Source organism: Streptomyces sp. CRN 30, assembly GCF_034105845.1.
In genome coordinates this window covers 1-42,086 of the sequence record NZ_JAVRHI010000339.1, presented here as the reverse complement: position 1 = coordinate 42,086, position 42,086 = coordinate 1, and the positions used below count along the sequence as shown (strand labels likewise).

Genomic DNA, 42,086 nt, shown 5'->3' with positions numbered 1-42,086 from the left:
CACCCGCTCGTAGAGCCCGAGCCGGTCGATCCGCGCCCGCAGCTTCGCGCGCTCGGGACCGCGCCCGTACAGGCGCAGGGTCCAGTCCGGATGGACGTCCGCGATCTTCGCGAAGGCGTCGATCAGCCGGTCGTACCGCTTTACGGGCACCAGTCGGCCGGCGGCGACGATGACGCGCGACGCGGGGTCGGACGGCTCGACACCCGGCGCGGGCACGCTGTTCGGTATGGACGAGATCCGGGCCGACGCGTCCGGCAGCGCCCGCCGGTACTGCTCGGCGTCGGCCTCCGACACGGTCACGAAGGCGTCCAGCTGCGGGACCGCGCGGTTCTGGTGCTCCCGCAGGGTGGGGTTGTGGGCGTCCAGGCTGAGGTGTTCCTGCCCGATGCGCAGGTAACGGCTCTGCCCGTCCCGGGCCAGATAGCCGTTGAGATCGGGCCGGGTGGAGATCACCACGTCGGCGTCCGTCCCGCGCAGCCACCGGCCGATGCGCTCGTCCTGCAACGCCGAGTAGGGCAGGCGGGAGGAGTGCGCGGCGGCACCGGTGTCGGGGAACATCGTGCACGGCTCACGCGTCAGAGGGTCGTCGCCCTCGTACGCCGGCCCTTCCCGCATGTCGATCAGCGACGTCAGCGTCACCCGCTCGTCATAGGCGAGCGCGGGCTCGTCCTTCACCCGGTGCACGCTGACCACCTCGACGTCGTGCCGGGCGGCGAACGCGGTGGAGAGGTTCACGGTCGAGCGGATGGTCCCGCCGATGCCGTAGGCGTTGTTGATCAGAAAAGCAATCTTCACTGCTCACTCCTCGGCACATGCGCCCTGGTCGACGGGGAGCGCCGGTCACCGTGCCGGCCGGCGACCACGGTTCATCGGCCGACGCGGGGAGAGCGGCTCAACCAGGTGGCCAGGCTACACATCCACCGCACCAGCCATCCTCGCCCACCGGCCCGCGTCGCCCCCACCGCTTCCGCCACTTCCGGTAACGACACACGTCCGGGGTGGTAGTCACACAGGAGGGCACGCAGACGAAACAGGTGGGCCACCTACTCTCGCGAGTAGGTGGCCCACCTGATGTTCCTCTGTCGGGGTGGCGGGATTTGAACCCACGACCTCTTCGTCCCGAACGAAGCGCGCTGCCAAGCTGCGCTACACCCCGATCGTCGCTGCTCGTCGCGGCGACGTCGTTTACTCTAGCCCACTCGTGGCTGGAGACGAAATCCGGTTCTCCGGCGGCTGGTCCCAGTGAGCGCGGTGGTCGAGCCGGTCGTCCGGGCCCCGTCGGCCGCGCGGGCGGTCGTGTCGGGTCCGCAGCAGGTTGGGGCGGACCCGGTCGACGGCCACCAGGAAGATGGCCAGGGCGTAGATCGCGAGGCCGAGGATGAGGGCGTTGGCGAGGACGCTCCGGTAGCCGTACGCGGCCACGTCGAGGAACGGGTAGAGGTACGGTGCCGACGAGCCGTCCGCGAGCAGGGCGCCCCGGGCCAGCGTGAACCCCAGGTACGCCAGTGGGCCCAGCAGCCACGCCGCCGCGTGGACCGGCCGCAGCGCCTTGGGGCGGGTCAGCAGCAGCCAGTCCGCCGCCACCGCGAGCGGGACCGCGGTGTGCAGGAGCGGACCGGTCACCTCGGGCAGGCCCGTGAACATGGCCACGTCACCGGAGCCCGCGCCCGCGTCCAGGCCCGTCAGGGCGGACGTCCCCACCTCGTGGGTCAGGAGCAGGTGGTGGACCAGGCCCGCGACGGAGGCGTAGAGCAGTGTGCCGCCCGTCACGAGCGGCGACAGGGGCTGGTCGGCCGTCCAGGCCCGGACCGCCGACCAGGCGAACACCACCGCCACCAGCAGGCCGCACTGGACGGACCAGTGGCTCAGCGCTCGCAGCGGGCTGCCCGTGAGCAGCTCGATGCCGACGCCGGTCGCCGCCGCGAGCGCCACCAGGGCGCGGAGGACGGCCGCCGTCGGGCGCCGGGCCGTGGGCGGCAGCACCGTCCTCGCGGGCGTCATGGGGGACAGCCGTACGGCGACACCCGGGATGGGGGGCAGTTCGGGGAGGTCCCTGGGTATCGGTGCGGTCATGCGTTCACGCTAAGCCGCACCGGCGGAACGGGCTGGTGGGAATGGGCCGGGCGGGTGACGGGGCGACGGGGTGAGAGGGCCTCGCCGCGGCCCGGCAGTCCCCGGCCCCGCGGTTCGCCTTCGGTTCGGTTCGCCCTGTCCCTCAGGTCACCCCCGGTGCCGCTCCCGCCCTACCAGGGTCAGCAGGGACGCCTCCGGCGGGCAGGCGAACCGTACCGGGGTGTAGCGGTTCGTGCCGCAGCCCGCCGATACGTGCATGTAGGCCGTACGCCCCTCCACCGTGTGTCTCGACAGGCCCTTCACCCGGTCCGTGTCCAGGTCGCAGTTGGTGACGAGCGCGCCGTAGAAGGGGATGCAGAGCTGGCCGCCGTGGGTGTGGCCCGCCAGGATCAGGGGGTAGCCGTCCGCGGTGAACGCGTCCAGCGTGCGCAGGTACGGGGCGTGCACCACGCCCAGGGAGAGGTCGGCCGACTCCGCGGGCCCGCCCGCCACGCGCGCGTAGCGGTCGCGCTTGATGTGCGGGTCGTCGAGACCGGTCAGCTCGATCTCCATGCCATCGATCTTGAGGGTGCCGCGGGTGTTCGTGAGGTTCAGCCAGCCCGCCGCGTCGAAGGCGTCCCGCAACTCCTCCCACGGGTTGTGGACGACGTCCACCGCGGGCGCGTTGCCGTTCAGGCCGTGCCGGCCCTGCATCTTCTCCACCAGGTAGCGGGCGGGGTTGCGCAGCTTCGGGCCGTAGTAGTCGTTCGAGCCGAAGACGTACGCCCCGGGGAACTCCATCAGCGGGCCCAGCGAGTCCAGCACCTCGGGGACGCCCTCGGGGTCGGAGAGGTTGTCCCCGGTGTTGATGACGAAGTCGGGGCGCAGGCCGGCCAGTGAGCGCAGCCAGCGCTGCTTCTTGCGCTGCCCGCTCACCATGTGGATGTCGGAGACCTGGAGTATGCGCAGGGGCCGCATGCCGGGCGGCAGCACCGGCACCGTCACCCGCCGCAGCCGGAAGGAGCGGGACTCGAATCCCGCCGCATACACCAGACCGGCGGCGCCGACCGCCGCGATCCCCACAGGTACTCCGTATCGCGCTCGCATGGCCCCATCGTGTCAGACCCGGGACGACGCGCGGCGCCGCCTGTGGACAACTCCTCCGCGAGGCCAAGTTCCCTTGTGGACAGGCGAGTAACACCCCGCGTGCTCCCCGCCCACGCCCGGCCGTCGGCCCGCTTCCGGCCCTCGCGTAATGAACGGGCGGCCAGCCCCGCGCACCTGCGACAATCAGGTCCATGACCACGCTCAAGTCGAAGCTGCAGGAAGACCTCAACGCCGCGATCAAGGAGCGCGACGAGCTCCGCTCCTCGACGCTCCGGCTGACGCTCGCCGCGATCACCAAGGAGGAGGTCGCGGGCAAGGAGAAGCGCGAGCTCTCCGACGACGAGGTCTCGAAGGTGATCACCAAGGAGGCGAAGAAGCGGCGCGAGGCCGCGGACGCCTTCGCACAGGGCGGTCGCCCCGAGCAGGCCGAGCGGGAGAAGGCGGAGGGCGAGATCCTCGCCGTCTACCTGCCCAAGCAGCTGTCGGACGACGCTCTCCGCGAGATCGTCGCCCAGGCGGTCGAGGAGGCCCGCGCGGCCGGCGCCGAGGGCCCGCGGGCCATGGGCCAGGTCATGAAGATCGTCAATCCCAAGGTGGCCGGGCAGGCCGAGGGCGGCCGTGTCGCCGCGGTGGTCAAGCAGCTCCTCGCCGGAGCCTGAGCGAGCGGCTTCGTCATCACTCGTCATACGGCGGTGGGGCGCCCCCTGAAGTGATCAGGGGGCGCCCCACCGCCGTACGCGTACCGCCGGGATTCAACCGGTCACCGGGTCAGCCGAACCTGCCCCCGTCGCCCCAGCCTCCTCCGTTGTCCTGTCCCTGGAAGAAGTTCTCCGGGATGGAGAAGGAGGGGTCGGGGAAGGTGCCGCCGTCGTTGCCGCCGTTGCCCCCGTTCCCGCCGTCGTCCCCGTTGCCGCCGCCCCAGCCACCGCCGTCGCCACCGCCGTCGCCACCGCCACCGTCGTTGTCCCCGTTGGCGCCGTCGTCCCCGTCGTCACCGTCCCCGTTGTCACCGTCGCCGCCCCGGCCGCCGCCGCTGTTGGCGTCGGGGATGTTGACCATGTTGAAGTCGGGCGAGGGCTTTCCCTCCAGGGCGCCGGACATCATGTCGCGCCAGATCGGACCGGGAACCGCACCGCCGTACACCTTGTCGTGCCACTGGCCGCCGATGGTAATGTCCACCATCTGCCGCTCGTGCGCGGGGTCGCCGACCCAGACCGCACCCGCCAGGTTCGGCGTGTAGCCCACGAACCAGGCCGCGTAGCGGTAGTCCGTCGTTCCGGTCTTGCCCGCGCTGGGGCGGCTGCCGAGACCCGCCTGCGTACCCGTGCCGTCCTCGACCACGCCCCGCAGGAGCGTGTTGACGGTGTCGGCGGTGTTCTCCGACATCGCGCGCGAGCAGGTCGACTTCGGCACCTCGAGGGAGTTCGTCCTCCCGCCGACCCGCTGGCTGATCGACTCGATGGCGACCGGCGTGCAGTACATGCCCCGGGAGGCGAAGGTCGCATACGCGTTCGCCATCGTCAGCGGCGACACCTCCTGGGTGCCGAGCGCGATGGACGGCACCTCGGGCATCTCGTTCCCGTCGGCCCGCTCGACGCCCATCTTCTGGGACAGCTCGGTCACCGGGCAGATGCCGATCTCGCTGATCAGCTGCACGAAGTAGGTGTTGACCGAGAGGGCGGTCGCCTCCTTCATGGCGTACGGGCCGACCTCGGACTCGTTCTCGTTGGTGAGCTCGGAGCCCTCCGTGTTCACCCACCGCTTGTCGCCGCACGTGGCGACCGGGCTCGGGTAGTCCATCTCGTACGGCGAGGAGTACGACTTGGTCGCCGACGTACCGCGTTCGATGGCGGCCGCCGCCACGATCGGCTTGAACGTGGAACCGGGCTGGTAGCCGGCGCCGCCGCCCATGTCCGCGTCGACCGAGAGGTTGATCGTGGTCTCGTCCTTCTTGCTGTCGATGCCGTACGGGCGGGACTGGCCCATCGCGAGGATCTTGCCGGTGCCGGGCTCGACGATGGTGGCCGCGGTCGCCACGTCGTCGCTCTGGTTGACGTGGTCCTTGACCGAGGCCTGGACCGCTTCCTGGGCCTTCGCGTCCAGCGTGGTGCGGATCGTCAGACCGCCCTGGTTCCAGACCTTGGCCCGGTCCTCCCTGGTCTTGCCGAAGACCGGGTCGGTCAGGAAGACCTCGCGCACGTAGTCGCAGAAGAAGCCCGCTCCCTTGACCGCCGTGATGCAGCCGTTCTTCGGCCTGCTGACGTTCAGTGCGATCGGGGTCTTCTTGGCCTCGTCGGCCTCCGCCTGGGTGATGTCGCCGACCTCGGCCATGCGCTGGAGGACCACGTTGCGGCGCTTCTTGGCCGTCGCCTCGTCGTTCACCGGGTCGTAGCTGGTCGGGGCCTGGACGATGCCGGCGAGGAGGGCCGCCTCCTGGAGGGCGAGGTCCTTGGCGGGTTTGGAGAAGTAGCGCTGCGACGCCGCCTCGACACCGTACGCCTGCTGGCCGAAGTAGGTGATGTTGAGGTAGTTCTCCAGGATCTTCTTCTTGCCGAGCTCCTCCTCGACCTGGATCGCGTACTTCAGCTCGCGGATCTTGCGGCCGAGGGTCTGCTGGGTGGCCTGGGCGACCTTCGTCGGGTCGTCGCCGGCCTCCTCCACGAAGACGTTCTTCACGTACTGCTGGGTCAGCGTCGAGGCGCCCTCCTCGACGCCGCCGCTCTGCGCGTTCTTGTTCAGGGCGCGCAGGATGCCCTTGAGGTCGACCGCCCCGTGCTCGTAGAAGCGCGAGTCCTCGATCGCGACGATCGCCTTCTGCATGTACGGCGACATGTCCTTGAGGTCGACCACCGTGCGGTCACGGGAGTAGACCGTGGCGATCTGCGCGCCCTCGCTGTCCAGGATCTGCGTGCGCTGACTCAGCGGCGGCCGCTTCAGATTGGACGGGATCTCGTCGAACCCCTCGACCGAGCCCTTGGCGGCCAGGCCCAGGGCGCCGACCGCGGGCAGGGCGATGCCCGCCATGACGGCTCCCGCGAGCACGCTGACACCGAGGAACCTGGCGGCCTGCTGCGTGGGTGACAGACCACCGCCCGAGCGCTTGTTTGCCATGAACGCAGCCTAATCCGTAGTCATGGGCGTTCCGAGGGAGCCGTCGGCCCTCGGGATGTTCGAGTACCGGATCGTGACGTACGAGGGCAGTCGGCCGCCGGCGATGCCGACGTTCTGATTCGCCGGACACGCGTCTATGCCTTGGCCTAAGCTGCTGTCGGTCGTCACAGCAGTAGACCCATGTATCAAGTACGTCCGGTGACCCCGGATCGTTCCGACGTCACACCGACTTTTTTCCGGGGGCGTGTCCGTATCCGCCTCGTGTGTCACCCGGTGTCCGATGTGACGCAGTGCAACTGTCCCGGTCTGACGGGATGGTCACGTATGTCCTCAGGTCACTCCCGCGGGTGATCTGCCGCTTACGCATAGTCCGTTCGGGCCATTCAAGATTGGGCCCGAAGGGGGTGTTGCACGGTGCCCACCTTCCGTAACGTCCTCAACTGGCGGCGGTGAATATGCCGCTGCCGCCGTGGGGGAGCCTCGATTCGGGAGAGGACGGCGCCGGTATGGGCTGGGTAACCGACTGGAGTGCGCAGGCTGCCTGCCGCACTACCGATCCGGATGAACTGTTCGTGCAGGGAGCAGCGCAGAACAGGGCCAAGGCGGTGTGCACCGGATGCCCGGTACGCACGGAGTGCCTGGCCGACGCGCTGGACAACCGCGTCGAGTTCGGCGTGTGGGGAGGCATGACGGAGCGCGAGCGCCGCGCACTGCTGCGCAGGCGGCCGACCGTCACGTCCTGGCGCAGGCTGCTGGAGACCGCGCGTACGGAGTACGAGCGCGGCGTCGGCCTGCTCCCCCTCGACGAGGACGAGACGTACGAGAGCTACGCGGCGGTGGGCTGAGAGCGTTCCCGTCGCCCCACCGGGACCACGGCACCCGCCCAGGGCACCCTCCGGGCGCCGGCGTCCGCGTCGCCGCTCCGGCAGGTGAGCCGGCCTCCGGTCTCCCGGGTTCCCCCACGCGCCACCCGCCCGTGCACCGGCCGTGCCCGGCGGTCCACGGGCGGTGGGTCACGGGCCCGCGGCAGGTGTGCCCCGGCGCGCGTGCTCAGGCGCCGGTCGCGGTCTCGGGCAGCTCCGGTCGTATGGTCGCGAGCCGGTCCCCGATGTCCCGCAGCCCCGCGAGGTCGTGGACGTCACCGGGCAGCGCGGCCACTTCCGCCACGGCCACCTCGGGGTGGAGTGCGGTGAAACGGTCGCGCGTGCGCTGCTCACGGGAGAGCAGCTGCATGCGCTCGGCGTGCAGCCTCAACAGGCCTGCGGTGAGTTGTTCGACGGCCCGGTCGCCCGTGGCGGTCCGGTCGTCCTCGGTGGTCTGTTCGTCCTCGGCGGTCCGGTCGGTGTCGGCCCGATCTTCGGCGGGGGAGCCGGTTTCGGGAGCCGGTGCCTCGGAGACGGAACCCTCGGATGCGGGAGATTCTGAACTGCCGTGCGTGGTGGGGGAGTTACGAAGTACTGCTTTCCCGCTCCGCTGATCCACAATGCGGGCCTCGTCAAGATTTTCCGCGGCGGCGAGCGCGCGCTCGGCGGACAGCTGGGCCGCGCCGCTGCCGTGGACCCGGTTGAGCACCAGGCCCGCGAGCGGCATGTCCTCGGCCGCCAGCCGCTCCACGAAGTACGCGGCCTCCCGCAGCGCGTCCCGCTCCGGGGCCGCCACCACCAGGAACGCCGTGCCGGGCGCCTGCAACAGTTTGTACGTGGCGTCCGCGCGCGTGCGGAACCCGCCGAACATCGAGTCCATGGCGGCCACGAACGTCTGCACGTCCCGCAGCAGCTGCCCGCCGAGCACCTTGCCCAGGGCGCCCGTCATCATCGACATCCCCACGTTGAGGAACTTCATCCCCGCGCGCCCGCCCATCTTCGCCGGCGCCAGCAGCACCCGGATCAGCTTCCCGTCCAGGAAGGAGCCGAGCCGCTTCGGGGCGTCCAGGAAGTCCAGCGCCGAGCGCGACGGAGGGGTGTCGACGACGATCAGGTCCCACTCGTCCCGCGCGCGGAGCTGCCCCAGCTTCTCCATCGCCATGTACTCCTGCGTGCCCGCGAAGCCCGCCGAGAGCGACTGGTAGAAGGGGTTGCCCAGGATGGCGGACGCCCGCTCGGGGTCCGCGTGCGCCTCGACGATCTCGTCGAAGGTGCGCTTCATGTCGAGCATCATCGCGTGCAGTTCGCCGCCCGCGGTGTCGTCGATGCCCTTCACCCGGCGCGGGATGTTGTCCAAGGAGTCGATGCCCATCGACTGCGCCAGCCTGCGGGCCGGGTCGATGGTGAGCACGACCACCTTGCGGCCGCGCTCGGCTGCCCGCAGCCCCAGGGCCGCCGCCGTGGTCGTCTTGCCGACACCGCCGGAGCCGCAGCACACCACGATGCGGGTGTCCGGGTCGTCCAGCAGCGGGTCGACCGCCAACGCGCGGGCCGACCGGATGGAGCGGTGGGGGGCGTGGGCATGGGCCGAGCCGTGCGCCTCCTGCGGAGGGGCCGGTTCGTGGAGGGCGGACGAGTCGTGCGTGGTGGCCGGGTCCGGACTCATGAGATCCCTTGCTGACGCAGTTCCGTGGCCAGTTCGTACAGACCCGCGAGGTCCATGCCCTCGGCGAGCAGCGGCAGTTCGTGCAGCGGCAGGTCCAGCTCCTGCAGGACGGCCCGCTGCTCGTGCTCCAGTGCGTGGCGCTCGGCGTACTCCCCGGCCTGGCCCAGCAGCGGCTGCACGAGCCGCTCGGCGCCGCCGCCGCGCCGCGCGCCGCCGAGCCCGGCGGCCGAGAGCGCCCGCGCGACGGCCGGACGGGAGGCGGCCGCCATGAACTCCAGCTCGGCGGAGTCCAGCACGGCCGGCCGCACCATGTTCACGATGATCCGGCCCACCGGCAGCCGGGCGGCGCGCAGCTCCGCGATGCCGTCCGCGGTCTCCTGGACGGGCATCTCCTCCAGCAGGGTGACCAGGTGCACCGCCGTAGCCGGTGACTTCAGCACGCGCATCACGGACTGGGCCTGGTTGTGTATCGGGCCGATCTTCGCCAGGCCCGCCACCTCGTCGTTGACGTTGAGGAAGCGGGTGATGCGGCCCGTGGGCGGCGCGTCCATCACCACGTAGTCGTACGCGAAGCGCCCGTTGCGGTCCTTGCGGCGCACGGCCTCGCACGCCTTGCCGGTGAGGAGCACGTCCCGCACGCCCGGCGCGATGGTGGTGGCGAAGTCTATGGCGCCGAGCTTCTTCAGGGCCCGGCCGGCGCCGCCCAGCTTGTAGAACATCTGGAGGTAGTCCAGCAGGGCCAGCTCCGGGTCGATGGCGAGCGCGTACACCTCCCCGCCGCCCGGAGCCACGGCGATCTTGCGCTCCTCGTACGGCAACGCCTCCGTCTCGAAGAGCTGCGCGATGCCCTGTCTGCCCTCGACCTCGACCAGAAGGGCGCGCTTCCCCTCGGTCGCGAGGGCGAGCGCGAGTGCTGCGGCGACCGTGGTCTTACCGGTACCGCCCTTGCCACTGACGACCTGGAGCCTGCTCACATATTCGAGCGTAACCAGTCCGCCCGCGGCCTACGCCTGGGGCTGTGGACAACGGGTCCGCACTCGGCCACGTGCCCGGTGTACGGCAGCGGCTAGAGTCGGCCACATGACCAAGTGGGAATACGCAACCGTGCCGCTGCTCGTCCACGCCACGAAGCAGATCCTGGACACCTGGGGCGAGGACGGCTGGGAGCTCGTCCAGGTCGTGCCCGGGCCGAACAACCCCGAGCAGCTGGTGGCCTACCTGAAGCGGGAGAAGGTGTGAGCGCCGTCGAGGCGAAGCTGGCGGAGCTCGGGCTGACGCTGCCGGAGGTCGTGCCTCCGCTGGCCGCGTACCAGCCCGCCGTACGGTCCGGGGCGTACGTGTACACGTCCGGCCAGCTCCCCATGGTGGACGGCAAGCTGCCGCTCACCGGCAAGGTCGGCGCCGAGGTCACGCCGGAGGAGGCCAAGGAACTGGCCCGTGTCTGCGCGTTGAACGCGCTCGCCGCGGTCAAGTCGGTCGCCGGTGACCTCGACCGCGTCGCGCGCGTGGTGAAGGTCGTGGGCTTCGTCGCCTCCGCGGCCGACTTCACGGGCCAGCCCGCCGTCGTCAACGGCGCCAGCGAACTGCTCGGCGAGGTCCTCGGCGACAAGGGCGTCCACGCCCGCAGCGCGGTCGGCGTGGCGGTGCTCCCGCTGGACGCGCCGGTCGAGGTCGAGATCCAGGTGGAGCTGACGCAGGCGTGACGGGCCGGCGGACGGGGCCCTGAGCGGCGCCCGTCCCGCCCGTCGTCCAGGGGCGCCGACCGCCACCGGCCGTACCGGTGCGACGGCGCGCCCCTGGTGGCACCGCTGCCGCCCTCGAACATCAGCGCGTCACGGGATAGCCTCCGGCCATGGCGAACGGGCAGTGGTATCCACCGGAGTGGCCGGAACGCATCCGCGCGCTGGCCGAGGGAGCGCTCACCCCGGTCGCCCCGAAGCGGGCGGCCACGGTCATGCTCCTGAAGGACACCGACGGCACCCCCGCGGTGCACATGCTGCGCCGGCGCGCCTCCATGGCCTTCGCGGCGGGCGCGTACGCGTACCCGGGCGGCGGCGTGGATCCGCGCGACGACGACCACCTCGTCCGGTGGGCGGGCCCCACGCGCGCGTGGTGGGCCGACCGGCTCGGCGTCGGCGACGAGCGGGCCGCCCAGGCCGTCGTGTGCGCGGCCGTGCGGGAGACGTACGAGGAGGCGGGCGTCCTGCTCGCGGGTCCGGCCGCCGACACGGTGGTCGGCGACACGACGGGCGAGGACTGGGAGGCCGACCGCGCCGCGGTGGCCGCCCGTGAGCTGCCCTTCGCGGAGTTCCTCGAGCGCAGGGGACTGGTGCTGCGGTCCGACCTGCTGGGCGCCTGGGCCCGCTGGATCACCCCGGAGTTCGAGTCCCGCCGCTACGACACCTGGTTCTTCGTGGCGGCCCTCCCCCAGGGGCAGCGCACCCGTAACGCTTCCACCGAGGCCGACCGCACGGTGTGGATCCGGCCCCGGGACGCGGCCGACGCCTATGACCGGGGCGACCTGCTGATGATGCCGCCCACCATCGCGACGCTGCGTCAGCTCACCGCGTACCCGACGGCCGCCGGGGCGCTGGCCGCCGCACCCGCCCGCGACCTGACGCCCGTTCTGGCCACGGCCCGGCTGCGGGACGGCGAGATCGAACTCTCCTGGCCCGGCCACGACGAGTTCACCAAGCACGTCCCGGCCGGGGGAAGCCCCGCATGACCCGGGGACGGCCGGCGAACGGCCCCGGCCGGACCACGACCGACGTACTGGAGCGTGTTCCCGTATGACCGACGCCGCCGCCCTGCCCGGCCAGCCGCGGGGCGAGGTCCGCTCGGGCCCCGCCACCGCGCGTGCCGTCAACGTGCTCGCGCCCAACGCGTCCGCGATGACCCTGGACGGCACGAACACCTGGATCCTGTCCGAACCCGGCTCCGCGGTGGCGGTCGTCGTCGATCCGGGCCCGTCGGACGAGGGACACCTCCGCCACGTCGTCGACACGGCGGAGCGGGCAGGCAAGCGCATAGCGCTGACCCTGCTCACGCACGGGCACCCGGACCACGCCGAGGGTGCCGCGCGGTTCGCGGAGCTGACGGGGACCGGGGTACGGGCGCTGGACCCGGCGCTGCGGCTCGGGGACGAGGGACTGGGCGCGGGCGACGTGGTGACGGCCGGCGGGCTGGAGCTGCGGGTCGTGCCGACCCCCGGGCACACCGCCGACTCGCTGAGCTTCCACCTCCCGGCCGATCGGGCGGTCCTGACGGGTGACACCGTCCTGGGACGCGGTACGACCGTCGTGGCCCACCCCGACGGCCGTCTCGGGGACTATCTGGACTCCCTGCGGCGTCTCAGGTCGCTGACGGTCGACGACGGCGTGCACACCGTGCTGCCGGGGCACGGTCCCGTCCTCGACGACGCCCAGGGCGCCGTGGAGTACTACCTCGCCCATCGCGCCCACCGGCTCGCCCAGGTCGAGACGGCCGTCGAGGACGGCCACCGGTCGCCGGACGAGATCGTGGCGCACGTGTACGCGGACGTGGACCGCTCCCTGTGGCCGGCGGCCGAGCTGTCGGTGCGGGCGCAGCTGGACTACCTGCGGGAGCACGGACTCATCTGAGGCACCCGGGGGAGAAGGCCGCGGGGGCCCGCCGTCCGGAGGAGGCGGGACCCCGTCGTGCGTACCGCGGCGGTGGTCAGCGCGAGCGCTTGGCCAGCCGCTCGACGTCGAGGAGGATCACGGCGCGGGCCTCCAGGCGCAGCCAGCCGCGGCCGGCGAAGTCGGCGAGGGCCTTGTTGACCGTCTCGCGGGACGCGCCGACGAGCTGGGCGAGCTCCTCCTGCGTGAGGTCGTGGACGACGTGGATGCCCTCCTCCGACTGCACGCCGAAGCGGCGGGAGAGGTCCAGGAGCGCGCGGGCCACCCGGCCGGGCACGTCCGAGAAGACCAGGTCGGACATCTGGTCGTTGGTCTTGCGCAGCCGGCGGGCGACGGCGCGCAGCAGGGCGGCGGCCACCTCGGGGCGTGCGTTCAGCCAGGGCTGGAGGTCGCCGTGGCCGAGGCCCAGCAGTTTGACCTCGGTCAGCGCGGTGGCCGTGGCCGTGCGCGGGCCGGGGTCGAACAGGGACAGCTCGCCGATCAGCTCGCCGGGGCCGAGCACCGCCAGCATGTTCTCGCGGCCGTCGGGGGACGTGCGGTGGAGCTTGACCTTGCCTTCCATGACCACGTAGAGGCGGTCACCCGGGTCCCCCTCGTGGAACAGCGAGTCACCGCGCGCGAGGGTCACCTCACTCATGGAGGCGCGGAGCTCCGCGGCCTGCTCGTCATCGAGCGCCGCGAAGAGCGGGGCGCGCCGCAGAACGTCGTCCACGAGTTCTCTCCTTGTCGACCTGCTCAGGGGATCTTGCTCCCCGGTGTACCAGGGGACCGTGCTCCCCATTTTGCCGGACGGTCCAAACAGTGTGATCTGTCACAAGGATGCCGCACCGGTGTGCCGGGACATGCGGCAGGGGTCCAATCGGACGCCGATCTCCTGGCTCCGGGGCGGATGTCCTTGCTGGGCTTTACGCTGGCCGGGTGTCCAAAACACCGGCGAGCACACAGGCCTGAGGGATCGGGCGGGTGGTTGCGGACCAGAATTCCGCTGTGGGCGAACAAGACCCCGTGGGGGCGAAGAAAACGGCAAAGGGTACGAAGGTGACTGCAGCCAAGAAGACCTCGGCGAAGAGGAACACGACCGGGAGGACCGCGCCCGCGGAGGCCGCCGACGCGGAGACGGCGTCCGCGGAGGCCGCCGGCGGGAAGACCGCGTCCGGGCGGGCGGACGGGGTGAAGGGCGGGACCGGCCGCGCCCCGAAGCCCGAGTCCCGCACCGCCCTCGTCCGCCGCGCCCGCCGCATCAACCGCGAGCTCGCCGAGGTGTACCCGTACGCCCACCCGGAGCTGGACTTCGAGAACCCCTTCCAGCTGCTCGTGGCCACGGTCCTGTCCGCCCAGACCACCGACCTGCGGGTGAACCAGACGACACCGGGTCTCTTCGCCAGGTACCCCACCCCCGAGGACCTGGCCGTGGCCAATCCCGAGGAGGTCGAGGAGATCCTGCGGCCCTGCGGGTTCTTCCGGGCCAAGACCAGGTCGGTGATCGGGCTGTCGAAGGCGCTGGTGGAGAAGTTCGGCGGCGAGGTCCCCGGGCGCCTGGAGGATCTGGTCGAGCTGCCCGGCGTCGGCCGCAAGACCGCGTTCGTCGTGCTCGGCAACGCCTACGGCCGGCCCGGCATCACGGTGGACACGCACTTCCAGCGGCTGGTGCGCCGGTGGCGGTGGACCGAGGAGACGGACCCCGAGAAGATCGAGGCGGCCGTCGGCGCGCTCTTCCCGAAGAGCGACTGGACGATGCTCTCGCACCACGTGATCTGGCACGGCCGCCGTATCTGCCACGCCCGCAAGCCCGCCTGCGGCGCCTGCCCCATCGCACCGCTCTGCCCGGCCTACGGCGAGGGCGAGACGGACCCGGAGAAGGCGAAGAAGTTGCTGAAGTACGAGAAGGGCGGCTTCCCGGGCCAGCGCCTCAAGCCCCCGCAGGCATACCTGGACGCGGGCGGCATCCCGGCACCGCCCCTGGGAGCCGCGTGACGGTGCCCGGCCGGCGGGGGCGCCGCACGGAGCGTGGGGCGGGGACCGCGGTACGCCGCCCTGCCGCACCGGACGGCGCGTACCCGGCCGGATGTGCGCGCCCGCGAAGGGCGGCGTCACACCCACACGGGGGACACGTGGAACGATCCGTGCGCTCGGGGGCGTTGGGACCAGCAGAGCGACGGGGGTGGCGATGAAGCACGCGAGCGACACGCACGACGGGCGGCTGGGCCTGAGCAGGGACGGCCTGCCCGACTGGCTGGACCCGGTGGCCCACGTGGTGGAGACGGTGGAGCCGCGGCAGTTGAGCCACTTCCTGCCGCCGGCCGACGGGGCGGGACGGCAGTCGGCCGTGCTGGTCCTGTTCGGCGAGGGGGAGCGGGGGCCCGAGCTGCTGCTCATGGAGCGGGCCGGTTCCCTGCGGTCGCACGCCGGCCAGCCCGCCTTCCCCGGCGGCGCCCTCGACCCCGAGGACGGCGACCCACGGGCCGACGGCCCGCTGCGGGCGGCGCTGCGCGAGGCCGAGGAGGAGACGGGGCTCGACCCGGGCGGCGTCCAGCTCTTCGGCGTCCTGCCCCGGCTCTACATCCCGGTGAGCGGGTTCGTCGTGACGCCCGTGCTGGGCTGGTGGCGCGAGCCGAGCCCGGTCGGCGTCGTGGACCCGAACGAGACCGCCCGGGTGTTCACGGTCCCCGTGGCGGACCTGACCGACCCCGCGAACCGGGCCACGGCCGTCCATCCCCGGGGCCACATGGGCCCGGCGTTCCTCGTGCAGTCGGCCCTCGTCTGGGGCTTCACGGCCGGGATCATCGACCGCCTGCTGCACTTCGCGGGCTGGGAGCAGCCCTGGGACCAGGAGAAGCAGGTCCCGCTCGACTGGCGTGCGTGACAGGGTGGCGGCCGTGCTGTGTTCTTCCGGGAGCCGTCTCCCGGGCCCCGGGGCGGGATTGGGCGACCGCAAGGTGACGAGGCGAGGCGTGAAGCGGTGAACGTGCTGGACATCCTGTTGCTGGTGGCCGCCGTGTGGTTCGCCGTGGTGGGCTATCGCCAGGGGTTCGTGGTCGGTGTCCTGTCGGTGACCGGCTTCCTCGGCGGCGGTCTCGCCGCGGTCTACCTGCTCCCGGTCGTCTGGGACGTGCTGACGGACGACGCCGAGGTCGGTACGGCCGCCGTCGTCGTCGCGGTGATCGTCGTCATCGTGTGCGCCTCCGTCGGGCAGGCCCTGACCACCCATCTGGGCAACAAGCTGCGCCGGTACCTCACCTGGTCCCCGGTCCGCGCCCTGGACGCCACCGGCGGTGCCCTGGTCAACGTGGTGGCGATGCTCCTGGTCGCCTGGCTGATCGGCACCCTCCTCGCCAGTACGACGATACCGACGGTCCGCAAGGAGGTGCGCAACTCCGCCCTGCTGCTGGGCGTCGAGAGGGTGCTCCCGGACGAGGCCGACACCTGGTTCGACGACTTCACCTCGGTCCTCGCCCGCAACGGCTTCCCCCAGGTGTTCAGCCCGTTCTCCAAGGAACCCATCACCGAGGTGCGGCCCCCGGACCCCGCGCTGGCCGGCTCTCCGGTCGCCGCCCGCGCCAAGAGGTCCATCGTCAAGGTCATGGGCACCGCGGAGAGTTGCGGCAAAGTCCTGGAGGGTACCGGCTTCGTCTTCGACGAGCGGCGGGTGATGACCAACGCCCATGTGGTCGGCGGAGTCGACGAGCCCACCGTGCAGATAGGCGGTGTGGGCCGCAGGTACGAGGCCACGGTCGTGCTCTACGACTGGCGGCGCGACATCGCCGTGCTCGACGTGCCGGATCTGGACGCGCCGGTGCTGCGGTTCGCGGCGGGCGACGCCGACGGCGGCGACGGCGCGATCGTGGCGGGCTTCCCGGAGAACGGCGCGTACGACGTGCGCCCCGCGCGCGTGCGCGGGCGCATCACGGCCGACGGCCCGGACATCTACCACCGCGGCACCGTCCGCCGCGACGTGTACTCGCTGTACGCGACCGTCCGCCAGGGCAACTCCGGCGGCCCGCTGCTGACACCCGACGGCGAGGTGTACGGCGTGATCTTCGCCAAGTCCCTGGACGACCCGGACACCGGGTACGCCCTCACCGCGGACGAGGTGCGCGAGGACATCGCCCAGGGACGTTCGGCCAACCAGCAGGTGGGTAGCGACAGCTGCGCGCTCTAGAGGCCGGAGGCACTCAGGGGCGCGGGTGGCGCAGCCGGGCCGAGACCCAGCGGGCCCGGCGGCGCAGGATGCGCGGAATCCCCAACCGGGGGTCTGTACCCGTGAGCTGCGGGTTCCCCCTCTGGTGGGAGCTCAGCCCGGCGGCCGAGCGGCGGGTGCGTGCTGCGTCACTGTAATCGTGCGTCCAGCCCATACCCGGACGTGTGCCCCTGCCCCAAGGTCGATAACCGCTCTCAGGCCCCCCAATTGGCGTATGCGTCGGGCATGTGTTCCAGCCTCCGGCCGGTGGTCCCGGCGCGGGCACCGGGCGCACCGGAATGGTCACCTGACGTATCGGATCGGTCACCTGTTGCGCAGGAGTGGTCAGCGGTCGGGTTCGGGATCCTTCAGCCAGTTGATGAGCTCGGCGGAGAACGCCACCGGGTCCTCCTCGTGCGGGAAGTGGCCGAGACCGTCGAACAGCCGCCAGCGGTACGGCGCCTCGACGTACTCGCCGGAGCCGGCCGCGCTGCGCGTGCGCATCACCGGGTCGAGCGAGCCGTGCAGATGGAGGGTGGGCACCCGGACCGGGCGCCGCATCCGGCGGTTGAACTGGAAGCCGTCAGGGCGGGCCAGTGAGCGGACCATCCAGCGGTACGGCTCGATCGAGCAGTGCGCGGTCGACGGGATGCACATGGCGCGCCGGTACGTCTCCACCGCCTCGTCGTCCGGGAGCCGTGGCCCCGACCAGTCCCGCACCAGCCGGCCCACCAGGGCGGCGTCGTCCGCGGTGAGCTGTCGCTCGGGGATCCACGGCCGCTGGAAACCCCAGATGTAGGAACTCGCGGCCGTCTGCTTGACGTCGGACACCATCGCGGAGCGCCAGCGCCGCGGGTGCGGCATCGAGGAGACCGCGAGCCGCCGGACGAGTTTGGGTCGCATCACGGCGGCCGTCCACGCCAGGTAACCGCCCAGGTCATGGCCGACCAGGGCGGCGTCGGGCTCCCCGAGGGACCGGACCACCCCGGTGATGTCGAGCGCGAGGTTGGCCGGGTCGTAGCCCCGGGGTGTGCGGTCGCTGCCGCCGACCCCGCGCAGATCCATGGCCACGGCCCGGAAGCCCGCCTCGGCCAGCGCGACCAACTGGTGCCGCCAGCTCCACCAGAACTGCGGGAAGCCGTGCAGCAGGAGCACCAGCGGCCCGTCGCCCAGCTCGGCGATGTGGAAGCGCGCGCCGTTGGCCGCGACGTCCCGGTGCGTCCAGGGCCCGTCGAGCCGTACGACCGACGTGGGCTGGGCCGGCGTCGGCAGCGGTGCGGGCACCGGAACCGGCGCCTGAGCCACGTCTGGCGCCGGAGGCGCCGGGAAGTCCGGAGAGGCCGGTGCGGGGGCGGGATCCGTCATGAGGACGAGCGTGCCACAGCCTCGACGGCACCGTCGGCGTACTGGGGCTGACGGGGATGCGGCTTGGCGTTCTGCAGGACGCCCGCACTCTCCTTCATCGAGGCGGCGACCTTCTGCGGCCCCTTGCCCTTCTTCGCCTTCTTCGCGAAGACGACACCGATGAGCGCGAGCACCCCGGCGACCAGCACGTTCGCCGCGAACGACAGGAGGAAGCAGACGGCCAGGTTCCAGTCGGTCCACGTCCGGATGCCGTACGCCAGGGCGAAGCTCAGCATCGGCAGGGAAAAGATCAGCACGGCACCCGCCGCCGCGAACGCGCCGCCACCGGCCGCACCGCGCTTGACGTCCCGCTTGAGCTGGGCCTTGGCCAGCGCGATCTCGTCGTGCACCAGTGCGGACATCTCGGTGGTCGCCGAGGCGAACAGCTGGCCGATGCTGCGTTCGGCGCCGACCGGGCTGCCGTCGGGTGCGCTCATCGAAGTCTCCCTCTTCCGCGTCTGCGTCTGGGGCACTCCGGGGCCGTGAGGCCTGCGTGCGGCCTCGTCCGTGCGAGGGCTCGCGTACGGTCCGGCCGCCCGACCGGCTCGCGCGGCGCCTTGTCGCCAAGGCCCTGCGCGGGCTGAAGTCATGCGTCCTTCGTACGGCTCCGGGGTGCCTGCGAATTCTGTACGGTCCTGTCAGATCATGCCGGACCGTCGTTCCCCTCGCCTGCCCTGCCCGTCACTTCGGCAAGCCTCCGGTGCTCGGCGGCCTTGCGCTCATGGATCTCGGCCATGCGCAGGTGGTACGCCGGCTGGTGCTCCTCGTAGATGTCGGGAACGCCGCTGAGGTCGTCGTCGCGCTCCTCCTCCTCGTACATCCGGCGGTACTTGGCGTTGCGTACCTTCAGCAGCACCGTGGCCAGTACGGCCGCGATCAGGGAGCCGATGAGGACGGATGCCTTGATCCTGTCGGTGAGCTCCGCGTCGCCCGTGAAAGCGAGTTCACCGATGAGCAGCGAGACGGTGAAACCGATACCGGCGAGCGTGGCGACCGCGAACACGTCCGGCCAGGCGAGGTCGCTGCTGAGCGTCGCCCTGGTGAAGCGGGCAGCCAGCCAGGTCCCGCAGAAGATGCCGACCGCCTTGCCGACGACGAGGCCGAGCACCACTCCGAGCGTCTCGGGCCGCGCGAACACGTCGGCGAGCGCGCTGCCGGAGACCATGACACCCGCGCTGAACAGGGCGAACAACGGTACGGCGAGGCCCGCGGACAGCGGCCGTACGAGGTGTTCGATGTGCTCGCCGGGAGAGCGTTCCTCACCCTCGTGCCGCGTGCAGCGCAGCATCAGGCCCATCGCGACACCGGCGATCGTGGCGTGGACGCCACTGTTGTACATCAGCCCCCAGATGACCAAGGCCAGTGGGACGTACACGTACCAACCGCGCACGCCCCTCCGGAGCAGCCACCAGAAGGCGGCGAGGCCGACGAGCGCACCGCCGAGCGCGGCGAAGCTCAGGTCACTGGTGAAGAACACCGCGATGATCAGAATGGCGAAGAGGTCGTCGACGACGGCAAGGGTGAGCAGGAAGGCACGCAGGGCGGCGGGCAGCGAGGTGCCGATGACCGCGAGGACGGCCAGGGCGAAGGCGATGTCGGTGGCGGTGGGCACGGCCCAGCCGCCGAGCGAGCCGCCGCCGGCGAGGTTGGTCAACGTGTAGACGAGCGCGGGGGCGGCCATACCGCAGAGCGCGGCGACGACGGGCAGGAGAGCCGCTCTGGGGTCCCGTAGCTCACCGGCCACCAGCTCGCGCTTCAGTTCGATCCCGGCGACGAAGAAGAAGACGGCAAGCAGTCCGTCCGCGGCCCAGTGTCCGATGGAAAGGTTGAGGCCGAGTGCGGCGGGGCCCAGGTGGAAGTCCCGTACGGCTTCGTAGCTGGAGTGCAGGGCGGGGACGTTCGCCCAGATCAGCGCTGTGACAGCGGCCGCCAGGAGGAGGACGCCGCCGACGGTCTCGGTGCGCAGCGCGTCCGCGACGAAGTTCCGCTCGGGCAGGGACAGCCGGCCGAAGAACTTACGGGTGTGCGCGGAGCGGGCGGGAGCACGGCGAGGGGACATGGTGCGAACCTCCGGTCGGTGGGCATGGCGGAACACATGCCGACCAGACTTCCCGGCGCACCTTGAGGGTCCTGTTGCGTTGTCGTACTGCGCGTTGACGTACGCCCCTCAGCTTACCCAAGGGGGCGCTTCGAGGGTCGCGCCGGTCCGTACGACGGGCGTGGGGCGCCCGACGGTGCCGGGGGGCGCCCGACGGTGTGACGGGTGCCCCCTCGGACACGTACCTAGTCCTCGCTCGGCGCCGCGGGCAGCTTGCTCTGGATCAGGTCCATCACCGACGAGTCGCTCAGCGTCGTCACGTCCCCGACCTGGCGGTTCTCCGCGACATCGCGCAGCAGACGCCGCATGATCTTTCCGGAGCGGGTCTTGGGCAGCTCGGCCACCGGCAGGATCCGCTTCGGCTTGGCGATGGGGCCCAGGGCCGCGCCCACATGGGTGCGCAGCTCGGTTACCAGGTCCTCGGTCTCGGCGGCCGTACCGCGCAGGATCACGAACGCCACGATCGCCTGCCCGGTCGTCTCGTCGGCCGCGCCGACCACGGCCGCCTCGGCGACCGACGGGTGCGACACGAGCGCCGACTCCACCTCGGTGGTGGAGATGTTGTGGCCGGAGACCAGCATCACGTCGTCGACCCGGCCGAGGAGCCAGATGTCCCCGTCGTCGTCCTTCTTGGCACCGTCGCCCGCGAAGTACCGGCCCTCGAAGCGCGACCAGTAGGTGTCGATGAACCGCTGGTCATCGCCCCAGATGGTGCGCAGCATCGACGGCCACGGCTCGGTGAGGACGAGATAGCCACCGCCGCCGTTCGGGACCTCGTTCGCCTCGTCGTCGACGACGGTCGCCGAGATGCCCGGCAGCGGCCGCTGGGCGGAGCCCGGCTTGGCCTCCGTCACGCCCGGCAGCGGGGAGATCATCATCGCGCCGGTCTCGGTCTGCCACCAGGTGTCCACGACCGGTGTGGTGTCCGCGCCGATGTTCTTGCGGTACCAGACCCACGCCTCGGGGTTGATCGGCTCACCGACCGACCCGAGGACGCGCAGGCTGGACAGGTCGAACTTCGCGGGGATGTCGTCGCCCCACTTCATGAACGTACGGATCGCCGTGGGTGCCGTGTAGAGGATCGTGACGCCGTACTTCTGCACGATCTCCCAGAAGCGGCCCTGGTGCGGCGTGTCGGGCGTGCCCTCGTACATGACCTGCGTCGCGCCGTTCGCCAGCGGTCCGTACACGATGTACGAGTGGCCGGTCACCCAGCCGACGTCGGCGGTGCACCAGTACACGTCGGTCTCGGGCTTGAGGTCGAAGACGGCGTGGTGGGTGTACGCGGTCTGGGTGAGGTAGCCGCCGGAGGTGTGCAGGATGCCCTTCGGCTTCCCCGTCGTCCCCGACGTGTAGAGGATGAACAGCGGGTGCTCGGCCTCGAACGCCTCGGGGGTGTGCTCGGCGGACTGCCGCGCGACGACGTCGTGCCACCACACGTCCCGGCCCTCGGTCCAGGTGACGTCCTGGCCGGTGCGACGGACGACGAGGACGTGCTCCACGTGTGTGGTGCGCTCGACCGCGTCGTCCACCGCCGGTTTGAGGGCGGACGGCTTACCGCGGCGGTAGCCGCCGTCGGCGGTGATGACGACCTTGGCGTCGGCGTCCTCGATGCGCTTGGCGAGCGCGTCCGCCGAGAAACCGCCGAAGACCACGGAGTGGGCGGCGCCGACACGGGCGCAGGCGAGCATCGCGACGGCCGTCTCGGGGATCATCGGCATGTAGACCGCGACCCGGTCGCCCTTCCGGACACCCAGCTCCAGCAGGGCGTTCGCCGCCCTGGAGACCTCGTCCTTGAGGTCGGCGTAGGTGAGGGAGCGGCTGTCGCCCGGCTCGCCCTCGAAGTGGATGGCGACCCGGTCGCCGTGTCCGGCCTCGACATGCCGGTCCACGCAGTTGTACGCGACGTTGAGCCGGCCGTCCTCGAACCATTTGGCGAAGGGCGGGTTCGACCAGTCGAGGGTCTCGGTCGGCTCGGTCTCCCAGGTCAGCCGGCGGGCCTGCGCGGCCCAGAAGCCGAGCCTGTCGGCCTTGGCCTGTTCGTACGCCTCCGCGGTGACGTTGGCGTGTTCGGCCAGGTCGGCGGGGGGCGCGAACCTGCGCTCTTCCTTGAGCAGGTTGGAGAGGGAAGGACTATCGCTCACTTGCCCTCCTCCTTCCCGAGCAGGTTGGCCAAGGATTCGTTGCTCACGACATCTCCCTTTCTCAGGGTGTCCGTTGTGTCCCGGGCCACAGCTCATCAGACGCGGACCCCCGCTGACAAGGGTCGACGGGCGAGTGGTGTAGACCTGTGGACGGGCGGCTCCGCAGCTGGGGCCCACTGATGGTCACGGACGCGGGGCGTGCGGGGTTCAGACGAAGCGCGCACGGGGCGGGGAGGCGCGCCGGGTGCGAGCCGCGGTCGCGCGGTGGTGCGGCCCGGCGGTGACACGGGCCGCACCACTGTGCCGTGGCCGTCACGCGGAGCTGCGCTGCTCCTCCGCGTCACGTGGTTCCACATGGTGGAACAGCTGGGACTCACCGGTGAGCAGATAGGCCTGCGCCTCGCCCACGTGGAAGTACATCCCGTGCAGTTCCAGTGCGCCTTCGCGCAGGGCGCGCGCCACGGACTCGTGCGCTCTGAGATGCTCCAGTTGCTGAAGCACATTGGTCAGGCACAGCTGCTCGGCGGCGTCGACCGGTGACCGGCCCGCGAGCCTGGCCCAGGGCCGCTGCGTGTCCGCCATGCGCTCCAGGCTCGGCAGCCCGTGCCGCAGCCACCGCTTGAGCGGTGTCCGGGCGCCCCCGGGGTCCGTGTTCAGCAGTGCCTGCATCGCCCCGCAGCCGGAGTGCCCGCACACGGTGATCGACCGCACCTCGAGGACGTCCACCGCGTACTCGATCGCCGCGGCCACCGAATCGTCTCCGCTCTCCTCGCCCGGCAGGGGCACGAGGTTGCCCACATTGCGTACGACGAAGAGATCGCCCGGACCGCTCGAGGTGATCATCGACGTGACGAGCCGTGAGTCGGCGCAGGTCAGGAAGAGCTGTGAGGGCTGCTGTCCCTCACGCGCCAGCCGGGCCAGCTCACTGCGCACCAAGGGAGCGGTGTTCCGCTGGAACGTGCTGATCCCCTGCGCCAGCCGGTGCGCGCTCGGCCCGTCGTCCGGGGCCTGCTCCGGCTGTTCGCCGGCCGGTGCGGGGCGCGGGCTCTCGCAGTGGTGGTTGCGCCAGGCCGTCCAGGGGCGGCACCGGCAGCCGGACGCGTCGGCGGGCTCCGCGATCCGCACGCCGGTGCGCCCGGTGAGCTCCACCGATCCGCCCTGCGCGGTGTGTGTCTTCTGCCAGTCCTGGAGCGTCTCGAACGCGGCGTGGTCCATGAACGACCCGTCCAGCTCCACGACCGCCTCGGCCCCCTGGGGCACCTGGTGCAGAGCGCGGCTCAGCCGGGGAACCGCGAGGAACGTCAGCTGGCCCCTCACGTGCACGTGGTGCACCTCTTCCCGCTCGTCGTGGGTGATGCGGGTGCGGGTGAGCCGGTGCAGGGCGACGGCGACGGCCACGGCGACACCCAGCGCGACTCCCTCCAGGACGCCGAGGAGCACGACGCCGAGGGTGGTGACGGCGTACACCAGTACTTCGCGGTGGCGGGTGACCGTACGGATGTGGTGGAGGGACACCATCTGGACGCCGACGGCCATCACGAGGGCCGCGAGTGCGGCGAGGGGGATCAGCTCGAGCATCGGGACCATCAGCAGCGCGGCCACCACCACCCACGCGCCGTGCAGCATCGTGGAGTTCCGGCTCACGGCACCGGCCTGCACGTTGGCCGAACTGCGCACCGCGACGCCTGCGACGGGCAGCCCGCCGAGCGCTCCCGAGAGGATGTTGGCGGAACCCTGGCCGAGCAGTTCCTTGTCCAGGTCCGAGCGCGTCATGCCCGGTCGCCCGGCCACGAGCTTGTCCACGGCGACGGAGCCGAGCAGCGACTGCACGCTGCACACCAGCGTGATGGTGACGACCGCGGTGGCGAGTCCCAGCGCCGGTCCCTCGGGGAGCCCGGCGAGGGCGTGGCTGTGCCAGGAGGGCAGGTCGACCTTGGGCAGGGTCAGTCCGGCGAGGGCGGCGGTCGTGGTCGCCGCGGCGACGGCGACCAGCGCTCCGGGAGCTGTGCGCAGCAGGCGGCCGGCCCGGCCGGGCAGCCGTGGCCAGGCGAACAGCACGGCGAGGGTCAGCGCGCTCATCGCCAGGGCGGCGGGATGCAGCCGTGCCAGCTGGTCCGGCAGCGCGCGGAGGTTGTCCAGGACGGCGCTCTGCGGAGTGCCGCCGAGCACGATGTGGAGCTGGGCGACGGCGATGGTGACGCCGATGCCGGCCAGCATGCCGTGCACGATCGCCGGGCTGACGGCGAGCGCCGTACGGGCCACGCGCAGGCATCCGAGGCCGAGCTGGGCGACTCCGGCCAGGACGGTGATGGCGCAGGTGGTCCGCCAGCCGTACCGCTGGATGAGGTCGGCGGTGACGACGGTGAGGCCGGCGGCGGGACCGCTGACCTGGAGCGGGGAGCCCCCGAGGCGCCCGGCGACCAGGCCTCCGACTGCCGCGGCGACCAGGCCGGCCTGGAGGGGCGCGCCGGTGGCGAGGGCGATGCCGAGGGACAGGGGGAGTGCGATCAGGAAGACCGCGAGTGAGGCGGACAGGTCGGCGGCTTCGACACGGAAGCGCCGCCGGTGCGGGACGGGTGGGGGGCTGTGGGGGCGGTGGGCGCTCTTCGTCCGAGTCGGATCGGTGGCTCGGGCGGGGACGCAGGCTGGCATGGTTCCCGTTTCTTCCGGGGCGGCGCGGCGCGTAGCAGGTGGTCCCCGCGCGGCGGCGGGGACGGGGCGACCGTGGGTCGCGATCACAGCGGCGGAAAGTCTCAACGCTCAGTAAACGAATCGTAATCAAGAGTAAAGGGTGTGTCTGGATAATCCCCGCAAATGGGGTAATGGATCACCTCAAAGAGTGAATCGGTCTTTTTATCGGCTTGTCATATCAATTCCTTCTCGGGGTGCGTGCGACGTTGGCCGCTCCGCCGCCACCGCGCGCACCGCCGCTCGGGGTGCGGAACGTGCCTGCTCGGCGTTGTCCCGACTGAAGGAAGAAGGTGGCACCACCATGGCCGCCCCGAAGAGGATCGCCACGGGAGTCGCGCTCACCGCCGTCTGCGCCCCGGCGCTCGCCGGCTGCGGGCTCGGTGGCGCCGGTTCCGAGGAAGACGTGCGCCGCGGCAAGGAGGCCGCCGCGGCGCCGGCGCCCAGGAGCGTCGTACGCCTGATCGGCGACGGCTCCACCGCCCGTACCGGAAGACAGCCCCATCTCCCCCGGCCCGAGCGGCTGAGGCCGGGTCAGCGGCCGCCGCAGTTCGTGGTCTTCTCCTGGGACGGCGCGGGTGAGGACGGGCAGCGGCTGTTCTCGCACTTCCGCGAGGTGGCCAAGGCCAACGACGCGACGATGACGTACTTCCTGAGCGGTGTGTACCTGCTGCCGGAGGCGAAGCGCGAGCTGTACCGGCCGCCGCAGCACGCGCCGGGCCGCTCGGACATCGGCTTCAACGACGTGCGGGGGATCCGGGACACCGTGACGCAGCTGCGCGGGGCGTGGCTGGAGGGCAACGAGATCGGCACCCACTTCAACGGCCACTTCTGTGGTGAGGGAGGCGGCGTCGGCGAGTGGTCGGTCGCCGAGTGGAAGAGCGAGATCGCCCAGGCCAAGACCTTCGTGAAGTCCTGGCGCAGCACCACGGGGGCCAGGCGGGCGGCCCCGCTGCCCTTCGACTACGACGAGGAGCTGATCGGCGGCCGCACCCCGTGCCTGGAGGGGCGGAAGAACTTCCGCAAGGCCGCCCGGGACCTGGGCCTCCGCTATGACAGCAGTGGTGTCAACGACCAGGTGTGGCCCGAGCGGAAGAAGGGCCTGTGGGACCTGTCGATGCAGCTCGTCCCCGTCCCGGGCCGCGGCTTCGAGACGCTGACCATGGACTACAACTTCTACATGAACCAGTCCGACGCGCGCACCGGGGACCCGGACCTGCACGAGTACTGGGGTGATCAGTTCCGCGACGGCCTGATCAGGGGTTTCCGGCGCGCCTACCACGGCAACCGGGCGCCCCTGATCATCGGCAACCACTTCGAGTCCTGGAACGGCGGCGCCTACATGCGAGCCGTGGAGGAGACCATCGAGAGGGTCTGTACCGAGCGGGACGTGCGCTGCGTCTCCTTCCGGCAGCTCGCCGACTGGCTCGACGCCCAGGACCCCAGGACGCTCGCCAGGCTGCGCACCCTCGAGGTCGGCGAAGCCCCGGAGCGGGGCTGGAAGGCTTTCCTGGGCGGCGAGCCCGCCCCCGCCCCCAGGGGTGTTCCGGGGGCGCCGGCGACCAGGCCGTGACCTGGACCAGGACTTGGTCCAGGCGCGGGACCGGGACCAGGTATTTGGGCCGCGGGGCGGGGTGAGGGTCAGGCAGTGGCCACGAACTCCTCACCGAGGACGAACGCGGGGTCGACCTGCGCCGCCAGGTCGGCCCCGGTGCGCGCGTTGCCCCACGCGCTCGCGTTCTTGAGGTGGAAGTGGACCATCTGGCGTGTGTAGCGCTCCCAGTCCCGCCGGCCGTACGTGGCGTCCGCGGCCGCCTGCAGGGCTCGCAGGGAGGTGCGGTTGGCTTCTTCCAGGCGCTCGAAGCCGGACGGGCGCCCCTTTTCCATGGCGCGCACCCAGTCCGAGTGCCCGACGGTGACGAGGAGGTCCTCGCCGGTCTCCGCGCGCAGGAAGTCGACGTCGTCCGGTCCCTGCACCTTGTTCCCGACCACCTTGAGGGTGATGCCGTAGTCCTGGGCGTACTCCTTGTACTGGCGGTAGACGGAGATGCCCTTCCGGGTCGGTTCGGCGACGAGGAACGTGATGTCGAAACGGGTGAACATGCCGGACGCGAAGGAGTCGGAGCCGGCCGTCATGTCGACCACCACGTACTCGTCGGGACCGTCGACCAGGTGGTTGAGGAACAGCTCCACGGCTCCCGTCTTGGAGTGGTAGCAGGCGACCCCCAGGTCGGCGTCGCTGAAGGGTCCGGTCACCATCAGCCGGACGGCCCCGCCGTCGAGCTCCACCGGCCGCGCGCAGGCGTCGTAGACCGGATTGTCCTCCCGCACCCGCAGCAGCCGGGAGCCCTCGCCGGGCGGCGTCGTCTTGATCATCGTCTCAGCGGAGGCGATGCGGGGGTTGGAGCCGCGCAGATACTCCTTGATCGACGGCAGCCGGTCGCCCATCGCGGGCAGCTCGGCGGCCTCCGTCTCGTCGAGTCCCAGCGCGGCGCCCAGGTGCTGGTTGATGTCGGCGTCCACGGCGACCACCGGCGCTCCGACGGCGGCGAGGTGTCGGACGAACAGCGACGACAGGGTGGTCTTGCCGCTGCCGCCCTTCCCTACGAAAGCAATTTTCATGTTCACCTAGCGTAGCGGTCCGATCGCCATGGGTGTCCAATTGGGGGGTGGGACCACTCGTTCGTGGCGGGTGGGCGCGAGAGAGGCCCCCGCGGTACGGGGTGGCGGTCCGGCGGAGAGGGGCGCGTACTGTCGTACTCATGAGTACGACAGGCGCGACCGCCGATCCGCCCCCGAGTTCTCGAGCGAGTGCGGGCAGGGAGGACCCCCTTGCCGCCCTGGGGACGCTGCCCGGTGTGGCCGAGTCCGTGGAGTCCGTGCGCAAGGCCGTGGACCGGGTCTACGGGCACCGCGTCATGCGGCGCCGCAGCAACGAGGTCACCGCCGAGGCGGCGTTGCGCGGGGCGCGTGGCTCCGCGGCGCTGGCGGGCGCCGACTGGGCCCTCGAAGAGGTCCGCCGCCGCACCGACTTCAGCGCCGACGGCGAGTCCCGCGTCATGGGCGCGGCGCTCCGGCTGTCCGCCGAGGCGGGCCAACTGCTGTCGATCTGGAGGCAGTCGCCCCTGCGCGTACTGGCCCGGCTGCACCTGGTCGCGGCGGCGGACGACGACGCGCGCGTGGGGCGCCCCCGGCGGGACGGCGAACCGGTCGACGAACCACTCGTCCAACTGCCGCTGCCGGACGCCGCCGAGGTCTCGGGGCGTCTCGAAGGCCTGTCCCGGCTGATCATCGCGGGCAGTGCCGCCCCCGCCCTGGTGACCGCGGCCGTCGTGCACGGCGAACTGCTGGCCCTGCGCCCCTTCGGCTCCCACAACGGCCTCATCGCACGCGCGGCCGAGCGCATCGTCCTGATCGGCAGCGGCCTCGATCCGAAATCCATCTGTCCCGCGGAGGTGGGGCACGCGGAGACCGGCCGCGCCGGCTATGCCGCCGCCCTCGAGAGCTATGCCTCCGGTACTCCCGAGGGCATGTCCGCCTGGATCACCCACTGCGGCAGGGCGGTCGGGCTCGGGGCCCGCGAGTCGACGGCCGTGTGCGAGGCCCTGCAGCGCGGAGCTGCCTGAAGCGTTTTCCGCGCGCGGGGCAGCGGGATGGCGGGAAAAGGTTGCGGCGGTACGAATACTCGTACCGCCGCTGGCATGTCCACCGGGTTACCATGCGTCCTCGATATGTTGCCCATCAGGTCGGGAACTTCGCCCGTCGCCTGGTGCGGCTGGCCCGTAATCGACGGGTCGACGTCGCGTGGGTGCTCGGTGTCCATGCTCGGTCCGTGGGGCCAACTGCGTTTAAAGGTGATCCCTTCGGATGTCCTTTGGTCTCGCGGGCCGCTGAATCCTTTGTACTCCCGCACCGGGACAAGTGGAAGTGCTGGCTGCACTTCTTTACTTTTGAGTTCAAAGAACTGTGGAAAAGGCGTCGCCGAGCCTTCGGGAAGTGGTCAGCCGTACGTCATGCCGTGGCCACCCGGCGCCGGGTCGCGTACCAGACCAGGCCCGCCGTGGCTGCCGCGGCACCTATGGCGGCCGCGGCGACGAGCGCCGGACGGGGCGGTACGGACAGCCGCTGCTTCAGCCGCACCGGATGGCTGAAGTCCAGGATCCGCCACCCGCGCGCGAGGGCCTCGCGACGCAGCGCACGGTCCGGGTTCACGGCGTACGGGTACCCGACGGCCTCCAGCATCGGCAGGTCGGTGACGGAGTCGCTGTAGGCGTGGCAGCGCGCGAGGTCGTAGCCCTCCGAATCGGCGAGCTCCCTGATGGCCTCCGCCTTCGTCGGCCCGTAGGCGTAGTACTCCACCTCGCCCGTGAAGCAGCCGTCGTCGCCGACGACCATGCGGGTCGCGACCACGCGGTCCGCGCCGAGCAGTTCCCCGATCGGCTCGACCACCTCGGCTCCGGACGTGGAGACGATGACGACGTCCCGCCCGGCGAGGTGGTGCTCCTCGATGAGGGAGGCGGCCTCGTCGTAGATGATCGGATCGATCAGGTCGTGGAGTGTCTCGGCGACGATCTCCTTCACCTGTTCGACGTTCCACCCACGGCACAGCGCGGACAGATAGGCGCGCATCCGTTCCATCTGGTCGTGGTCGGCGCCGCCGGCGAGGAAGACGAACTGGGCATATGCGGTATGCAAGACCGCTCTACGGTTGATCAGGCCGCCTTGGTAGAACGACTTGCTGAACGTGAGAGTGCTCGACTTCGCAATGACCGTCTTGTCCAGGTCGAAGAAGGCCGCTGCGCGGGGCAAGGAGTGGTTTTCCACGAGCCCGAGCATATGCGCCCGCCATTCGGGCTAGTGTGGGGCGCGTGGGTTTGCCAGAGAGGGCTCTCGGGTACACCATGGAAGTCACGGATCGTTCGCGACCGTGCTAACCCGGTCCGACTCCTCCCCCCCCGAGTCGGCCGTGGGGACGACCCCCGCTCTCCCCCCCGGCGGGGGTCGTCGCATGTCCGGGTGGGTTTTTGCTCCTCCTCCATGATTGCCGCGCGGCGGCGCGCCCTCGGGGCGCCCGTCCGCCGCTCACTCATGATCCGTGACGGTGTGTAGCTGTCGGATTGCGCTGCGGCAGTCGCGTCGAAGTCCTTTCGGGATCCCGCCGAGCTCTGTGCGCCATCGCCTGTTCGGGTGATGGCGATATTCACAGCCCTCGAGATGTCCACAGTTATCGACCAAGATCCACACGATTTCCGGGATCGCTGCACCGTGATTCCAGCGCGCACCGCTCACGGCGAGTTCCTGGCCGGTTCGGTTTGCCGGTGCGTTTGGCCGATTCCTGTCGGCCGCGCATGCGTGGGGAGGCCGGTCTACCCCGGTTCTCCACACAGGTCTTCGACACGGGCGGGATGCACGGGGCGCAGTGGTCCCGGACCTCGCGCAGGAAGCAGCAAAGGGGGCTGGACGTCATGGTGCGAGCCATCACCGACGACGGGCCACCCGCCGCCGAGCGGCGGCAGGGCAGGCCATTGATCATCACCGAGGACGCGGAACTGCTGGACGACCTGCTGCGCCTGTGCGCGGCCGCGGGTGCGGCACCCGAGGTCCACCACGGCGGTCCGCAGGGCCGGGACAGCTGGGAGTCGGCGCCGCTGGTCCTGGTCGGCGACGACGCGGTCCGCCGCGTGCGCGGGGCGGTGCGCAGGAGGGACGTCGTACTGGTCGGCCGGGACCAGGACGACTCCGGGGTCTGGCGGCGGGCCGTGGAGATCGGCGCCGAGCACGTATTGGTGCTGCCGGACGGAGAGCAGTGGCTGGTCGACCGCATCGCCGATGTGGCCGAGGGTGTGGGCAGGCCCGCCCTGACGGTCGGTGTGGTCGGCGGCCGGGGCGGTGCCGGCGCGTCCACGCTGGCCTGCGCGCTCGCCGTGGCCTCCGCGCGACAGGGACGGCGCACGCTCCTCGTGGACGCGGATCCGCTCGGCGGCGGGCTCGACGTCCTCCTGGGTGGCGAGGCGGCCGAGGGGCTGCGCTGGCCCGACTTCGCCGCGTCACGCGGCCGGGTCGGCGGGGGAGCCCTGGAGGAGTCGTTGCCCGAACTGCACGCACTGCGGGTCCTGAGCTGGGACCGCGGTGCCACGGTCGCCGTCCCGCCCCAGGCCGTGCGAGCGGTCCTCGCCGCCGGTCGACGGCGGGGCGGCGCGGTGGTCGTCGACCTGCCGCGCCGGATCGACGACGGCGTCGCCGAGGTACTGGCCCAGATCGATGTGGGGCTGCTGGTCGTCCCGGGCGAACTGCGCGCGATCGCGGCGGCCGGACGCGTGGCGTCGGCCTTCGGAATGGTCCTGCGCGATCTGCGGGTGGTGGTGCGCGGCCCCTCTGCGCCGGGGCTGGACGACCGTGAGGTGGCCCGGTTGCTCGGGCTGCCACTGGCCGGTGAGGTGCCCGTCGAGACCGGGCTGCTGGAGGCCGGGGCCCCTCCCGGGGGCGCGGTGCGCGGACCGCTCGCCCGGTTCGGCCAGGAGTTCTGGGACCGGGCGCTGGCGGGAGCCGAGGCCACGTGAAGGGGAACGGTGCGGGGGAGCGGGTGCCCCTCGGGGCGCCACCGGTGCGGGGGGCCGAGGCGTGAACGGTGCCTGGGACGGGCCGGACCGGGACGGCCACGCTCTCCTGGACGACGTACGGCAGTGGCTCGCCGAGAACGGGTCCGAACCGACGCCCGCGCGCGTGGCGCAGGCACTCCGGGAACGGACCCGGGTGCTCGGGGACGCCGAGGTCCTCGGCACGGCCGAGCGACTGCGGTCCGAGCTGGTGGGCAGCGGGCCGCTGGAGCCGCTCCTCGCCGATCCGTCCGTCACCGACGTCCTGGTGTCGGCCCCGGACCGGGTGTGGGTGGACGAGGGCGGCGGCCTGCGACTGACCGGGGTGACGTTCCCGGACGCGGCGGCGGTACGGCGCCTGGCACAGCGTCTGGCCGCGGTGGCCGGCCGGCGGCTGGACGACGCCCGTCCGTGGGTCGACGCACGGCTGCCGGACGGCACGCGTCTGCACGCGGTGCTGCCACCGGTCGCCGTGGGATCGACCTGTCTGTCCCTCCGCGTGGTGCGACCGAGGGCGTTCACCGTGGACGAACTGGTGGCGGCGGGGACGGTGCCGCCGGGCGGGGACCGTGTGCTGCGGGCGCTGATCACCTCCCGCTCGTCCTACGTGATCAGCGGGGGCACCGGGACGGGCAAGACGACGCTGCTGAGCGCGTTGCTCGGGCTCGTCGACCCCGGGGAGCGGATCGTGCTGGCCGAGGACTCGGCGGAGCTGCGCCCCGACCATCCCCATGTCGTGCGGCTGGAGGGCAGGCCCGCCAACCAGGAGGGCGCCGGGCTCGTCGAGCTGCAGGACCTGGTGCGGCAGGCACTGCGGATGCGGCCCGACCGGCTGGTCGTCGGCGAGGTGCGGGGACCCGAGGTGGTGTCCCTGCTGGCCGCTCTGAACACGGGTCATGAAGGCGGGTGCGGAACTCTGCACGCCAACGCCGCGGCACAGGTGCCCGCCCGGCTGGAGGCGCTCGGCACGGCGGCCGGGCTCGACCGTGCCGCGCTGCACAGCCAGCTGGCGGCGGCCCTGTCGGTGGTCCTCCACCTCGCACGGGACCGGGACGGCCGGCGCCGCATCGCCGAGGTGCACGTGCTGGAGCGGGGCCCGTCGGGGCTGGTCGTGACGGTTCCCGCGTTGCGGTGGGGCGCCGAGGGGTTCGTGCACGAGCGGGGAGCGGAGAGGCTGCGGGAGCTGCTGCGGATGCCGGACGGGAGCGACCGCCGCCGCTCGGGGAGAGCGGTGCCGGAAGGGAGCGGGACCGATGACGGGCGTCGGTGAGGTGTCGGCCGGAGCGGCCTTGGTGTGCGCCGGTACGGCGGTCTGGCTGCTGGGCGGTTCGGGCGCGGGAGTGCGGCGGGCGCGGCTGTTGCTCGGCGGTGGCGGGCCGGTGGGGCCACCGCCCTGGAAGAGGACGTTGCTTAGCGTTCGGGGGCTGGGAGCCGAGTGGTGGGCCGTGGCCGCCGGGGCGGTGGTCGCCGTGCTGGGCGAGTCCCCGCTGCCGGTCCTCGCCGGTGCGCTCGCCGTGCCGGTACTGCGACGCGTACGGCAGGCACAACGGGCGGGGCGGGAGCGGGAACGGCGGAGTGACGCCGTCATCGCGCTCTGCGGGGCGCTCGCGAGCGAGGTGCGCACGGGGCGGCAACCGGGGGAGGCACTGCTGCGGGCGGAACGGGACTGCGGCGGGCTCGGAGCGGCACAGCCGGTCGTTCTGGCGGCGGCGCGGTTCGGCGGGGACGTCCCGGGCGCGCTCGCCGACGCGGCACGGCAGCCGGGCGCCGACGGCCTGCTGGGGCTCGCCGCGTGCTGGCGGGTCGCCGTGGACCGGGGCGCGGGCCTCGCGGCCGGTCTCGACCGGCTGGAGGGCGCCCTGCGCGCCGAACGGGACCAGCGGGCGGAGCTGCGGGCCCAGTTGGCGGGTGCGCGGTCGACGGCGTTCATGCTCGCCGGGCTGCCGGTGCTCGGGCTGCTGCTGGGGACCGCGCTGGGCGCCGATCCGCTGCGCGTGGTGCTGCACAGCACGGCCGGACTGGGCTGCCTGGTGGTCGGTGGAGCGCTGGAGGGCGCCGGCCTGTGGTGGGCGCTGCGGATCGTACGGGGGGCGGAGACGGCATGAGCGCGGAGCTCGTCCACAGGCTGGGGGTACTGCTGTGCACGGCCGCGGGAGTGTGGTGGCTGGTGAGGTCGCTCGGTGCCGCACGGCATGAGCGCAGACTGCGGCGCCGGACGGGAGCGCTGCTGCTCCCGGAGACGGAGACCGAGTCGTCGGGCCGGCGCCTCGCGGTACGGAGCCTCCTGCGGCCGTGGTTGCCGGTGGTGGGAGCGGTGTGTGCCGGATGGGTGCTGGTCGGAGGCGCCGGCGGCCTGTTGCTGGGCGTGGCGGCCGGGTTCGGGGGCCGGTGGTGGCTGCGGCGACGAGGCGGCGGATCGGGCCGGGAGCGGGACGCCCCGGGCCGGGGAGCGCGGGATCTCGGCCACGTGGCGAGGCAGCTGCCGCTCGCGGCGGACCTGCTGGCCGCCTGCATCACGGCCGGGGCGAGCCCGGTGGCGGCCGCGCGGGCCGTCGGCGAGTCCCTGGGCGGCCCGGTGGGCGAGCGGCTGTCCGCGGGAGCGGCACAGATACGGCTCGGGGGCCGGCCGGCGGAGGCGTGGCGGGCACTGGGCGCGCTGCCGGGAGCCGGACGGCTGGCCCGGCTGCTGGAGCGGGCCGACGAATCGGGGGTACCGGCTGCCGCCCCGGTGGCCCGGCTCGCCGCCGAGATCCGTGCCGATTCGGGGCGGGCCGCGACCGAACGGGCACGTCGGGCGGCCGTCATGGTGACCGTGCCGGTGGGGCTGTGCTTCCTGCCCGCGTTCATCGCGGTCGGGGTGCTGCCGGTGGTGATCGGGCTCGCGGGAGGGCTGCTGGGAGGAGGCGGGCGATGACGGCCTGAGTTCTTCGACGACGACAGCACACGTGGTCATTCGACGACCACAGCACACGAGGTGAACGGGCACGAAAGGGTACGGGGGTTCGAAATGCGAGGGATGGTACTAGGCGCGGTGCGGGCGGTGCGGGCTCGGACGAGCGTCGTGGCACGGAGGGTGCGCGCCGCGCGGAGGGACGCGGGGATGGTCACCTCCGAGTACGCGGTGGGCATCATCGCGGCGGTGGCTTTCGCCGCGGTGCTCTACAAGGTGGTGACCAGCGGACAGATCCAGGCGGAACTGCAGGACATCGTGGAGCGGGCCCTCGATGGCGGGGTCTGAGGGGGCCGGGCCACGGCCGCGTGCGCTCCGGCCGCGGCGCGCACCGGCCCACGCCCGAGGACTCACGGCGGCGAGGACGCCGACGGCGGCGAGGACGGGCGACAGGGGCTTCGTGACGGCCGAGGCCGCCATGGCGCTGCCCGTGCTGGTGCTGTTCGCCATGGCGCTGGTGTGGTCCCTGCTCGCCGCGTGCGCGCAGATCCAGTGCGTGGACGCGGCGAGGGCCGGAGCCCGGGCCGCGGCGCGGCAGGACCCGCCGAACGCGGTCGTGGCGACGGCCCGCCGGGCGGCACCGGACGGGGCGAGGGTCGGTGTGAGCCGGGAAGGGGACCTCGTGCGCGTGGTGGTCACGGCGTACCCGCCCGGACTGGACGCCCTGGACGTCGAGCTGAGTCATGAGGCCGTCGCCCTGGCCGAGGAGACGGTGGGATGACCGGATGAGGAGAAGCAGCCGAGCCCGTGGCCGGGCGGGGAGCGGCACGGGCCGTGACCGGGCGGGGCGCTGCGCGGACCGGGGATCGGCCACTGTGTGGGTCGTCGGGGCGGTGGCCGTGCTGTGCGTCGTCTTCGGCGCCGTACTGGCCGTGGGCCAGGCCTTCGTGGTCCGGCACCGCGCCGCGGCGGCGGCCGACCTCGCGGCGCTCGCCGCCGCCGGCCACTGGGCGGAAGGCACGGCCGCCGGTTGCGCCGTGGCGGGCCGGATCGCTCGCGCCCAGGACACCCGGCTCCTGCGGTGCGTGATCGAGGGGGACACCTCGGACGTGACGGCGGCCTCGGGCAGGGGACCGTTCACGGCAGAGGCCAGATCCCGAGCGGGACCGGCCGGTTACGCACCGGTGGGCGCATCCGGCCCGCCGGTAGTGGAGGGCGCCCCCACCCGGCGGACCGGAGAGGTCCTCATCCCTCCGCGTCCCGCGCCCCCCGCAGCAACTCCGTGAGCAGCCGTACGGCGCCCCGCTTGTGCAGCGGTTCGTTCCCGTTGCCGCACTTGGGGGACTGGATGCAGGAGGGGCAGCCGGCCTCGCATTCGCAGGCGGCGATGGCCTGGAGGGTCGCGGTGAGCCACTCGCGGGCGGTGTGGAAGGCGCGCTCGGCGAAGCCCGCGCCGCCCGGATGGCCGTCGTGGACGAACACCGTCGGCAGCAGCGTGTCCGGGTGGAGCGGGACCGAGACACCGCCGATGTCCCAGCGGTCACAGGTGGCGAAGAGGGGCAGCATGCCGATCGACGCGTGCTCGGCGGCGTGGAGGGCGCCACCGAGGATCTCCGGGGTGATCCGGGCCGCGTCCAGCTGGTCCTCGGTGACCGTCCACCACACGGCGCGGGTGCGGAGCGTGCGGGGCGGCAGGTCGAGCTTCGTCTCACCGAGCACCTCGCCGGTGATCAGCTTCCGGCGCAGGAAGGAGACGACCTGGTTGGTGACCTCGACGGAGCCGTAGCACAGGCGGCCCTCGCCCCACGGCACCTCGACGTCCGTCTCCAGGACGGAGATGGCGGTGGTGTCGCGGGCGACGGTCGAGTACGGCGGGTTCGCCTGTTCGACGAGGGCGACGGAGTCCTCCAGGTCCAGTCCGCGCACCAGGTACGTACGGCCCTGGTGCAGGTGGACCGCGCCCTCGTGCACGGCGGTGTGCGCGGAGGCCGCGTCGACCGTGCCGAGCAGCCGGCCCGTGCCCGTCTCCACGACCTGGACGGGACGGCCGCCCCCACCGCGGATGTCGGCCAGGTCGGCAGCCCGCTCCCGGCGCGTCCAGTGCCAGGCCTTCGTACGGCGCCTGAGCAGCTTCGCGGCCTCCAGTTGCGGCAGCAGCTCCGCGGTGGCCGGGCCGAACAACGGCAGGTCGTCGTCGGTCAGGGGCAGCTCGGCGGCGGCCGCGCACAGGTGCGGGGCGAGGACGTACGGGTTGTCCGGGTCGAGCACCGTCGACTCGACCGGCTGGTCGAACAACGCCTCGGGATGGTGCACCAGGAAGGTGTCCAGCGGGTCGTCCCGGGCGACCAGGACGGCCAGCGCGCCCTGACCCGAGCGGCCGGCCCGGCCCGCCTGCTGCCACAGTGACGCCCGGGTGCCCGGATAGCCGGTGATCAGTACGGCGTCCAGGCCGGAGACGTCGACGCCCAGTTCCAGGGCCGTCGTGGCGGCGAGACCGAGCAGTTCGCCGGAGTGCAGGGCGCGCTCCAGGGCGCGGCGTTCCTCCGGGAGGTAGCCGCCGCGGTAGGCGGCGACACGCCGGGCGAGCGAGCGGTCCACCTCGGCGAGGCGTTCCTGGGCGATCACCGCGATCAGCTCGGCGGCGCGCCGGGACCGTACGAAGGCGACCGAGCGGACGCCCTGGACCACCAGGTCGGTCAGCAGGTCGGCCGTCTCCGCGGTGGCCGTGCGCCGCACCGGAGCGCCCTTCTCGCCGTGCAGTTCGGTGAGCGGGGGTTCCCAGAGGGCGAACACCAGCTCGCCGCGGGGGGAGGCGTCGTCGGCGACCTCCACCACGGACAGGCCGGTGAGCCGGGACGCGGCGACCGCGGGTTCGGCGGCGGTCGCCGAGGCGAGCAGGAAGACGGGCGAGGACCCGTAACGGGCGCACAGGCGGCGCAGCCGGCGCAGCACCTGGGCGACGTGCGAGCCGAACACACCGCGGTAGGTGTGGCACTCGTCGACGACCACGTAGCGCAGGGCGCGCAGGAACGAGGACCAGCGGGGGTGGGAGGGCAGTATCCCGCGGTGGAGCATGTCGGGATTGGTGAGGACGTAGTTGGCGTACTGGCGGATCCACTCGCGCTCCTCGACGGGAGTGTCGCCGTCGTACACGGCCGCCCGGATCGCCGTGCCCAGCGGTTGTGAAAGTTCCTTCACAGATCGGCACTGATCCGCGGCGAGCGCCTTGGTCGGAGCCAGGTACAGGGCGGTGGCGCCGCGGCCGTTGGGCGCCTCGGAGCCGTCCAGGAGGGACGACAGGGCGGGTACGAGATAGGCCAGTGATTTCCCGGAGGCCGTGCCGGTGGCGACCACCACGGAATTGCCGTCCAGCGCGTGTTCGGCGGCGTGCGCCTGGTGGGCCCAGGGGTGTTCGATGCCCGCTCGTTGCAGGGCGGCGATGATCTCCGGACGGATCCGGTCAGGCCAGAGGGCATGCCGACCCGCTTGCGGGGGCAAGTGCTCCGTATGAGTGATGCGCGACGCCCGACTCGGTCCCGGGGCGAGCCGGTCCAGGACCGTGCCGGGCGCGGGGCGGGAGGCTGTGTCCGCCGGGGATCGATCGGATCGGTGATTCTTGGCCATCGGCACCGAGTGTGTCACTGGCGTGACGGACAATGGGCCCAAGGCGTCGTGCACGCCTGCCGGTAAGTGATTGAATGCCATCGCGGCTGGCGAACCGTCATGGGGCTCAAGCCGAGGTGTCCCTAGGGACGACCGCTCGATAGCAAGGTGCTGGAGGATCCGTGGACCTGTCCCTGTCGACCCGTACCGTCGGCGATCGTACGGTCGTCGAGGTCGGTGGCGAAATCGATGTATATACCGCGCCCAAGCTGCGTGAGCAGCTGGTCGAGCTGGTGAACGACGGGAATTTTCACCTCGTCGTCGACATGGAGGGCGTGGACTTCCTCGACTCCACCGGGCTCGGCGTGCTGGTGGGCGGCCTGAAGCGTGTACGGGCCCATGAGGGCTCGCTGCGCCTGGTGTGCAACCAGGAGCGCATCCTGAAGATCTTCCGCATCACCGGTCTCACCAAGGTGTTCCCGATCCACACCTCGGTCGACGAAGCGGTGGCGGCGACCGACTGATCCGTCCCCGGGCCGCGTGCCCAAGACGGCACAGACGACAGGAGGGGGGTGCGGGCCAGTTGCGGCCCGGCCCCTCGACAGCACGCCCGTAGTTCCGAGGGGGATGCATGGCCACCGTTGAACTGCTCTTCAGCGCGGTCCCGGGACACGTCAGGACCGCCCGTCTGGTGGCCGCTTCCGTCGCACGCAAGGCCGGGGTGGACGAGGCCGTCCTCGACGAGGTGCGGCTCGCCGTCGGTGAGGCGTGCTCGCGGGCTGTCGGACTCCATCAGAGCGGTGGTATCTCGGCGCCGGTGCGGGTGCTGCTGATCGAGGAGGAGAAGCAGTTCTCCATCGAGGTCGGTGACGAGGCTCCGCGTGCGGTGCCCGGTGACAGGACGCACGGCGCCCACGACGACGCGGACGTGGAGGCCGAGGAGGACGAGATGGGCCTCGCGGTCATCAGCGGTCTCGTCGACGACGTGGAGGTCTCCGCCGGCGAGCACGGCGGTTCGATCCGTATGAGCTGGCCGACCACACCGTCGGCGGCCACGCTGCCGTGACGTCCGGGTGGACGGTGGCCGGTCCTCTGTCGACGACATGTTGACGGTGGCCGGCCTTTTGTCTGGGACATGTCGGTGACTTCGGCGCCGTACGCCCCGTCCGCGGGGTGGTCCGCCGCGACATCGACCTCGGTCGCGTACACCTGGCGTCCGCGACCTCCCCGAAAGGTCGTACGCCTTTCTCCACAGGTGTACACCACTGACCGACACTTCCCCCTGCAGCACCGAGGGCCCTGCTGAGCAGGGCCCTCGGTGCTTTTCGGCGGGCGCTCCCGCAATTCGTGAACGAATTCACGATCATTTCCATGATTATTCGATCAGGCGTCAACGCTTTTGAGGCGTTACCGCTTTCGGGTTCCGTACTTCCCGGTCGATCATTTGCTGAAGGGCCTGCGACGGCTAATTCCGTTTGCCGCGCACTGTTTTGATCAGGTTCCGCTCCCTACAATCCGTCCACATCTTGAGCTCAGCCCAAGCGTCAAGGAGGACGAATGGCGGGGCTTTTCACCCCTCAACATTTTGATCACACGACGACCTTCGCAGCCGCAGTCCTGACCGACGACAACCGGTTCATCGTGGTGATCATCGGAATCGTCGCCCTGGCCGCACTCGTGGTGGCCGGAGTCCTGGTGCGCCAGGTCCTCGCGGCCGGCGAAGGCACCGACAGCATGAAGGAGATCGCGGCGGCGGTACAGGAGGGCGCGAACGCCTATCTGGCCCGGCAGTTGCGCACCCTGGGCGTATTCGCCGTGATCGTGTTCTTCCTGCTCCTGCTGTTGCCCGCGGACGACTGGAATCAGCGCGCCGGACGGTCGGTGTTCTTCCTGATCGGTGCGGCGTTCTCGGCGGCCACCGGTTATATCGGTATGTGGCTGGCCGTACGCAGCAATGTGCGGGTGGCCGCCGCCGCGCGCGCGGCGACCCGGCCGGAGGGCGATCCACAGGCGGAAAACGCCGCCGGTGACTCCGGATCACTGGCCGCCGCGCACAGAGCTATGAAGATTGCCTTCCGCACGGGCGGCGTCGTCGGCATGTTCACGGTGGGGCTCGGTCTGCTGGGCGCCTCCTGCGTGGTGCTGGTGTACGCGGCCGACGCGCCGAAGGTCCTGGAAGGCTTCGGCCTCGGTGCCGCGCTGATCGCGATGTTCATGCGGGTCGGCGGCGGCATCTTCACCAAGGCGGCCGACGTCGGCGCCGACCTGGTCGGCAAGGTGGAGCAGGGCATTCCGGAGGACGATCCGCGTAACGCCGCGACCATCGCCGACAACGTGGGCGACAACGTCGGCGACTGCGCGGGCATGGCGGCCGACCTCTTCGAGTCGTACGCCGTGACCCTGGTGGCCGCGCTGATCCTCGGCATGGCCGCCTTCGGCGACGCCGGGCTCGCGTTCCCCCTGCTCGTGCCCGCGATCGGCGTGGTCACCGCGATGATCGGCATCTTCGCGGTGGCCCCCCGCCGCGCCGACCGCAGCGGCATGACCGCCATCAACCGCGGCTTCTTCATCTCCGCGCTGATCTCGCTGGCCCTCGTGGCCCTGGCGGTCTTCGTCTACCTGCCGTCCTCGTACGCGGGCCTGGAGGGCGTCACCGACCCGGAGATCATCGGCAAGGACGGCGATCCGCGGATCCTCGCGCTCGTCGCGGTGGCCATCGGCATCGTGCTGGCCGCGCTGATCCAGCAGCTGACCGGCTACTTCACCGAGACCACCCGCCGCCCGGTGCGGGACATCGGCAAGACCTCGCTCACCGGCCCGGCCACGGTCGTCCTCGCGGGCATCTCCATCGGTCTGGAATCGGCCGTGTACACCGCCCTGCTGATCGGGCTGGGCGTGTACGGGGCGTTCCTGCTCGGCGGTACGTCGATCATGCTGGCGCTCTTCGCGGTGGCGCTGGCCGGCACCGGCCTGCTCACCACGGTCGGCGTCATCGTCGCCATGGACACCTTCGGTCCGGTCTCGGACAACGCGCAGGGCATCGCCGAGATGTCCGGCGACGTCCAGGGCGCCGGCGCGCAGGTGCTCACCGAGCTGGACGCCGTGGGCAACACCACCAAGGCCATCACCAAGGGCATCGCCATCGCCACGGCCGTGCTCGCGGCCGCGGCGCTCTTCGGGTCGTACCGCGACGCGATCGTCACGGCGGCGCGGGACGTCGGCGAGAAGGTCGGCGACGGTGGTCCGATGAGCCTGGTGATGGACATCTCACAGCCGAACAACCTGGTGGGTCTCATCGCGGGCGCCGCGGTCGTCTTCCTCTTCTCGGGGCTGGCGATCAACGCGGTCTCGCGGTCGGCCGGAGCGGTCGTGTACGAGGTCCGCCGGCAGTTCCGCGAGAAGCCCGGGATCATGGACTACAGCGAAAAGCCCGAGTACGGCAGGGTCGTCGACATCTGCACCAAGGACGCCCTCAGGGAGCTCGCCACGCCCGGTCTCCTCGCCGTCATGGCGCCCATCGCCATCGGGTTCACGCTCGGCGTCGGCGCGCTCGGGGCCTATCTCGCGGGTGCGATCGGCACGGGCACGCTGATGGCGGTCTTCCTCGCGAACTCCGGTGGCGCGTGGGACAACGCCAAGAAACTCGTCGAGGACGGTCATCACGGCGGCAAGGGCAGCGAGGCCCACGCGGCGACCGTGATCGGCGACACGGTGGGTGACCCGTTCAAGGACACCGCGGGCCCCGCGATCAACCCGCTGCTGAAGGTGATGAACCTGGTGGCGCTGCTCATCGCGCCCGCGGTGGTCCAGTTCAGTTACGGCGCGGACCGGAGCGTCACCCTGCGCGTGGTCGTCGCCGTGGTGGCGATCGCCGTGATCGTGGGCGCGGTGTACGTGTCCAAGCGGCGCGGGATCATCATGGGTGACGAAGGCGACTCCGAACCGGTGGCCAAGTCGACGGGCGCGGCGGTCGTTTCTTAGGCCGCCGCGCCACGAACCGGCTCCACGCCGGTCAACGGGCGGGGGGG

37 protein-coding genes and 1 tRNA gene are annotated in these 42,086 nt (G+C 71.8%); 21 read left to right on the top strand and 17 right to left on the bottom strand.

Features of this window, described 5'->3' with window-relative positions; genetic code table 11:
* From UW392_RS36560 to UW392_RS36545, 4 genes are all read right to left on the bottom strand, one after another.
* Positions 1 to 795: glycosyltransferase (locus UW392_RS36560; protein ID WP_320779518.1), on the bottom strand; the 795-nt coding region annotated here is incomplete at its 3' end.
* 287 nt (positions 796 to 1,082) lie between these two features.
* A tRNA-Pro gene (locus UW392_RS36555) sits at positions 1,083 to 1,156 on the bottom strand.
* Positions 1,157 to 1,185: 29 nt separating this feature from the next.
* Positions 1,186 to 2,073, bottom strand: a complete 888-nt coding sequence (locus UW392_RS36550) for a Pr6Pr family membrane protein (RefSeq protein ID WP_320779517.1) — start codon at positions 2,071 to 2,073, stop codon at positions 1,186 to 1,188.
* Between the two features lie 147 nt (positions 2,074 to 2,220).
* Positions 2,221 to 3,159, bottom strand: coding sequence for a metallophosphoesterase (locus UW392_RS36545; protein WP_320779516.1), 939 nt, complete (start codon positions 3,157 to 3,159; stop codon positions 2,221 to 2,223).
* 191 nt (positions 3,160 to 3,350) lie between these two features.
* Here UW392_RS36545 and UW392_RS36540 point away from each other — a divergent pair, with 191 nt between their 5' ends.
* A complete protein-coding gene (locus UW392_RS36540) occupies positions 3,351 to 3,818 on the top strand; it encodes a GatB/YqeY domain-containing protein (protein WP_320779515.1) in 468 nt (155 codons plus the stop codon).
* A gap of 109 nt (positions 3,819 to 3,927) precedes the next feature.
* Here UW392_RS36540 and UW392_RS36535 read toward each other — a convergent pair whose 3' ends face one another.
* Entirely contained in the window at positions 3,928 to 6,270 is a 2,343-nt protein-coding gene (locus UW392_RS36535; protein WP_320779514.1) for a transglycosylase domain-containing protein, read from the bottom strand.
* 506 nt (positions 6,271 to 6,776) lie between these two features.
* Between UW392_RS36535 and wblA the strand changes: the two genes are divergently transcribed.
* Positions 6,777 to 7,115 (top strand): transcriptional regulator WblA, encoded by a 339-nt coding sequence (gene wblA, locus UW392_RS36530; RefSeq protein ID WP_320779513.1) that lies wholly within the window; start codon positions 6,777 to 6,779, stop codon positions 7,113 to 7,115.
* Positions 7,116 to 7,320: 205 nt separating this feature from the next.
* Here the strand turns inward: wblA and UW392_RS36525 are convergent, their stop codons facing one another.
* Together UW392_RS36525 and UW392_RS36520 are read right to left on the bottom strand one after the other, a co-directional pair.
* The gene (locus UW392_RS36525) at positions 7,321 to 8,799 is read right to left on the bottom strand and encodes an ArsA family ATPase (protein WP_320779512.1); all 1,479 of its coding nucleotides are present in this window, start codon (positions 8,797 to 8,799) and stop codon (positions 7,321 to 7,323) included.
* The gene (locus UW392_RS36520; protein ID WP_320779511.1) at positions 8,796 to 9,773 is read right to left on the bottom strand and encodes an ArsA family ATPase; all 978 of its coding nucleotides are present in this window, start codon (positions 9,771 to 9,773) and stop codon (positions 8,796 to 8,798) included. Before UW392_RS36520 ends, UW392_RS36525 begins: the two co-directional genes overlap by 4 nt.
* Positions 9,774 to 9,879: 106 nt before the next feature.
* On the opposite strand from UW392_RS36520, the gene UW392_RS36515 reads away from it, so the two are divergent.
* From UW392_RS36515 to UW392_RS36500, 4 genes are all read left to right on the top strand, one after another.
* Positions 9,880 to 10,038: a DUF4177 domain-containing protein gene (locus UW392_RS36515; protein ID WP_266672772.1), complete on the top strand. Its 159-nt coding sequence runs from the start codon at positions 9,880 to 9,882 to the stop codon at positions 10,036 to 10,038.
* A complete protein-coding gene (locus tag UW392_RS36510) occupies positions 10,035 to 10,502 on the top strand; it encodes a RidA family protein (protein ID WP_320779510.1) in 468 nt (155 codons plus the stop codon). Before UW392_RS36515 ends, UW392_RS36510 begins: the two co-directional genes overlap by 4 nt.
* Before the next feature lie 149 nt (positions 10,503 to 10,651).
* The gene (locus UW392_RS36505) at positions 10,652 to 11,524 is read left to right on the top strand and encodes an NUDIX hydrolase (protein ID WP_320779509.1); all 873 of its coding nucleotides are present in this window, start codon (positions 10,652 to 10,654) and stop codon (positions 11,522 to 11,524) included.
* Between the two features lie 64 nt (positions 11,525 to 11,588).
* Positions 11,589 to 12,419 carry an MBL fold metallo-hydrolase gene (locus UW392_RS36500; protein ID WP_320779508.1) on the top strand — a complete coding sequence of 277 codons (831 nt, stop codon included), beginning with the start codon at positions 11,589 to 11,591 and terminating at the stop codon, positions 12,417 to 12,419.
* 76 nt (positions 12,420 to 12,495) lie between these two features.
* Here UW392_RS36500 and UW392_RS36495 read toward each other — a convergent pair whose 3' ends face one another.
* Positions 12,496 to 13,170, bottom strand: a complete 675-nt coding sequence (locus tag UW392_RS36495) for a Crp/Fnr family transcriptional regulator (protein WP_030573597.1) — start codon at positions 13,168 to 13,170, stop codon at positions 12,496 to 12,498.
* A gap of 326 nt (positions 13,171 to 13,496) precedes the next feature.
* On the opposite strand from UW392_RS36495, the gene nth reads away from it, so the two are divergent.
* The 3 genes from nth to UW392_RS36480 all read left to right on the top strand — a co-directional run bounded on the left by nth (position 13,497) and on the right by UW392_RS36480 (position 16,617).
* Positions 13,497 to 14,432 (top strand): endonuclease III, encoded by a 936-nt coding sequence (gene nth / locus UW392_RS36490; protein WP_414496843.1) that lies wholly within the window; start codon positions 13,497 to 13,499, stop codon positions 14,430 to 14,432.
* Between the two features lie 193 nt (positions 14,433 to 14,625).
* Complete coding sequence (locus UW392_RS36485; protein WP_320779507.1) at positions 14,626 to 15,321, top strand: CoA pyrophosphatase; 696 nt, start codon at positions 14,626 to 14,628, stop codon at positions 15,319 to 15,321.
* Between the two features lie 96 nt (positions 15,322 to 15,417).
* Complete coding sequence (locus UW392_RS36480; protein ID WP_320779506.1) at positions 15,418 to 16,617, top strand: MarP family serine protease; 1,200 nt, start codon at positions 15,418 to 15,420, stop codon at positions 16,615 to 16,617.
* 13 nt (positions 16,618 to 16,630) lie between these two features.
* Here the strand turns inward: UW392_RS36480 and UW392_RS36475 are convergent, their stop codons facing one another.
* From UW392_RS36475 to UW392_RS36450, 6 genes are all read right to left on the bottom strand, one after another.
* Positions 16,631 to 16,810 carry a hypothetical protein gene (locus UW392_RS36475; RefSeq protein WP_320779505.1) on the bottom strand — a complete coding sequence of 60 codons (180 nt, stop codon included), beginning with the start codon at positions 16,808 to 16,810 and terminating at the stop codon, positions 16,631 to 16,633.
* 170 nt (positions 16,811 to 16,980) lie between these two features.
* The gene (locus tag UW392_RS36470) at positions 16,981 to 18,000 is read right to left on the bottom strand and encodes an alpha/beta hydrolase (protein ID WP_320779504.1); all 1,020 of its coding nucleotides are present in this window, start codon (positions 17,998 to 18,000) and stop codon (positions 16,981 to 16,983) included.
* Positions 17,997 to 18,476 carry a phage holin family protein gene (locus tag UW392_RS36465; RefSeq protein WP_320779503.1) on the bottom strand — a complete coding sequence of 160 codons (480 nt, stop codon included), beginning with the start codon at positions 18,474 to 18,476 and terminating at the stop codon, positions 17,997 to 17,999. The genes UW392_RS36470 and UW392_RS36465 overlap by 4 nt, the downstream gene beginning before the upstream one ends.
* Before the next feature lie 206 nt (positions 18,477 to 18,682).
* On the bottom strand, positions 18,683 to 20,098 hold the full coding sequence (nhaA, locus tag UW392_RS36460) for a Na+/H+ antiporter NhaA (RefSeq protein WP_320779502.1): 1,416 nt from the start codon (positions 20,096 to 20,098) through the stop codon (positions 18,683 to 18,685).
* 224 nt (positions 20,099 to 20,322) lie between these two features.
* Positions 20,323 to 22,281, bottom strand: coding sequence for an acetate--CoA ligase (gene acs / locus UW392_RS36455; RefSeq protein ID WP_320779501.1), 1,959 nt, complete (start codon positions 22,279 to 22,281; stop codon positions 20,323 to 20,325).
* 312 nt (positions 22,282 to 22,593) lie between these two features.
* Entirely contained in the window at positions 22,594 to 24,933 is a 2,340-nt protein-coding gene (locus UW392_RS36450) for a SulP family inorganic anion transporter (RefSeq protein ID WP_320779500.1), read from the bottom strand.
* A gap of 340 nt (positions 24,934 to 25,273) precedes the next feature.
* Between UW392_RS36450 and UW392_RS36445 the strand changes: the two genes are divergently transcribed.
* Entirely contained in the window at positions 25,274 to 26,542 is a 1,269-nt protein-coding gene (locus tag UW392_RS36445) for a hypothetical protein (protein ID WP_320779499.1), read from the top strand.
* Between the two features lie 68 nt (positions 26,543 to 26,610).
* Here the strand turns inward: UW392_RS36445 and UW392_RS36440 are convergent, their stop codons facing one another.
* Entirely contained in the window at positions 26,611 to 27,591 is a 981-nt protein-coding gene (locus UW392_RS36440; RefSeq protein ID WP_320779498.1) for an ATP-binding protein, read from the bottom strand.
* 140 nt (positions 27,592 to 27,731) lie between these two features.
* Here UW392_RS36440 and UW392_RS36435 point away from each other — a divergent pair, with 140 nt between their 5' ends.
* Positions 27,732 to 28,595 (top strand): oxidoreductase, encoded by an 864-nt coding sequence (locus tag UW392_RS36435; protein ID WP_320779497.1) that lies wholly within the window; start codon positions 27,732 to 27,734, stop codon positions 28,593 to 28,595.
* Between the two features lie 385 nt (positions 28,596 to 28,980).
* Here the strand turns inward: UW392_RS36435 and UW392_RS36430 are convergent, their stop codons facing one another.
* Positions 28,981 to 29,805 carry an HAD-IB family hydrolase gene (locus UW392_RS36430; RefSeq protein WP_320779496.1) on the bottom strand — a complete coding sequence of 275 codons (825 nt, stop codon included), beginning with the start codon at positions 29,803 to 29,805 and terminating at the stop codon, positions 28,981 to 28,983.
* A gap of 629 nt (positions 29,806 to 30,434) precedes the next feature.
* On the opposite strand from UW392_RS36430, the gene ssd reads away from it, so the two are divergent.
* The 7 genes from ssd (at position 30,435) to UW392_RS36395 (ending at position 35,741) form a co-directional block, all read left to right on the top strand.
* Entirely contained in the window at positions 30,435 to 31,529 is a 1,095-nt protein-coding gene (gene ssd / locus UW392_RS36425; protein ID WP_320779495.1) for a septum site-determining protein Ssd, read from the top strand.
* Positions 31,530 to 31,590: 61 nt separating this feature from the next.
* Positions 31,591 to 32,835: a TadA family conjugal transfer-associated ATPase gene (locus UW392_RS36420; protein WP_320779494.1), complete on the top strand. Its 1,245-nt coding sequence runs from the start codon at positions 31,591 to 31,593 to the stop codon at positions 32,833 to 32,835.
* Positions 32,819 to 33,670, top strand: coding sequence for a type II secretion system F family protein (locus tag UW392_RS36415; protein WP_320779493.1), 852 nt, complete (start codon positions 32,819 to 32,821; stop codon positions 33,668 to 33,670). Before UW392_RS36420 ends, UW392_RS36415 begins: the two co-directional genes overlap by 17 nt.
* Positions 33,667 to 34,479 carry a type II secretion system F family protein gene (locus tag UW392_RS36410; protein WP_320779492.1) on the top strand — a complete coding sequence of 271 codons (813 nt, stop codon included), beginning with the start codon at positions 33,667 to 33,669 and terminating at the stop codon, positions 34,477 to 34,479. The genes UW392_RS36415 and UW392_RS36410 overlap by 4 nt, the downstream gene beginning before the upstream one ends.
* 93 nt (positions 34,480 to 34,572) lie before the next feature.
* Complete coding sequence (locus UW392_RS36405) at positions 34,573 to 34,803, top strand: DUF4244 domain-containing protein (protein WP_414496836.1); 231 nt, start codon at positions 34,573 to 34,575, stop codon at positions 34,801 to 34,803.
* Complete coding sequence (locus UW392_RS36400) at positions 34,790 to 35,236, top strand: TadE family type IV pilus minor pilin (protein WP_414496834.1); 447 nt, start codon at positions 34,790 to 34,792, stop codon at positions 35,234 to 35,236. Before UW392_RS36405 ends, UW392_RS36400 begins: the two co-directional genes overlap by 14 nt.
* Positions 35,237 to 35,330: 94 nt before the next feature.
* A complete protein-coding gene (locus UW392_RS36395) occupies positions 35,331 to 35,741 on the top strand; it encodes an Rv3654c family TadE-like protein (RefSeq protein WP_414496832.1) in 411 nt (136 codons plus the stop codon).
* On the opposite strand, the gene UW392_RS36390 is transcribed toward UW392_RS36395, so the two are convergent.
* The gene (locus UW392_RS36390) at positions 35,701 to 38,160 is read right to left on the bottom strand and encodes a DEAD/DEAH box helicase (protein ID WP_320779489.1); all 2,460 of its coding nucleotides are present in this window, start codon (positions 38,158 to 38,160) and stop codon (positions 35,701 to 35,703) included. The genes UW392_RS36395 and UW392_RS36390 overlap by 41 nt on opposite strands.
* Before the next feature lie 80 nt (positions 38,161 to 38,240).
* Between UW392_RS36390 and bldG the strand changes: the two genes are divergently transcribed.
* The 3 genes from bldG (at position 38,241) to UW392_RS36375 (ending at position 42,039) form a co-directional block, all read left to right on the top strand.
* A complete protein-coding gene (bldG, locus tag UW392_RS36385) occupies positions 38,241 to 38,582 on the top strand; it encodes an anti-sigma factor antagonist BldG (RefSeq protein ID WP_009189842.1) in 342 nt (113 codons plus the stop codon).
* Between the two features lie 107 nt (positions 38,583 to 38,689).
* Complete coding sequence (locus UW392_RS36380; protein ID WP_320779488.1) at positions 38,690 to 39,124, top strand: ATP-binding protein; 435 nt, start codon at positions 38,690 to 38,692, stop codon at positions 39,122 to 39,124.
* Positions 39,125 to 39,615: 491 nt separating this feature from the next.
* Positions 39,616 to 42,039 carry a sodium-translocating pyrophosphatase gene (locus tag UW392_RS36375; RefSeq protein WP_320779487.1) on the top strand — a complete coding sequence of 808 codons (2,424 nt, stop codon included), beginning with the start codon at positions 39,616 to 39,618 and terminating at the stop codon, positions 42,037 to 42,039.
* The last annotated feature ends 47 nt before the right edge of the window (positions 42,040 to 42,086 follow it).

Excerpts from the sequence above, each read along its gene's own strand:
- UW392_RS36550 (WP_320779517.1), bottom strand. The coding sequence starts at position 2,073 with ATGACCGCACCGATACCCAGGGACCTCCCCGAACTGCCCCCCATCCCG.
- UW392_RS36545 (WP_320779516.1), bottom strand. The coding sequence starts at position 3,159 with ATGCGAGCGCGATACGGAGTACCTGTGGGGATCGCGGCGGTCGGCGCC.
- UW392_RS36540 (WP_320779515.1), top strand. The coding sequence starts at position 3,351 with ATGACCACGCTCAAGTCGAAGCTGCAGGAAGACCTCAACGCCGCGATC.
- UW392_RS36535 (WP_320779514.1), bottom strand. The coding sequence starts at position 6,270 with ATGGCAAACAAGCGCTCGGGCGGTGGTCTGTCACCCACGCAGCAGGCC.
- wblA (WP_320779513.1), top strand. The coding sequence starts at position 6,777 with ATGGGCTGGGTAACCGACTGGAGTGCGCAGGCTGCCTGCCGCACTACC.
- UW392_RS36525 (WP_320779512.1), bottom strand. The coding sequence starts at position 8,799 with ATGAGTCCGGACCCGGCCACCACGCACGACTCGTCCGCCCTCCACGAA.
- UW392_RS36515 (WP_266672772.1), top strand. The coding sequence starts at position 9,880 with ATGACCAAGTGGGAATACGCAACCGTGCCGCTGCTCGTCCACGCCACG.
- UW392_RS36505 (WP_320779509.1), top strand. The coding sequence starts at position 10,652 with ATGGCGAACGGGCAGTGGTATCCACCGGAGTGGCCGGAACGCATCCGC.
- UW392_RS36500 (WP_320779508.1), top strand. The coding sequence starts at position 11,589 with ATGACCGACGCCGCCGCCCTGCCCGGCCAGCCGCGGGGCGAGGTCCGC.
- UW392_RS36485 (WP_320779507.1), top strand. The coding sequence starts at position 14,626 with ATGAAGCACGCGAGCGACACGCACGACGGGCGGCTGGGCCTGAGCAGG.
- UW392_RS36475 (WP_320779505.1), bottom strand. The coding sequence starts at position 16,810 with ATGGGCTGGACGCACGATTACAGTGACGCAGCACGCACCCGCCGCTCG.
- UW392_RS36470 (WP_320779504.1), bottom strand. The coding sequence starts at position 18,000 with ATGACGGATCCCGCCCCCGCACCGGCCTCTCCGGACTTCCCGGCGCCT.
- UW392_RS36465 (WP_320779503.1), bottom strand. The coding sequence starts at position 18,476 with ATGAGCGCACCCGACGGCAGCCCGGTCGGCGCCGAACGCAGCATCGGC.
- nhaA (WP_320779502.1), bottom strand. The coding sequence starts at position 20,098 with ATGTCCCCTCGCCGTGCTCCCGCCCGCTCCGCGCACACCCGTAAGTTC.
- UW392_RS36450 (WP_320779500.1), bottom strand. The coding sequence starts at position 24,933 with ATGCCAGCCTGCGTCCCCGCCCGAGCCACCGATCCGACTCGGACGAAG.
- UW392_RS36445 (WP_320779499.1), top strand. The coding sequence starts at position 25,274 with ATGGCCGCCCCGAAGAGGATCGCCACGGGAGTCGCGCTCACCGCCGTC.
- UW392_RS36440 (WP_320779498.1), bottom strand. The coding sequence starts at position 27,591 with ATGAAAATTGCTTTCGTAGGGAAGGGCGGCAGCGGCAAGACCACCCTG.
- UW392_RS36435 (WP_320779497.1), top strand. The coding sequence starts at position 27,732 with ATGAGTACGACAGGCGCGACCGCCGATCCGCCCCCGAGTTCTCGAGCG.
- UW392_RS36430 (WP_320779496.1), bottom strand. The coding sequence starts at position 29,805 with ATGCTCGGGCTCGTGGAAAACCACTCCTTGCCCCGCGCAGCGGCCTTC.
- ssd (WP_320779495.1), top strand. The coding sequence starts at position 30,435 with ATGGTGCGAGCCATCACCGACGACGGGCCACCCGCCGCCGAGCGGCGG.
- UW392_RS36415 (WP_320779493.1), top strand. The coding sequence starts at position 32,819 with ATGACGGGCGTCGGTGAGGTGTCGGCCGGAGCGGCCTTGGTGTGCGCC.
- UW392_RS36410 (WP_320779492.1), top strand. The coding sequence starts at position 33,667 with ATGAGCGCGGAGCTCGTCCACAGGCTGGGGGTACTGCTGTGCACGGCC.
- UW392_RS36405 (WP_414496836.1), top strand. The coding sequence starts at position 34,573 with ATGCGAGGGATGGTACTAGGCGCGGTGCGGGCGGTGCGGGCTCGGACG.
- UW392_RS36400 (WP_414496834.1), top strand. The coding sequence starts at position 34,790 with ATGGCGGGGTCTGAGGGGGCCGGGCCACGGCCGCGTGCGCTCCGGCCG.
- UW392_RS36390 (WP_320779489.1), bottom strand. The coding sequence starts at position 38,160 with ATGGCATTCAATCACTTACCGGCAGGCGTGCACGACGCCTTGGGCCCA.
- UW392_RS36380 (WP_320779488.1), top strand. The coding sequence starts at position 38,690 with ATGGCCACCGTTGAACTGCTCTTCAGCGCGGTCCCGGGACACGTCAGG.
- UW392_RS36375 (WP_320779487.1), top strand. The coding sequence starts at position 39,616 with ATGGCGGGGCTTTTCACCCCTCAACATTTTGATCACACGACGACCTTC.